The organism is Psychrobacter sp. I-STPA10 (assembly GCF_021012795.1).
GTDB lineage: Bacteria > Pseudomonadota > Gammaproteobacteria > Pseudomonadales > Moraxellaceae > Psychrobacter.
The window spans coordinates 1-57,671 of the sequence record NZ_VFYU01000016.1; the positions used below are offsets into that span (position 1 = coordinate 1).

Annotated in this window: 40 protein-coding genes and 1 pseudogene; 12 read left to right on the forward strand and 29 right to left on the reverse strand. The window is 39.4% G+C overall.

The genetic code is table 11. The features are described from left to right. The coding region (locus FHK89_RS07830) for a DDE-type integrase/transposase/recombinase (protein WP_230658824.1) at positions 1–397 on the forward strand (397 nt) is incomplete at its 5' end. Positions 398–440: 43 nt separating this feature from the next. On the opposite strand, the gene FHK89_RS07835 is transcribed toward FHK89_RS07830, so the two are convergent. The 6 genes from FHK89_RS07835 to FHK89_RS07860 form a co-directional block, all read right to left on the reverse strand. Further along, on the reverse strand, positions 441–1,022 hold the full coding sequence (locus FHK89_RS07835; RefSeq protein ID WP_230658827.1) for a hypothetical protein: 582 nt from the start codon (positions 1,020–1,022) through the stop codon (positions 441–443). A 183-nt stretch (positions 1,023–1,205) separates the two neighbouring features. Then, positions 1,206–1,430 carry a hypothetical protein gene (locus FHK89_RS07840; RefSeq protein ID WP_230658830.1) on the reverse strand — a complete coding sequence of 75 codons (225 nt, stop codon included), beginning with the start codon at positions 1,428–1,430 and terminating at the stop codon, positions 1,206–1,208. Positions 1,431–1,947: 517 nt separating this feature from the next. Then, a complete protein-coding gene (locus tag FHK89_RS07845) occupies positions 1,948–2,394 on the reverse strand; it encodes a hypothetical protein (protein WP_230658833.1) in 447 nt (148 codons plus the stop codon). Then, the gene (locus tag FHK89_RS07850) at positions 2,391–2,759 is read right to left on the reverse strand and encodes a hypothetical protein (RefSeq protein WP_230658835.1); all 369 of its coding nucleotides are present in this window, start codon (positions 2,757–2,759) and stop codon (positions 2,391–2,393) included. Before FHK89_RS07850 ends, FHK89_RS07845 begins: the two co-directional genes overlap by 4 nt. A 490-nt stretch (positions 2,760–3,249) precedes the next feature. Continuing rightward, positions 3,250–3,591, reverse strand: coding sequence for a hypothetical protein (locus tag FHK89_RS07855; protein ID WP_230658837.1), 342 nt, complete (start codon positions 3,589–3,591; stop codon positions 3,250–3,252). Between the two features lie 776 nt (positions 3,592–4,367). Further along, complete coding sequence (locus FHK89_RS07860) at positions 4,368–4,688, reverse strand: hypothetical protein (RefSeq protein WP_230658839.1); 321 nt, start codon at positions 4,686–4,688, stop codon at positions 4,368–4,370. Between the two features lie 430 nt (positions 4,689–5,118). Between FHK89_RS07860 and FHK89_RS15000 the strand changes: the two are divergent. Then, a pseudogene (locus FHK89_RS15000) lies at positions 5,119–5,238 on the forward strand (IS5/IS1182 family transposase); the annotation flags it as partial. Here the strand turns inward: FHK89_RS15000 and aroC are convergent. Both aroC and prmB read right to left on the reverse strand, forming a co-directional pair. Further along, positions 5,235–6,338: a chorismate synthase gene (gene aroC, locus FHK89_RS07865; protein WP_230658841.1), complete on the reverse strand. Its 1,104-nt coding sequence runs from the start codon at positions 6,336–6,338 to the stop codon at positions 5,235–5,237. The pseudogene FHK89_RS15000 and the gene aroC sit on opposite strands and share 4 nt — an antisense overlap. 81 nt (positions 6,339–6,419) lie before the next feature. Beyond that, positions 6,420–7,520 carry a 50S ribosomal protein L3 N(5)-glutamine methyltransferase gene (prmB, locus tag FHK89_RS07870; RefSeq protein ID WP_230659030.1) on the reverse strand — a complete coding sequence of 367 codons (1,101 nt, stop codon included), beginning with the start codon at positions 7,518–7,520 and terminating at the stop codon, positions 6,420–6,422. A 457-nt stretch (positions 7,521–7,977) separates the two neighbouring features. Here prmB and FHK89_RS07875 point away from each other — a divergent pair, with 457 nt between their 5' ends. After that, entirely contained in the window at positions 7,978–9,207 is a 1,230-nt protein-coding gene (locus FHK89_RS07875) for a L,D-transpeptidase family protein (protein WP_230658843.1), read from the forward strand. A 142-nt stretch (positions 9,208–9,349) separates the two neighbouring features. On the opposite strand, the gene FHK89_RS07880 is transcribed toward FHK89_RS07875, so the two are convergent. The 10 genes from FHK89_RS07880 to rsmG form a co-directional block, all read right to left on the reverse strand. Continuing rightward, positions 9,350–9,700 (reverse strand): PilZ domain-containing protein, encoded by a 351-nt coding sequence (locus tag FHK89_RS07880; RefSeq protein ID WP_230658846.1) that lies wholly within the window; start codon positions 9,698–9,700, stop codon positions 9,350–9,352. A gap of 114 nt (positions 9,701–9,814) precedes the next feature. Next, entirely contained in the window at positions 9,815–11,002 is a 1,188-nt protein-coding gene (locus FHK89_RS07885) for a DNA polymerase III subunit delta' (protein WP_230658848.1), read from the reverse strand. Between the two features lie 14 nt (positions 11,003–11,016). After that, positions 11,017–11,844 carry a 3-deoxy-manno-octulosonate cytidylyltransferase gene (kdsB, locus tag FHK89_RS07890; protein WP_230659032.1) on the reverse strand — a complete coding sequence of 276 codons (828 nt, stop codon included), beginning with the start codon at positions 11,842–11,844 and terminating at the stop codon, positions 11,017–11,019. A gap of 98 nt (positions 11,845–11,942) precedes the next feature. Then, entirely contained in the window at positions 11,943–13,061 is a 1,119-nt protein-coding gene (lpxK, locus tag FHK89_RS07895; protein WP_230658850.1) for a tetraacyldisaccharide 4'-kinase, read from the reverse strand. Positions 13,062–13,117: 56 nt separating this feature from the next. Further along, on the reverse strand, positions 13,118–14,902 hold the full coding sequence (msbA, locus tag FHK89_RS07900; protein WP_230658852.1) for a lipid A export permease/ATP-binding protein MsbA: 1,785 nt from the start codon (positions 14,900–14,902) through the stop codon (positions 13,118–13,120). 193 nt (positions 14,903–15,095) lie between these two features. Continuing rightward, entirely contained in the window at positions 15,096–15,551 is a 456-nt protein-coding gene (locus FHK89_RS07905) for an ExbD/TolR family protein (protein ID WP_230658854.1), read from the reverse strand. 63 nt (positions 15,552–15,614) lie between these two features. Then, positions 15,615–16,319 carry a MotA/TolQ/ExbB proton channel family protein gene (locus tag FHK89_RS07910; RefSeq protein ID WP_230658856.1) on the reverse strand — a complete coding sequence of 235 codons (705 nt, stop codon included), beginning with the start codon at positions 16,317–16,319 and terminating at the stop codon, positions 15,615–15,617. A gap of 79 nt (positions 16,320–16,398) precedes the next feature. Continuing rightward, positions 16,399–17,463 (reverse strand): ParB/RepB/Spo0J family partition protein, encoded by a 1,065-nt coding sequence (locus FHK89_RS07915; protein WP_230658860.1) that lies wholly within the window; start codon positions 17,461–17,463, stop codon positions 16,399–16,401. Between the two features lie 160 nt (positions 17,464–17,623). Beyond that, entirely contained in the window at positions 17,624–18,376 is a 753-nt protein-coding gene (locus FHK89_RS07920) for a ParA family protein (protein WP_230658863.1), read from the reverse strand. Between the two features lie 105 nt (positions 18,377–18,481). Beyond that, on the reverse strand, positions 18,482–19,132 hold the full coding sequence (gene rsmG, locus FHK89_RS07925) for a 16S rRNA (guanine(527)-N(7))-methyltransferase RsmG (RefSeq protein ID WP_442966570.1): 651 nt from the start codon (positions 19,130–19,132) through the stop codon (positions 18,482–18,484). Between the two features lie 484 nt (positions 19,133–19,616). Between rsmG and FHK89_RS07930 the strand changes: the two genes are divergently transcribed. The 3 genes from FHK89_RS07930 (at position 19,617) to FHK89_RS07940 (ending at position 24,156) form a co-directional block, all read left to right on the forward strand. Then, complete coding sequence (locus FHK89_RS07930; protein WP_230658865.1) at positions 19,617–22,178, forward strand: ATP-binding protein; 2,562 nt, start codon at positions 19,617–19,619, stop codon at positions 22,176–22,178. A gap of 68 nt (positions 22,179–22,246) precedes the next feature. After that, positions 22,247–23,335 carry a helix-turn-helix transcriptional regulator gene (locus tag FHK89_RS07935; RefSeq protein ID WP_442966571.1) on the forward strand — a complete coding sequence of 363 codons (1,089 nt, stop codon included), beginning with the start codon at positions 22,247–22,249 and terminating at the stop codon, positions 23,333–23,335. A gap of 158 nt (positions 23,336–23,493) precedes the next feature. Then, entirely contained in the window at positions 23,494–24,156 is a 663-nt protein-coding gene (locus FHK89_RS07940; RefSeq protein ID WP_230658867.1) for a TerD family protein, read from the forward strand. Between the two features lie 95 nt (positions 24,157–24,251). Here FHK89_RS07940 and FHK89_RS07945 read toward each other — a convergent pair whose 3' ends face one another. From FHK89_RS07945 to aceE, 3 genes are all read right to left on the reverse strand, one after another. Then, entirely contained in the window at positions 24,252–25,244 is a 993-nt protein-coding gene (locus tag FHK89_RS07945) for an ion transporter (RefSeq protein WP_230658869.1), read from the reverse strand. Positions 25,245–25,496: 252 nt separating this feature from the next. After that, positions 25,497–27,239 (reverse strand): 2-oxo acid dehydrogenase subunit E2, encoded by a 1,743-nt coding sequence (locus FHK89_RS07950; protein ID WP_230658872.1) that lies wholly within the window; start codon positions 27,237–27,239, stop codon positions 25,497–25,499. Positions 27,240–27,380: 141 nt separating this feature from the next. Then, the gene (gene aceE, locus FHK89_RS07955) at positions 27,381–30,197 is read right to left on the reverse strand and encodes a pyruvate dehydrogenase (acetyl-transferring), homodimeric type (RefSeq protein WP_230658874.1); all 2,817 of its coding nucleotides are present in this window, start codon (positions 30,195–30,197) and stop codon (positions 27,381–27,383) included. Positions 30,198–31,195: 998 nt separating this feature from the next. On the opposite strand from aceE, the gene FHK89_RS07960 reads away from it, so the two are divergent. The 5 genes from FHK89_RS07960 (at position 31,196) to FHK89_RS07980 (ending at position 43,529) form a co-directional block, all read left to right on the forward strand. Next, complete coding sequence (locus FHK89_RS07960; protein WP_230658876.1) at positions 31,196–34,300, forward strand: DUF11 domain-containing protein; 3,105 nt, start codon at positions 31,196–31,198, stop codon at positions 34,298–34,300. A 481-nt stretch (positions 34,301–34,781) separates the two neighbouring features. Next, positions 34,782–35,246, forward strand: coding sequence for a hypothetical protein (locus FHK89_RS07965; protein WP_230658879.1), 465 nt, complete (start codon positions 34,782–34,784; stop codon positions 35,244–35,246). Positions 35,247–35,313: 67 nt separating this feature from the next. Next, complete coding sequence (locus tag FHK89_RS07970; protein ID WP_230658881.1) at positions 35,314–37,194, forward strand: isopeptide-forming domain-containing fimbrial protein; 1,881 nt, start codon at positions 35,314–35,316, stop codon at positions 37,192–37,194. A gap of 126 nt (positions 37,195–37,320) precedes the next feature. After that, positions 37,321–42,648 (forward strand): SdrD B-like domain-containing protein, encoded by a 5,328-nt coding sequence (locus FHK89_RS07975; RefSeq protein ID WP_230658883.1) that lies wholly within the window; start codon positions 37,321–37,323, stop codon positions 42,646–42,648. A 32-nt stretch (positions 42,649–42,680) separates the two neighbouring features. Next, on the forward strand, positions 42,681–43,529 hold the full coding sequence (locus FHK89_RS07980) for a hypothetical protein (protein ID WP_230658885.1): 849 nt from the start codon (positions 42,681–42,683) through the stop codon (positions 43,527–43,529). Between the two features lie 13 nt (positions 43,530–43,542). On the opposite strand, the gene FHK89_RS07985 is transcribed toward FHK89_RS07980, so the two are convergent. Together FHK89_RS07985 and hrpA are read right to left on the reverse strand one after the other, a co-directional pair. Next, positions 43,543–44,229, reverse strand: a complete 687-nt coding sequence (locus tag FHK89_RS07985) for a TetR/AcrR family transcriptional regulator (protein ID WP_230658887.1) — start codon at positions 44,227–44,229, stop codon at positions 43,543–43,545. A 302-nt stretch (positions 44,230–44,531) separates the two neighbouring features. After that, positions 44,532–48,695, reverse strand: coding sequence for an ATP-dependent RNA helicase HrpA (gene hrpA, locus FHK89_RS07990; protein WP_230659038.1), 4,164 nt, complete (start codon positions 48,693–48,695; stop codon positions 44,532–44,534). Positions 48,696–49,002: 307 nt separating this feature from the next. On the opposite strand from hrpA, the gene FHK89_RS07995 reads away from it, so the two are divergent. Continuing rightward, a complete protein-coding gene (locus FHK89_RS07995) occupies positions 49,003–49,869 on the forward strand; it encodes a hypothetical protein (protein WP_230658889.1) in 867 nt (288 codons plus the stop codon). A gap of 55 nt (positions 49,870–49,924) precedes the next feature. Here FHK89_RS07995 and FHK89_RS08000 read toward each other — a convergent pair whose 3' ends face one another. From FHK89_RS08000 to FHK89_RS08025, 6 genes are all read right to left on the reverse strand, one after another. Next, complete coding sequence (locus tag FHK89_RS08000) at positions 49,925–50,563, reverse strand: DUF1543 domain-containing protein (protein ID WP_230658891.1); 639 nt, start codon at positions 50,561–50,563, stop codon at positions 49,925–49,927. A 112-nt stretch (positions 50,564–50,675) separates the two neighbouring features. Then, entirely contained in the window at positions 50,676–52,022 is a 1,347-nt protein-coding gene (locus tag FHK89_RS08005; protein WP_230658893.1) for a GDSL-type esterase/lipase family protein, read from the reverse strand. A gap of 142 nt (positions 52,023–52,164) precedes the next feature. Beyond that, on the reverse strand, positions 52,165–53,274 hold the full coding sequence (locus FHK89_RS08010; RefSeq protein ID WP_230658895.1) for an SGNH/GDSL hydrolase family protein: 1,110 nt from the start codon (positions 53,272–53,274) through the stop codon (positions 52,165–52,167). A gap of 72 nt (positions 53,275–53,346) precedes the next feature. After that, entirely contained in the window at positions 53,347–54,936 is a 1,590-nt protein-coding gene (locus tag FHK89_RS08015; RefSeq protein ID WP_230658897.1) for an MBOAT family O-acyltransferase, read from the reverse strand. 305 nt (positions 54,937–55,241) lie between these two features. Beyond that, entirely contained in the window at positions 55,242–56,285 is a 1,044-nt protein-coding gene (sohB, locus tag FHK89_RS08020) for a protease SohB (protein ID WP_230658899.1), read from the reverse strand. A gap of 272 nt (positions 56,286–56,557) precedes the next feature. After that, positions 56,558–57,226 carry a hypothetical protein gene (locus FHK89_RS08025; protein WP_230658901.1) on the reverse strand — a complete coding sequence of 223 codons (669 nt, stop codon included), beginning with the start codon at positions 57,224–57,226 and terminating at the stop codon, positions 56,558–56,560. Positions 57,227–57,671: the final 445 nt, after the last annotated feature.

The window sequence follows — 57,671 nt, forward strand, 5'->3', positions numbered from 1 at the left end:
TGGCTATGCGTTAAATAAATGTATGACAAAAGAGTTAGTCTGTCGTGCATTGAATATGGCAATTAGAAACAAAAAGCCCAGTAAAGGCTTACTTGTACATTCAGACCGAGGCAGTCAGTACTGTAGTTATGATTATCGTCATATCATTGCTAAACATGGATTTAAAGGTTCTATGAGCAGAAAAGGCAATTGTTTCGATAACGCCCCTATTGAAAGCTTCTGGGGGGTGTTAAAGAACGAACTCGTCTATCACCATCATTATCAAACAAGACTTGAAGCAGTTGATAATATCGTTAAATACATTGAGCTAGAATACAACCAAACTAGGATTCAAAAGGGTTTGGCTATGAGGTCGCCTAGACAGGTTTCGTTTGATTATTATCGTCAAGCCGCTTAATTAAAATCTCCCAAGTTGAGGTCTACGGATTTGACAGCAGGGGTCATTCTAATAGTTTCACTTCTGAATCAAAGCGCCTTGTATTTTTACTATTTGGGTTTGTAGGAAAGGTTCCGAACCTCCTATTTACTGGGTTTGGTATAGTACCAGGATGTTGATGTTCTCCGCTGGCTGCTACATAGGTACCTCTAGCTCCACCGATTCTTACATTAGCATAGGCGATATTTTTAGTCCGTCCAATATTTAAAGAGTTTCGGTAATAGTTAATGGTATTTAACCCTCCAGGGTTCAAATTATAGCTTATTCTATTGCCTATTTCCCTTTGGTATCTCTTTAAATCTCTTTCTATAAATGTCACATCACGATGAGTATATCTAGGTCCATTTATCGGTGAAACATTTGAATAGGTATAGTTTGGATCATATCTTCTTATCCTATTTTGTATTCCTTGAACTCGAGCACTGTGCACTATAGAGTTCGATGAGGGAGAATTGCCAATTCGATTTGGCGGTCTTCTAGAGTTTCCGTCTGGATCAACCAAATTAACAGGATTATTATGCGTATATGCATACAGGTTCAGGTTAGGCGGATTATAAACTCCTCCCATACCCCGCTCGCCATCCAAATAACTGCCTAGGATAGGATCAGGACTCTGCCAAACCTGCGTTCTTTCACTCGAGCATAGCTCTCCCCTTGCGTCGGGGCGACTGTCTCCCAGACACTCGCTTTATCCCTCCTCACATAATATCTAGCACCGAAGTAGTATAAGCCTGTCTCTTTATCCAGCTCCTTACCAGTAAACTTATAATCAGTACCAAATGCCCCTGATTGGTCTACCCATGTTGCTCGGGCATAGCCCTGCGCCTTGCGCTTCGGGCAACCGTTCCCCAAACGGTTGCTTTTCCTCGCTCACACTTGGGAAATAAGCAAAGAACTCATGTACCTCAACATTTGCATTAGTCAAATAGCTTGAGCTACCGATATGATTACTCGAGCATAGCTCTCCCCTTGCGCTCGGGTGAGTGTGCCACACACACTCACTTTTTCCTCGCTCAGATGATAGAAGTATTGTTGTCCTTCAGAATCAATGCCTCTTGGGTCTTCTGTATTGCTATGATAACCTAAGTCTATTTTAATTTTGTTAGGGCGGTAGCTTAGGATGCCATGACTGCGCTCTTTGACTAAGGCTGTGTAGTGAGCATAGATTCTATTTTCTAAGCTGCCTGTGGTACGGAGGTATACACTAAGATAGAGGGATGCTGCTGTTACCTTTATGGCACATGTAAAGCAGGGATTTGTCTGTCCAATTACTCTGTAGTGATGGAAAGGAAACCAAAGGCAGATGTGTCTTTAGAAGTAAAAGTAAGTGTGGTAGCTGTTAAATAGCTGGGCAGAATACCCAGGCTACGCTTGTTTAATTCAAGTATAATTTTTCTCTACTATCAAATTTTTCACTTTGATTGCAATGTTAATAAAATTAATCATTAAAAAAATAAGTCAAAAATTCTGTTTAATATAAGCCTATTTTTTAAACCCAAACTATTCACCATTTATTTAACAATCTCATTTTCAATAATATTAAATTTATCACTATATTTTCTGATAAAAACCTTAAGACTTTCCTTTGTATCGACAAAATATTGCTTAGGCTCATATCCCGTCACCATATAAAACATTGGATAAGTCTCTGAAGTATAGTATCTAATTAAAATATCTTTTGACATAACCTCAATACCTAACTCTCCTTTATCACCAAAACACACCATTCTCAAATTTTTTTCTGGAGTCTCACGAGTAATATTAAAATCCGGATTATCACAATTAAAGCCATCCTTTTCTACAAATCTCTTTAAGTCAATCCTAATGCTTTCATAATTTGGTCTCGCATTTTTCAAAGTAAAATCAATCTCATAATGGACAGAGCCAGGGAAAATGAAAGCGAGTGAGATTAATACTAAAAATAATAAAATACCGATACCTACTATATATTTAATCATTGTTTTAGCCCCATAGATTTTTTAACTGACCTCATAGAATGTAATTCAACTCTATAAGACAAATTTTGATAACCAAAACTTGTTGGGAATGGTTCAGCTGGTTCTAAAGCATGTTGCCGTCCTATAGAGTTAGGCATTAACCAACCTAGTCCTGCTCCATTTTGTGAAAAACTTAGTATTTCACCTCTAATATAATAGTTATCTATATTACTATCTCCTTTGTCATTTGAACCAAAGTTTGTTAATTGATACACACCAGCAGCATTATATGTTTTAGCTTCAATACCAGTTCTTTGTGATGCAGCAGCAACTAATCCCCCCCTAAAGTGGGAGAGTTTTTCAAATATATTTTTCGGGCGTCGCAATACCCGTCCACCTATAAGATGGAAAAAATAACTAGGTTACATTTTTTATGTATTCAATCTAAATATATAATATTATCATAAAGTGAATCTAGATCTTCATCATTCCGATTCATATAAATTTTAAAATCTTTCGATAGCTGATATAATTTCAACCAATCGTTAGAATATAAGAAATTATTATCGTATCATTTATCTTTGCGATTTTCTGAACATATCAAACTGTATAAATAATCATGAGATAGTTTATATTCAGAAAAATGTTTTAATGTTAAATAATTTTTTAAACCTTATAAATTAATATCGGAAATCATTTCTTAATTATCTACCATCTCAAATGGCATATAACTATTTCTAGGAAAAAGTAAGGATAATTCTTTAGGCTCTAAAGAAAATGATAATGCAAACCATTTCAACCATCTTTTGTAGTAATTCATAGTTATCCAATTAATCGCAGCTATGTTTGATAACAACATACTTTTTAGAATACTACCTAAATATCTACATTTGGATTTTTACTAAAGAGGACACCGAGGTAATTAAAGTTTGAATCAGTAAAAACTACAGCTGTAAAATCTCGAAGTCCATTAAAGCCATAAATGTTTACGCTATCATTATTATTAATATCTCGTAATTTAGTTAATAAATCGATGTAATAATCCCTATTCCAAGGTTGATCTTGAGTGACTTCAACTTCAATAGTATACCTATTTTCATATATACCTAAAGCCTGTTTTGGTCTTAGAGTAGTTGATGAGTATTTTTCAAAATCTACAGAAAATTTTTCCATAAGCAATACTATGTCAGTTGGAATTGAAAACCTTAAAGTAGTCAAAGAATCCTCCATGAATATATCAAATTTTTATCTGGGTTTAATAAACCATTTTTCCTCCCTTACCAGTCAGTTTTAGTACTTCAGCCCCTGTTACAATTCCAGAAATTAGATACTCCCATTCATCAAATTCGTAGATAGTTAAATAAGTTACTGAATATCACAAGCTACACCCAAAATATGAGCTAAACAGTACCAGTAGAGTTGTTTATCGGAGCATAATACATTTGATCCTTAGGAACCTATTGTGCAAATAGGCTACCTCCTTTAGCGAAACTTATTGTAGTATTAAGATTCGTAGTTACTGAAAATCTACTTCTCGGCGGATTCCTCAAATTCTGAGCCCTTAGTGCTTTGTGCAATTGCTAGCTTATAGGGTGAGCCCTATATGGCTAATAATTCTAAGACTCTTTTCTGAACCGCAGCCAAAGCAGTTGCTAAATTATATTCACTTTCTATATAAGCATTACGAGATGCGTCACTCATTATAGAACCAGTATCATCGAATATATGGTTTTTTGTTGTATGGCGAGTTCCACAGAATACAAGCTCAAATTTATCTCGGTTACTATCATTAACTGCCGAAGCATTATGAGCTTATGAAGCTAGTCTAGCAGACTGCAGTTATCTAATTTTTATTATTATTTACAATATTTTATTTATCACAATCTAACGATAATATTTTGTATATACTATAATTTTATTACACCGACTTTGTTGTTATCCAACCATAATATGCATTTAAATTAAAAAATAATTTATATTATTACAGGTATTGACTATCTTTTAAATATCTTTTTTAAGAATACACCTTCAAAATCACTCTTTATTTCAAACATACTTTCAGCATTTGATATATTAACTATTTTCTCCGAAACAACTTCATCTCCTACAAAGTAATTCACTAAGTGGTAACTTGAGAGTCCATTACTCCAAAAATATATATAACCGCCAAACTCATCATTATTAAATTGAAATCCTATTAGTTCACCAAAGCTCTCATCATATCCGTCAATATATTTTATTTCCATATTTCTATCAAATAATGATGCTATATTATCTAAAAACCACTGCTTTAAATAATCTTTTCTAAAAAACATGGTCGTATTCCAATACTAAATCATCTAATAAATATCTAAAACAACAACGCAATTTGATAAACCAAATAGCTAATAAAAAAATTATTGGTATAGGCTAAGCAGAATAAAATTGACACAAAGCAGATAGACAAAGCCATATAAATAATACTGCAAGAAAATCTAACGCCGTATTAGACCTCTGACAAAAGTAAAATAGGGGTTGAAAATAACATTTTTATTCAGACCAAATAGGAAACCATGCCAGACATAGATACACTACTCAGACAAAGTGAAGTAGGCTTTAAATGCTATACAGGAATTCATAAAGCAGCCATTTATGAAATGCGAGAAGCTATGTGACAGCATGAAGACTAAATCAGCTAGACCGAGCCAACTTAGCCTTAAAGAACCAATATTATTAGCGCTTACGTACTGACAAGAATATCGAACGCTTTATCACATCAGCATAGACTTTGGTATTCATGAATATTCTGCCAATCGAACTATTCATAAAGTAGAAGACATTTGTATAGATTCTGGTAAATTTGAATTACCTAAGAAACTTTTTTAATCAATTGCAGTCAATGGCGGCTGCACATCAGCATTTTGCCCACGATGACGCAAATAATGATCAAGTAAAACAATGGCAAGCATTGCCTCAGCAATGGGCGTGGCACGCACCCCCACACAAGGGTCATGCCGCCCTTTGGTCAGCATTTCAATAGGCTCACCTTGCGTATTGATACTCCTGCCCGCCGTGGTAATACTAGAGGTTGGCTTAAGAGCAATACTAACCTTAATATCTTGTCCAGAAGAAATGCCACCTAAAATACCACCCGCATGATTGGCAGTAAAGCCATCAGGTGTCAGCTCATCACGAGAAGTATGTCCAAACTGCCCTGCCACCGCCATACCATCACCAATTTCCACCCCTTTAACTGCATTAATGCTCATCATGGCATGGGCAATATCAGCATCAAGGCGATCAAACACAGGCTCACCCAATCCCACTGGCACACCTGTTGCTATTACCTCAAGCTTTGCACCGCAGCTTGTACCTTCACGGCGCAAACTATCAATCAATGCTTCAAACTTTGCAATGGCATCGGTATCGGCACAAAAAAACGGATTACTATTGACAAAATCCCAATCAATATCAGTAGTTGCCATAGGCTGAGCGACCTCAGTGCCAATTTGAGTGACATGACCATGTATTTGAATACCTAAGCGATCTTTGAGGTATTTTTTGGCAATTGCCCCTGCTGCTACTCGCATCGCAGTTTCACGTGCAGAAGAGCGTCCCCCACCTCGATAATCACGAAAACCATATTTCATACTATAAGTATAGTCTGCATGCCCAGGACGAAAGGTTTGTTTAATCTCACTGTAATCTTTGGATTTTTGATTGGTATTACGGATCAACAGACCAATAGAAGTACCCGTTGTCTTGCCCTCAAATACGCCTGAGATGATTTCAACCTCATCAGGCTCACGTCGTTGGGTGGCATATTTAGACGTTCCTGGTTTACGTCTGTCTAAATCAACTTGCAAGTCTGCTACGCTAAGCTCAAGCGATGGTGGCACACCATCAACAATTGCCAATAAGCCAACACCATGAGACTCGCCACAAGTAGTTACCCGAAAAACTTGTCCAATACTATTTCCTGCCATGCCATATCCCTATTTCAAAACCTATCAAAAAAACTCAACCTTAAACACTCAGTCTTAAAAACTAAACCTAAATTTAAAATACTAATTTATATCATCTAGCCGTGCTACTTGTGCAGCAAATAAATGACGATGGTTCATTAAATCCTCATAATCCATCGCAAAGATGCCCGTACCACCCCATGCAAATTGCAACCAATTAAAGACAATATCAGGATATGCTTGACGCAGTGCCCATTCGCTATCGCCCACTTCACAAATAAGCAGTCCATCTTTTTGATTTAAGTAATCAGGTGCATCATGCAAAATACGATGTACCAAATCCAGACCATCTTGCCCTGCCGCCAGTGCGTGATCAGGCTCATACAAAAACTCCTGTGGCAGATCTGCCATGGTGGCTGCATCGACATAGGGTGGGTTGGTGACAATCAAATCATATTGATGCTCAGCAGGTAGCTTAGCAAACAAATCAGACTCAATTAAATTAACTTGATGTCCAAGCCCATGATGCTCAACATTCACTGCCGCTACTTCAAGTGCCGCCTTATCCAGATCGGTGGCATCAACCGCAGCATCAACAAATCGGGTTGCCAGCGCAATGGCAATACAACCTGAGCCTGTACACAAATCCAAAATACGCTCAGGCTGAGCCAACTGCTTAGCTTCTAACCCATGATTAAAAAATAAGGACTTTGCATCTTCTGCTTTTTTTTGTTGCTGATTGCCACTACCAATGGGACGTGCCAGCTCATTAATATCATAATAAGGATAAAGCTGCTGACGAATCAGCTCAGCAATCGGTGAGCGTGGGATTAATACGCGCTCATCAACATAAAAAGGCAAATCACAAAAATATGCCAAATTAATCAAATAACTGAGCGGACAACGCTGCACAATACGGTCTTGTAGCAAAGTCAAAATATCTGCTTTTTCCGAATTGGTCAGACGACAATCTAATATTTGCTCATCGACAGCCCAATCTAGTGATAATGAATGCAGCACAATTGCCGCCGCTTCAGCAAACTCATCTGTCGTCCCTTGTGCTACCACCACATCATGGCTACGCAATTGAGTCACAGCAAAACGAATCATATCACGAATGCTAAATAAACTTTGCATGGCTTCATTAAAACTTACTCGCATCTGCTCTAATGTCATACTCATATCTGCTGCTTCATCGTCCATAAAGTCAGTCGCTAAAAAAGCATCGGATACCATTTCTTGTCTCTCATTCACTGCTGATTTAGGCATATCGGCAGATAGATTTGGTTGTGACATCATAACTCCTTAAAAGGGGAATAATAGGGGGTATATCAATATATCAAACAGCATACACAGTAAAACTACATCATTTTAAATAGAAGGTGAAATATAAAATACTGACAATCCGTGACAAATTAGTCAAACACTAACTAAAAATCACCCAGACCAATACCACTATCTACTATGGATTTTGATGCAAATTGTTACCACAATCCTACTAACTTTCGCTTTTAGCAATATAATCCGTATATTTTATCGTAAAAATTTGCCAGTTTGACTATTTATAAGCATAATAGCACTATTATTTTCACAATAGTGATGACAAATTATGCTAAAACCAAACATCCTTTCAAGTCACATCTGCACAATACTATGCTGTATGAGCCTAACAACCATCAGTATGACAGTATCTGCTGCACCCAATACGACTTCTCGCCCTCTGCCTGTGCAGCATATTGATGACATATCTACCCTAATCATTAATTCTGAACGTACCATTTCCAGTCACGATGATGCAGACGCTGATGATTCTGCAATAGCTTACGCAGAAGCACAAGTTGCTGAAGCGACCCTTGATAATGATAGTGCTGACGATAGAACGGATGATATTAACTCAGGACAAGCCGTTGATGCTGGCAGTAACAGCGATGACCAATCTTCTATTGATAGTATCGAAAATAACAAAGTAGAAACTAGAAATGGTAAAGTTTATACCACACTCAACCTCTCTAACTATGCCAAACAGGTCAATGAGTCACAGTGGTCGCCAAACATGAAAGTAAACTCAGCGATGACCGTAAAGCTACAGGCTTTACTAGATTGGAATCATGCTTCACCTGGACCAATTGATGGCGGTTGGGGTATGAACAGTAAAAAAGCTTTGACAAACTTCCAAGCCATGCACGGACTGAAACAAACGGGCAAAATGAATCAGCAAACATGGGATGCCTTAACTAGAAATATCGACATGAGTCAGCCTGTTTTGGTAGAGTATACCCTGACTAAAGATGATGTGAACACTAACTTTGCCGCAACACCTGCTGGTGCAGCAGCCAAATCAAAAATGAAGGGACTGTATTATCAAAATATCGTTGAAATGCTGGGTGAGCGTTTCCACATGGATGTACGTTATCTAGAAAAGCTCAATAAAAACAAATCATTTAAAGCAGGTGAAACAATTACTGTACTCAATGTGGGTGCACCTCTAAAAGAGAGAATCAACCGAGTAGTTGCTGATAAAGAAGCCAAAACACTGTATGCCTATAATGGTAATAAACTGGTTGCTACCTATCCAACCACGGTTGGTAGTAGCACAACGCCATCACCTCATGGTACTTACAAAATTGTCAATAAAGTAAAAATGCCATGGTATAAAGCCACGGTAGGTAGTGATGCTGACAAACAAGTCTATATGCTTCCACCAGGACCAAATAACCCTGTCGGTGTGGTCTGGATGGGACTATCTAAACCATCGTATGGTTTACATGGTTCACCAAAACCAGAAGGAATTAGCCGTCAAGCCTCACATGGTTGTATCCGTTTAACCAACTGGGATGTACTAGAGGTATATGCCAATATCGAACAAGGAGCAACTGTGGAGCTTAAATAAGCCAACCACTTAACTTAAACCCAATACTCTCATGTATTCAATAAAAAATCACCCTATCATTTGGGTGATTTTTTTGTGCTTATAAACTTATAAATATAAATTCTAATATAAAGCCGATACAAAGCTCAAAGTCTAGCAATAACTACATAGTATAAGTACCCAGTGCAGAGTCTGCCTTACCCGCTAACAAACGTTCCATTTCATTTTTCATACGAATACCAGGAGCATCTGTACCAAACTGTACCGCAAACCCAGCAGGGCGATTTGCTTGTGCTTTAATATTAACCCAAACTACTTTGCCATTTAGTGGCATACGCTCACTAGAGCCAGGGAGAGTCACCGCAACAAACACATCATCACCAAGTTGGTATTGTTGATTAGAAGGAATGAATACAGCCCCATTATTAACAAAGGGTAAATAGCTGGCATAGAGAGTTTCAAGATCTTCAATATGGCAGGTAATAATACCACCACGTCCACTGGGCAAAGCCATCACAATATCCTTAATACACTAATTAATAAATCAATTTTAAAGTTTATTCTACTTAACATCGTAATATTAACACTCACACAGGTTAAGTAAAAGACTCTACATGAAAAAGCAGTTTTAAATAGTTGCTAATTGCTGCATCAGTTCATCATATATCAATTTTTCCTGCACATTTTGTCCAATAGATATTTTCATATCATCTATATTGTGTTGCAGTTGTATCCATTTTTCAAATGGCTTATCCATCAATGCTGTCAATTGTTCAAAATCTATATCTTGTTGCTTAGGCGCAATACCTAATTTCAGCCGCTGTAAATCATTGATCATCACTTGGGTTAACTGAAGAAAGTCCGTCAAATCAAGCTGCGTTTGCCAATAATCACTGGCAGCAATACTACTGCGTTTACCATATTGCAAAGCTCGCCATGTAATCAACCACAATTGACGTAATCCATACCATGGTGCATCAAAAAATGCTAAGGCTTTTAATGGCGCACCATCGGCTATCGCTAATAACTGAGTGGCTATTTGCTTAGCAGCTTCTGGCTGACCACCCTCGACCCTATCTGATGACTTTGATGACTGAATCTGTTGCTGCTTGATAATTTGCTCAGTTAAAAACGTTTGTGCACAACTGGCTGAAAACTGCGTAATGGGTATTTGTTGCACCCGACTCTTGATGGTTGCTAATAATTTGGCAGGTCTATCACTAATCAAGATTAAATACACCCCTGCTTTGGGCTCTTCTAATGTCTTTAACAAAGCATTTGCTGCTGCCACTGTCATGGTATCAGCATAATCAATCACACAAATTCTCCGTCCATGACTGCCCTGATTGACAAACGGCTGTAAAGCTCGAATATCATCTACTTTGATTTTTCCAATGGCTGTATTGTCCGCGCTGGATACTTTTTTATGCATCGATTTTGAAGATTGATTAAGGTTTTTTTTCTGTCCCTTACCATCAGCGTCTTGTGCTTCTATTTCAATGATTTGACTTTCTTGCGGCAGGACAATCAAATCAGGATGGGTAGCAGATGCCAACCACAAACAACTGTCACAGCAACCACAAGCACCTTCTGCATGTTGCCCTCGATTATGACATAGTAGCCATGCGATCAATCGCCATACAAATGCATGTTTACCAATACCTGCCATACCAGCAAATAGCAACCCGTGTGGCAGCCTATCAACACGCATCGTTAACCGCTGCCACAGCTCCTGTTGCCATGGCAATAATGGCGCAAAATAGGGAGAATTTGCGACCATCTCATGGTTGACTAACGGATAATCCACGGTGTTCATTTATTAGCTATGCCTTATTCAACAGCATCAGTCATCATAAATTCGCTTAACGGCAGGGCATTGAGACGATCTAAATCTGCTTGCGTATCGACACCTGCGGGCAATATGGTCGCAGCTTGAGCTACTGCAATGCGTTCACCATTTTCTAAAATACGTAGCTGCTCAAGGCATTCTAGATTCTCAAGCGTACCTTGTTGCCAAGTCACAAACTGCTTTAACAAGCCTACTTTATAAGCATACAAGCCTAAATGTCGATAAGCATTTTTAGGTACAGTTAACGCTTGATTATCGGTAAGCTTCGTATGCTTAGCAAGTGCTAACGCATGCTCTCTATCACAAGGAATAGGCGCTCGACTAAAATATAGTGCATGTTGATTGTGGTCACAAACCACTTTAACCACTGAGGGGCGCATAAATTCATCATGGCTTAGTATTGGCTCACACAGTGTTGCCATCACACAATCAGGATTAGCATTAAGCAGCTCAGATACTTGTTCTAGCAGCACAGGCGGGACTAACGGCTCATCGCCTTGCATATTGACCACAATATCTGTATCTGACCAGCCTTTAATACTTGCTACCTCTGCTAATCTATCTGTACCTGAGGCATGATCTTCTGAGGTCATCACCACATCATAACCAGCATCTTGGCAGACTTTCGCAATCCGCTCATTATCTGTTGCAATACATAAATCATCAGCAAATGTCGCCGCTTTTGCTTTTTGTGCTACCCATAAAATCATCGGCTGCCCATGAATATGCAGCAAAGGCTTACCTGGTAAACGAGTACTTTTATAACGGGCAGGAATCACCACATGTATCTTTTGTTTTATTTGCTCCATTTGATCTACTTTACGGGACGTAGTTTTGGATAACTGAGAAGATAAAGACATAAAAAACCTATAATGCGTTAATTGAGTAACTTATAAGAATAGCTAAATTAATATCTGATATTAACGATACTTAACTGTTGCTTTAGTATGGTATAACAAGCATCTGTTAGCTGAGCACGAACAGGGATAACCCAAATTGGTAATGCAGCAATTTGTGGGTTATTTCGCGCCAACACTTGTATTTTAACCGCATCTTTACTGGTTACCAGTATCGGATATTTATCCAAACCTAACAAATCTTCTGCTAAAAAATCATGGTGATCAGCAAACGCTCGTTCAATGACTTGATAGCCTAATTGCTGTAGCGTATTAAAAAATCGCTTAGGATAGCCAATACCAGTCACTGCATAAACCATCTCACCTTGTTTTGGCGCACAATCCTGCTTTACTTCCATACCATCTTCGGCTTGCACAGGCTGTTGTATTGTCTGACCACCCTCACTTGCTGCCACTAGCTTTTGGGGCAATGCAGGTTGTAACCACATTTGCTTAGGCGGGCTTGCTGCTGAGTTTTTAATATTTACATTAATCACTTTATCAACGGTTTGCTGAGTAGGGATATGATAAATCACTGTCGCTGTTTTTAACCGAGCCACAGACTCACGTAAAAAGCCCGTTGGTAACAACTGCCGATTACCAAAACCACGTGCGCTATCTACCACAATCCATTCAATATCTCGCTGCAAAGCATAGTGCTGCAAGCCATCATCAGCGATGATCAACTGCACATCAGGGTATTGTTGTTGCAAAGTCTCAATGGCTTGCTGACGGTTAGGACACACTGCCATTGGCACACTTGTACTTGCGACAATCAAACATGGTTCATCCCCCACCACAGTTGGCAAGCTCTCTTGAGTCACTATCGCAGGCATTTGGCTAACATCACCACTATAGCCTCGGCTAATGACACCCACCGCCACTCCTTGCTGCTGTAAATACTCTACCAAAGTGATAATCAATGGTGTTTTGCCACTACCGCCAACACTAATATTACCAATAACCATAACAGGTATGGTAGCACGGTAACTTTTTAACCAACCTTGCCGATACAGCCAACGCCGTATCATCGAGATGAGTGCATACAGCCAACTCAGCGGTAATAATAACCAAAGCCATGTTGCCTGCTTTTGCCACGCCTGCGTAAATAACGTTTCTAGCTGGCTCATCTCATTACTTTCCTAACTTTCCTATATGGTATTTTGTAAGTTTATTTGACTTATACTCATTCAGCAAAGTTGCGCTCATACATCTGGGCATATTGTCCACCCAACTGGATTAATTCCTTATGGCTACCAACTTCTTGAATACGCCCACCATCAAGTACCACAATCTTATCAGCAGCTTCAATGGTTGTCAGACGGTGAGCAATGACAATGGTGGTACGGTTTTGCATCACATTATCCAATGCTTGCTGGATATAATATTCAGACTCATTATCTAGCGCACTGGTTGCCTCATCCAAGATTAAGATGGGTGCATCTTTTAATAATGCACGCGCAATCGATAAGCGCTGACGTTGTCCACCAGATAACTGCAACCCTTCTGCACCAATGCCACTTTGATAACCATTTGGCAATTTCATAATAAATTCATGCGCAAATGCCGCCTTAGCAGCAGCAACCACCTCTGTCTCAGACTTGTCTGCCAAAGATCCATAAGCAATATTATGGGTAACCGTATCATTAAACAACACCACTTGCTGATTGACCATAGCAATTTGCTCTCGCAATGCTTCAAGTGAGATAGCCTCAATGGGCTGATCATCAAAATAAATTTGCCCCACACTCGGTGATAAGGTACGAGTCAATAAATTGACCAATGAGGTTTTCCCTGCGCCACTACGTCCCACCAATGCAATGGTTTCACCTGCATTCACAGACAAACTAAAGTCTTGTAAAGCAACTGTACCATCCGCATAAGTCAGTCCGACTTGCTCAAAGCGAATATTGCCATGTAATAAAGGCGTAAGCTTACCCTCATCACGCTCTTCTGGTTCATCCAATAACGCAAAAATTGACTCACCTGCTGCAATCCCTCTTTGTAATTGCTGATTAATATCTGTCAATGAACGTACTGGTTTACTCAATAATCCAGCCGCACCAATATAAGCAATAAACTCGCCCGCACTGGTACTACTAATCACTTCTGGACGCAGCGCAAGCCACACCACCACACACATTGCACTTGCCATTAATAACTGAATAAGTGGCGTATTAATACTATTAGTGACCACCACCTTCATACCTTGTTGCAAGTTTTTCTTTGAGGCAGCATCAAAACGTCTGGACTCATACTTTTGACCACCATAATTTTTTACCACATGGTAACCACTCACCACCTCATTGGTAATATGACTGACACTACTCATTGTCTCTTGAATACCCTTAGACAAATCAAGAAAACGCTTAGAGGCAAAACGTATCAATCCAAGAATGGGGGGCAGTACCAAAAATAAAATTAGAGTTAATCGCCAATTGCTATAAAGCATATAACCCAACAGAGCAATAACCGTCAATCCATCACGAAGCAACGTCTTCATCGAATCTGTACTAGCCGCTGTTACTTGCTCAACATCAAAAATAAGTTTTGATGAAATCATTCCCGCTGGATTTTCTAAAAAAAATGAGCTAGGCAATCTTAACAACTTATTAAACACCTCAACACGTAGCTTATACACCAAGTTACGTGAGATGAGCGCAGAAAAATAGTTACCCAAAAAGCTACCTAAACCACGAGTAACAAATAATAAGATAATAAGTAATGGAAATATATTTTGCTTTGATTGATCACCCCGATTAATCGCATCGGTGATAAACTGTAATAATTTGGCAATCCACACTTCTGTCGCAGAATTAATGGCAAAGCCCACAACAGTAAGTAGCAATGCCCACCAATATGGCTTCAAATACCCTAATAATCTAATAAAGGTTTGACGGCGGCTAGGTGAAGTTAAGGTTTTCTTAAAAAATTTAGGATCGGTATGAACCGAATTTTCAGACGAAGACATGGAAGACCTTTATCAAGTTCTTGATAAGTTTATCTCTATAATGATTGCTCATAGAGATATTCAAAACCTCATATAAAGAAAAAGGATTTGTAATGATGATATAGCGATATGACAAAATACTAACACTGCTACTAATACTGCTTACTACTTATTTTTATTGATTGTTTTTACAGTAGGTTGATTGAATCAACATTTAATCTGCTAACATACTACCATCTGGAGCAATGCTGCTATTAGCAACTGGTACAATGGTACTGATGTTTAAATTCACAAAACCCATTTTACCTGCCACATCCATCACACGGACAACAGATTGATGCGTTGCATTGCCATCGGCAGCAATGATAAATACCATATCTCGATTATCTCCTGCTTCTTGCTTTAGCATATTCGTTAGCTCAGCCTCACTGTCAGAGCCTAGTGCAATACCATTGACTGCATAGCTACCATCTTCTTGCACCGATACTTCAATGCTTTTATCTTGCTGAGTCACCTCAACACCTTCTGCCTCTGGTAAGACAATATTTAAGCGACTAAAATGATTAAAGGTGGTTGCTAATAATAAAAAAACAATCAAAAACAACAAACAATCAATCATAGGGGTCAAATTGATCTCAAGGGGCTCAACAGTTGGTTTTCTAAAGCGCATACATGCCTCAAATTTCTATCAGGATGGTTGTTACATGATAGTTTTTATTTTTATGGTTTTTACTTACTTTTTATCAGCTTCATCCAAAGAAATCTCTGTACTAGAATCAGTGGTAGCTAACGACAGACCTGCACCACATTCATTAACAACTTTAGGAAACAGTTGATAATCATACATCTCTTGTATCATAAGCCCTGCTTGTGTCTCAAACTCAGCATTGATATCGACGATACGTCGCTGAAAAAAACGATAAGCCACCAAAGCAGGTATTGCCACTATCATCCCCGCTGCAGTGGTAATTAAGGCTTGTGATACTCCAGCAGCAAGCAAAGTAGGATCTTGCATAGCACCATCAGTAATCGCCAAAAAAGAAGCAATAATACCAAGCACTGTCCCTAACAATCCCAGTAAAGGTGAGATAGCACCGATTGTACCCAGCATATTGATATTTTTTTCTAATTGATGAATTTGTACACTGGCACGGTTTTGCATGTGCATGGTCATCGAATCCAAGCCATATTGTCGATATAAAAGTCCTGTCGCAAGAATATCACCCAATGGTGTCTTTTCTTTCACATTCATCAATTGGGTACGACTAATATCACCATTTTCACGTAACCTATTAATAAGTTGTTCACGTAAGCGTTTGGGAACGATACGATCATATTGTAGCTTCATGCTACGCTCAATAATAATAATTAGTGCCAACACTGAGCATAGTACAATTGGTGCCATTAACCAACCACCTGCTCTAATCAACTCCCACATACACATACCTTTTTTGTTAACGACAATAGTAGTAACTCTATTTATTCATGCTTCCATACTAACCATTAGTGTCATATTCTTAACAAGAATATGACACTGACAATAGCTTTTGTAATTGTTCAAGCTCATCATCTGAGTGAAAAAATATCTCTACACTACCTTTGCCGTTCTTTTTTTGTTTGAGTTTCACTTCTGCCCCAAGTATTTCAGACAGTCGCCGTTCAACCGCTTGTTTTTCATGATCATCGGCTTGGCTAGATTTAATCGATGCACTACTTGGTTGCAAAATGGACTTAACCAGTTTTTCAGCTTCTCGTACTGTCATTTGCTGATCAATAATTTTTTGGGCAATGATGGGTTGCTGCTCAAGTGATAAAGACAACAAAGTACGGGCATGCCCCATATCTAAGTGTTTATCAGCAAGATGCTCTTTGACTTGTTCATGCAACTGATTCAAACGCAATAGATTGGATACTGTCGTGCGAGCTTTACCAACCACCTCTGCAATCATGGCATGGCTCATACCAAACTCTGTATGAAAACGTTGCAATGCTGCTGCCTGCTCTATGACACTTAAATCTTCACGTTGTATGTTTTCAATCAATGCCAATGCTATGGCAAGCTCATCGGACAATGCACGCTCAATGGCAGGAATAACCGTTTCACCCGCCATTTTTGCTGCCCGCCAACGCCGCTCGCCAGCAATGATTTCATGGGTAACCTGCTCTGCTGTTTTGTCTTCATTCGCCAATAAAGGTCTGATAACAATCGGCTGCATTACCCCATGTTGGCGAATGGAATCTGCCAACTCTGCCAATGCCGTCTCACTCATATCTCGGCGCGGCTGATACTTACCTGCTTGTAACTGCTCTACAGCAATTTGCACCAAAGACATCTGCTCATCAGTTGATGAACGGCTAACACTAGAGGTGGATTTATTGGCAGTGGCTGTCTTTTTTGTATTGGCTCGGTGAGATGACGTGCTGGTTGTATTGGCATGGGTATGCTCTTTATTTGAGTCAGCCACCTCTTTAGAGACACTTTCATCACGAAGTGCTGAAGCTGCAATCTGCTTTTCTTTTTTGATTGATCCCAATAAGGCATCAAGCCCCCTATTGGCAGCCAGCCCCCTTTTTTTTGCCATGACACCTACCCTCTACCACATTTTATAAAATTTGACTAAAACTCAATAACCGTCTGCCTTTACAATATACAGCAAGCGGCTTCATACTGCATCTAAAAAATCACTGTATCACTTGATAAAATAATTTTGCAATCTAGACTTGGGGTAACTCCAAGCTGAACTATCGACTTTGCTGCATCACTTCATTTGCCAGTTTTTGATAAGCTCTTGAACCTTTAGAATATTTTTCATAAGCAATAACAGGCAAGCCATGGGCAGGTGCTTCTGCCAAACGCACGTTGCGTGGAATGATGGTGTCATACATCAGCTCTCCAAAGTGAGCTTCAAGTTCAGCGGACACATCATTTGCCAAAGTATTACGTGCATCAAATAAAGTACGTACCACTCCACGTATATGCAGTTTTGGATTCAGCTCTTTTAACCGCTCAATGGTTTGCGATAAATCTGCCAATCCTTCTAGGGCATAATATTCACATTGCATTGGAATAATGACCCCATCTGTGGCAACCATCGCATTCACAGTCAACAAGTTTAAACTGGGTGCACAGTCAATAATCACATAATCATAACCTGCCAAAGACTGCATTGCCTGTCTTAAGAGCAAATGACTGTCTGTCTTCGCCATCAAGCTAATATCAATACCAGACATATCACGATTGGCACCGATCACAGCAAAACCTGCTGGACTTTGAACAATGGCTTGCTCAATATCAACCCCATCAAGTAGGATATCAGCCATGGTCACTGCCAATTCTCGCTTTTCGATACCTGTGCCTGTGGTTGCATTACCCTGCGGATCAAGATCTATCAATAATACTTGATTTTTTTTTGCTGCCAAACTGGCAGCCAAATTCACTGCCGTCGTGGTTTTACCCACACCACCTTTTTGATTTGCAATGGCAAGAATTTCCATAAGTACTCTTTGTTTTAGTTAATGTTTTACAATAAACACACCTGGTTTGTGTTTGGCAACAGATAAAACTAACTTTAGCTATTTTTTTTGCTTATCTGCTTTTGATTACTTTAGACGTAAGTCTATTAAATGTCGAGTTTCATCTAGTCTAGGTACGTTTAACACCTGAATATCTATATTCCAATTATCTACCAATGTATCTAATTCTGTAGCATCTGGTACATGCCCTTTCATTGCTTGCAACACACCATTTGTATGGCTTTTGGGGGCAGCGGCTGTCACAAAATCTGGCAAACTGGCAAATGCCCGAGAAGTCACCACATCAAACTGACCGGAGAAGTTTTCAATACGGCTCGCAATCGGTATCACATTATCTAGTGATAGCTCACTGCTTATCTGCTTAATAAAGCGAATCTTTTTTTGATTACTATCAAGCACCGTGCACTGCCTATCTGGTTGGCAAATCGCAACCACCACGCCAGGCAATCCTGCACCTGTGCCAATATCTAGCAATGTTCCCTTAGCTAAATAAGGTACAATGGCTAAACAATCAAATAAATGCTTAATTAACGCTTCTTTAGGTACAGTAATAGCAGTTAAATTATACGCTTTATTCCATAGTAATAATTTATCAAGATATAATAATAAGGTTTGGCATTGTAAAGTTGTTAGCTCCAAACCAATATCTGATAATGCGTGTGACAGCATGGTATCAAACTCTGCTAATTGCGGTGCAATTATTTTATAGGATGTCATAGTATAGAGCCATCTATCGAATTATTTTCAATAATATGCAAAAGTTTATCTAAACACAAAATAATCTAAGAAAAGTAGGGTCTGTTGAACATTCATCTTCATAGGAAAAATTGAGATACATTTGTCTTAGTCAAGGCAATGAACGCAGGCAATATCGTGATATTGATAAGTTCATTAACGCAGAATAAGGCAAATTTAGCCAATTTTTACATGAAAGTAAAAAGTAGCTGTATCCCTTGCAAATATTAGTCTAACGTGGTGAAAGTTCAACAGACCCTAATACATTTGATTAATAAGTACATAACCCACATAAAATAAGTGAGTCAATAATAAAGGCTGCCATTATATAGTCATTTGTATATAATTTCACTATTAAGCGTTCAGATATAAGCATATCTTCAATTCTTCAATACATCATTAATATTCTTATCAATACACACAACCCATATAAATCCTATAAATAAAATAACCTTTAGCCAAATCCATGCCAAAAACTCATTTAAAATCCTCAACCCAAGCCAATAAAATGACATCTCACACGCAAAAAAAAACCGCCGCCCACATCAAAGCCACTTGCCAGCTTCACGCCAGCCATGCTAAATGCTACACCAATCCCTCTACCCTACCAGAATCAACCGATGAACTCATCGACTTAGAAAATACTAACTATCTAGAATTTGGGCAACAGCGTGCATTTACTGCCATTGATACCGCATTAGATATCCATGCTCATGGCTATCATATATTTGCCACAGGTGAGACTGGCTTAAACATACACAGCCTAATCCACAAAAAACTAAGCCAAGATGCAAAGCAACAACCCACTGCAAATGACTGGATATATGTACACAACTTTAAAAATCCATGTCAACCCATTGCATTGACGCTGCCTACTGGACTTGCACCACAGCTTGAACAACACATGCAATCCCTATGGCATCACAGCAAAAAACGCCTGCAACAAAAATTTAACAGTGATTATTATCAACAACAAATAAAAAACATCAAAAATAAGACGGTCACTACCACAAAAAGCTTAGAAAATTTAGAAGATTTCGCATGTCTAGAAGACATACTCAATGACCGCATTGATGACTTGCATCACACCTTGGCTAAGCATTGCCTTACCCCACTTTTTCAGCAGCTTAAGCAGCAGTTGATACAACTTTGGCAGCAACAAGCCATTATTGATACCAAAGCAATTAATACAAAATCAGTCAATAGTAAAAAATCAGATGATTTAAACTCAGGTGATTTATTGAGTGGCATAAAGTCGTTAGACTCAAACAACTTAGGTAACTCAAACAACTTAGATAAACGATATGATTTAGACAGTTTAGAGAATATCGACAACAGGCTGTCATTGGTTGCTGTATTTGCACAATTAGATCACATACAGCAAGATATGATGGCAAATGTCCATCATATTATTGATGAAGATAATGACGCTTTTATTAGCCATGCCATGCAGCTTATCCCTAGCCGCTATGGCTTTCATATGTTAGTTACCCATACACCGCAGTCAGGCGCACCGCTGGTATTTGAAGACTTTCCTACTCAGCTAAATCTATTGGGTTATGTCGCAAAAATGACACAAAAAGGCAGTGTGTATAGTGATGCTGGCATGATACAAGCAGGCTCACTGCACCATGCCAATGGAGGTTATCTGATTTTAGCAGCCAACCATTTATTAAAACATGATAATGCATGGCAAGGGTTAAAGCGGACATTGCAATCACAACAATTAACTTTCTCTAACATAGAGCAAAATCCAACATTAATGGGTAGCTTATCTTTGAGTGCAACTTTGACCCCACAACCAATACCACTTAATGTCAAAGTAATTTTGTTGGGTGATTCGGATCTATATGATCAACTATTGCAACTTGATCCAGAGTTTGATCGGTTATTTAAAATACGTGCTGATTTTGCAGATGAAGTCAATCGGCATCATAATAGTGAGCTTGCCATCAGCCATAAAATAGCAGCGATGATACAAAGTCACCAATTACTGCCATTTCATTGCAGTGCCTTGGCAGCTTTGCTAGATGATTTAGGGCTACAAGCAGAAAGTCAGCAAAAATTTAGTTTACATAGCGATCGACTGCTGCAATTATTACTTGAATCCAACCGTCATGCCAAACTTGAGCAGTGCATACAAGTACATGGTAGACACGTTCAGCAAGCCATTAATGACATAACCGAACGCTCAGGATATCTTAAGTCATTATATTGGCAGGAATTGACCGATGGACAGCAGCTCATTAGTACTCATGGTGATGCCATTGGACAAATCAATGCCTTAACCATCATCAATTATGCAGACAGTGAGTTTGGCATACCCGCTCGGCTGACAGCGGTGGTACAACATAACATTGGTACAGGTGATATTTTGGACATTGAACGTGATGTCGAACTAGGTGGCAGCCTACACGCCAAAGGCATGTTGATTATGAACAGCTATTTGCGTGCCTTATTTAGCCCATTTCATGGTTTAAATTTTACTGCCTCACTTGCTTTTGAGCAAAGTTACGCGCAGATTGATGGCGATAGTGCAACCTTAGCAGAAGCCTGTGCATTATTATCAGCCCTAGCCAATACACCAATTCATCAATCTTATGCCATTACAGGGTCAATGAATCAACTTGGTGAAGTACAAGCCGTTGGCGGTATCAATGCCAAGATTGCTGGGTTTTATGATGTTTGTATGCAGCAAGGCTTGACAGGTACGCAAGGGGTTATCATGCCTGCTGCCAATACTCAGCAACTCATGCTACGAGATGATATTGTGCAAGCCATTGCTACTGGTCAATTTCATTTATATGCGGTCAACACCCTCAGTGAAGCCTTAAGTATCTTGACAGATCTACCCATAGATAAAATGAATAAAAAAAATCGCTATCATAAATCCACTTTGTTTGGACGTATCTTAAAACGACTGCAAATGTGGGAGATGGATAAGGATATTGACAAAGAAATGCTAGAAGAAGACGAAGCAGATCAGCAAAAACAAAAAAACAAGTGCAAAAAAACGAACAAAACCTAGTATCATCAGTATTAATTTATATTAAAATAAGATACTGCCTACTGTTCACTTTAAAAGACAATCTAATTATGAATACAACTAACCCAAAAAAAACCAGTACAAAAGCCTGCAAAGACAAAAAAAATATGGCTGCCAAATCTACAAAAAATGAGACATCTAAAGATAACAGCACCGCCACCACCGCCCGACAATGGCAGCTACTATCACAGTTAGAGCGTGGACGCTGGCTTGGCACAGCACATCTGCATGAGCAACTAATGATGGCAGGATTTGACACCAGTTTGAGAACCGTTCAGCGGGACCTGAATGCCTTGGCAGAACGCTTTCCAATTGAAAAAAACAATGCCAATCCTCAAGGCTGGCGCTGGAAAGACGATGCCCCTATCCAAAGCCTACCACACATGAACTTATCACAAGCCGTCGCCTTTAATATGGTAGAGGCAAACTTAGCACAACTGCTACCCCCAGCAATTTTAGATGAATTATTCCCATGGTTTGACCTTGCACGTCGCCAACTAAAAGACAGCAAAGTGGCTCATACATGGCTCGATAGAGTGCGTATAGAGCCTGCCACGCAACCCCTGATTGCACCTGCTATCGACATCGATTGCAAAGATGCCATCTACGAAGCATTATTCCATCAAAAACAAATCACCGCACAATACACCCGCCGCAATAAAGATGAACCCAGCGACTATCTGCTCAACCCACTTGCCATCGTACAACGAGGTGTCATCATCTATTTGCTTGCCACACGAGCTGATGACAATGATGCCACCATTCGTACCTTTGCTCTACATCGCTTTACCATGGTATCCGTAGAAGACGAAGCCGCCATCTTACCAGCAGACTTTGAGCTTGAAAGTTACATAAACTCGGGAGGCATGGGATTTGTAGACCCTCTATTTCAAGATTTACCACAACATGGTAAAAACACACCCATTACCTTAGTATTTAATGGGCAGGCGGGCAAAAGTCTAACAGAAAGCCGCCTTAGTGAAGATCAACAAGTCTATGAAGATGAAGACAATAATACATTGACTGTCACCGCCACGGTTAACCTCACCTCTCAGCTTGTTTGGTGGCTACGTGGATTTGGTCAAGGACTACAACAGATACAACCTGAAATTTTGGCGCAAGCAGTCAACCAAAATTAGCAACTAGGTTACATCTATTCAATATACAGACGCCAAATTTTTTACTTATAATCATCTGCTCAAATACAAAAAGAATTTGTACTTATCTTTTTTTGTATTGCTTAACTTTATTATTGAACTTAACCTTATTTTGACACCATTGATATGACGGGCTCTTTATGTCTGAAACCACCGCTGCTAATCCAACAACAACCATACATGACATACCACTGACTTGGCTATTAAGTGATCTGAACATCAATCGTGCAAACTTATCATTTGGTACGAACTTTCGACCTACTCAGGTTGCCAAGTCTGGTTTTATTAGTCGCATAAAAGGCACCAAACAATATATTGATATAGATTTGTCTTGTCTAATTTTTGACCATAACTGCACGCTCATTGATCAAGTCTGGTTTAAACAATTACGCGACAAATCACAAGCCATTCGCCATAATGGAGATAGCTTAAATGGCAAAGATCGTGGCAGCATACCTGAGCTTGATCATAATATTGACCTAGAAAAAATTGAACTACATCTGACAAAACTTAACCCTGATGCTCATCATTTAGCCTTAATTGTAACCTCTTATTATGGTCAACCATTGCCAGCTTTATCACATGGTTCAATAAAACTCACAGATGATGAAAATAACGTCATTGATTTACAAGACTTGACCATACTACCTGAAACATGCAATGCCTTATGGTATGCAGGATTAAGCCGTGAGCTTGGAGAATGGCGCGTCACCATGCACAAACTAGCACTACAACATCACAGTATTCCAAAAATTGCAGAAGAAATTCGTAATGAACTGCTAAGAAGCTTTGTACCAAATTAATTTGCACCCAGCTAGTTTTGCTGCAATTAAATAATAAAAGCCACATTAGTCTATGAACAATGTGGCTTTTAATCACCTACCTAAACTTTTGTCAGCTAAAGCTTTTCACCACAATGAGGACAATAACATTTTTTCTCCAGCTCTTTGACTTTATTTTCATACTCTTGCTCTCGCAGCACTTGCGTCACAATTTCACGAGCCTCCTCCTTATTTAATCCAACTTCACGCCTTAATGCATCAATTTTTAGCGTATTTTGCGTTAAGTCCATATTTTCATTGAGCAGCAGCTCTTTAAAACGATGCTCAAGCTCCTCTCGACGCTGCTCAAGCTCAGAAGCCAAACCAGATGCCAAAATACCTGCTGGCAGGGCTGCCAAACCCACACCCAAAATAGTAATGACTGCCCCCAATATTTTACCTGCCGTGGTCACAGGAATAACATCACCATAACCCACCGTTGTCAGCGTCACCACTGCCCACCACATTGACTTTGGAATCGACTCAAACTCTTCAGGTTGAGCCTGATTTTCCACCAGATAAATACCACTGGCAGCCGTCACAATCATAATGATTAAAATAAATAAAACCGCTTTAAAAGAATCTTTCTCCTTACTAATTACCACCAACAAAATACGCATGGCAACAAAATAACGGGTCAATTTTAATAGGCGGAATAAACGTAAAATACGTAAGAAACGCAAATCAATATTGACAAAGAAGTTAATAAACGCTGGAGCAATGGCGATAAAATCAATCAGTGCGCCTGGACTTTTTATCCACTCCCACCGCTGCTGCCAATTTTCTTTCCAGCTATAATCTTCAGGATTTTCTTCTACTATGCACCAGATTCTAAGCAAATATTCCACCGTAAAAATAAATAATGAAAAATCTTCAAATAACTTAAAATACTGCTGATAGGCATAATACCAAGCATCGACAGATTCACAAATAACCGCAGCCACATTTGCCAGAATCAATATGATTAAAAAAGCATCTACTGAACGACTGAGCTTATTTTCAAACTCATCATTTTGCAATATATTATAGACAGCTCTTCTCAACTGATAATATGGCTTTAACACACTCATAAAACGCTCAGGGTTTAAAAATAAAAAGAAAACAAAAATTCACCCCTAATATTCATATCATATTAAAATAATAAAAATGAATTCTAATAAGGATAAATAAAATAAAATTGTGACAATAATAACAAATAAATTGTAATCAGCCAAAGTAGCCAAACTTAATTTTGCAATTATAACATCTGCAAAAAAAAAGATTATCTTACGATAATCTTTTTCTCTCTCATCACTTATGATTGACTCATTTTATCTCAGATTTTATAACAAAATACGACGAGGATCTGCCAATAACGTTGCTAAATAACGCGTAAATACAGCCGCATCAGCACCATTGATAACTCGGTGATCATAAGATAGTGATAAGGGTAACATCAAACGTGGCTCAAAGCTTTGTTTTTGCTCATTCCAGCGTGGCTGTTTAGTGGCTTCAGATACCCCTAAAATACCTACCTGAGGCCAATTAACCAATGGCGTAAAGTAAGTACCACCCAAATTACCTTGAGATGAGATGGTAAAGCTAGCACCTTGCAAATCTTTTGTACCCAGCTTTTTATCACGCGCTTTGGCTGCCAACTCACCAATTTCAATCGCAAGCTGCTTAATACCTTTGCTTTGAGCATCTTTAATCACTGGTACAATCAGTCCATCATCAGTAGCAACTGCAATCCCCATATTCACCGTTTTACGAATAATTAACTGGGTATTATCATCACTTAAATGACTATTAAACTTCGGATGCTGCATCAGCGCATAAGCCGTGGCTTTGACAATAAATGCCAAAATGGTCAAACCAATACCTTGCTTTTTAAAGTCACCTTTAAGCTCACCACGTAGCTTTTCCGTCTCAGTAATATCAGACAAATCAAACTGTGTCACTTGTGGCAGATAAGTATTATAGTTTAGCTGTGGAATAGATACTTTTTGCAAGCGACTGAGATCTTGTGTTTCAAGCTCTCCCCAGATATCTGCTTTACTCATATCTGGTAGATTTGGCAGCCCGCTACCAACAGTAGCAGCAGATGCCGCTTGTGGTGCACTTGCCTTAGCTTTCATACTCTCTTTAACATACGCAAACACATCTTCTTTAATGATACGATCATTGACTGCTGAGCCAGAAACTTGAGTAATATCCACACCCAGTTGCCGTGCTAATTTACGCACCGCAGGGCCAGCATACACTTCTGTCAGTTTTTCATTCACTTGCGCTTCGCTAAGCTTAGACTGAGAAGATATAGAAGCAGCCTGTGATGGCTGTTTGCTGGCTGTATTGGCTGGTTTTGCAGAGTCAGTTTCTACTTTATCTTGATTTGCGGTTGGCTCTGCTGCTGTTTGTTGCTCAGCCTTATCCGTACCAATATTATCTGAGCTATCTGAACTTGCAGCACCACTGATAACAATAAAATCTTGACCGTTTTTAACTTGATCACCTGCTTGAATCAAGATTTTTTCTACTTTACCAGCAGCAGGTGCAGGGACTTCTACCGATGCCTTATCTGATTCAATCAACAAAATTGACTGATCCGCTTCTAACACATCTCCAACAGCAACCAGTACTTCTGCCACTTCTGCTTCATCAACACCAATATCAGGCAAAGCATAGGTCGTAGATTTAGCAGCCGTCTCTTGATTGATAGTATTCGCCGAGGTAGCAGACTCTTGTTGCTGCTCTTGTGATTGCTGTTTTTGTACAGACTCACTCTGTTCAATATTGGTATTGGCTGGCTCATCATTTACTTGTCCAGCACTGTGCTCTTGATTACTGGATTCTTCACTTTCATCAGCACTGATTTCGATCAATACTGAACCTTCACTCACTTGATCACCCACTGCTACCAAGATATTGGTCACCTTACCAGCAGCAGAGCTTGGTACTTCTACTGAGGCTTTGTCTGACTCTAGCAAGATAATATTGTCATCTTTAGCAATCACATCACCAACACTGACCATAATTTCGCTGACTTCAGCACTCTCTACACCCAGATCTGGGGCTTTGATTTGCATAATTATATTCCTTATTTTGTCTATCTATGATGTCTTTCATATCTTATTAACTATATTTAATGGCACTAAAAGCAATGGTGTGTGTTCCACATCACATTACGCACAATCACCATTGCCACAAGCTAACTCATTCAATTTTTATTATTCTTTGACATCATCATCATTTAACAAAGCAGCATCTGCTTGATCTTCACTGCGACCATCACTATCAATCTCATCATCCTCTTCTTCTACCAACTCTGGTACAGGATTTGGATTGACATTATCAGGGGCTGGTGCATCAGGGAAGTGATCATAATGTGGTTGTGGCTGCCATGCTGGTGGCTGATCAACATCAATACCAAAGCTAGAAATGGCATCTTTCACCAAGCGCATCTCTACCTCACCTTCATCAGCAAGCTGTTTAAGTGTCGCTACCACAATATGCGCAGCATCAACATTAAAGAAACTACGTAACTGCTTACGGCTATCAGAGCGACCAAATCCATCTGTACCTAAGGTGGTATAAGGACGACTGTCAGGTAACCAAGCACGAATCTGCTCAGAGTAATTGCGCATATAGTCAGTTGCTGCAACCACAATACCTTCATGCGGTGCTAACTGCTCAGTAACCCATGGTGTTTTTTCTTCTTCATTCATCGGATGCAAGCGGTTGTAGTCATCACATGCCATACCATCACGAGTGAGCTCATTAAAGCTGGTGACACTCCAAACATTGGCACTAATGTTAAACTCATCTTTGAGTATCTGGGCTGCTTTTTGTACTTCACGCAAGATGACACCTGAGCCTAACAACTGCACTTGGGTAGAACCATTGTCTTCAAGCAGATACATACCACGCTTGATGCCCTCTTCTACACCCTCTGGCATGGCAGGATGCTCATAATTTTCATTCATCAACGTAATATAGTAATAAACTCGCTCACCTTCACCATACATACGGCGCAAACCATCATGCATAATCACAGCCAATTCATAGCCAAAGCAAGGATCATAACTGACACAGTTTGGTACAGTTCCAAATAACAGATGTGAATGACCATCTTGATGCTGCAAGCCCTCACCATTTAGGGTCGTACGTCCTGCGGTTGCACCAAGCAAGAAGCCTTGAGCCTGACAATCACCTGCTGCCCAAGCCAAATCCCCAATACGTTGGAAGCCAAACATAGAATAGTAGATATATAATGGTATCATTGGCAACGCATTGACTGAATAGCTGGTCGCTAATGCGATCCATGCACTCATTGCTCCTGCTTCATTAATACCCTCTTCGAGCATATGTCCATCTTTGGCTTCTTTATACCCCATCAGTGCATCATTGTCTTCTGGCGTATACGTCTGCCCTGCGGCAGAATAAATACCTAACTGACGGAACATACCTTCCAAACCAAAAGTACGCGCTTCATCAGGCACAATCGGTACAACACGGTCTTGAATGTCTTTATTTTTTAGCATGGCTGCTAGCAGACGTACAAATACCATGGTAGTCGACTGCTCTTTGCCTTTACTACCTTGTAGTACTCTATCAAATATAGACAACTCAGGAATTTGTAGAGGAATATGACCACTACGACGGTTTGGCAAATGACCACCTAAAGACTCACGACGACCTTTAAGATATTTAATCTCCGCTGAATCTTCATCAGGACGATAAAATGGTAGTGTATCTAACTGCTCATCAGTAAATGGTAAATCAAAACGATCACGGAAATACACCAACCCTGCTCTATCTAATTTTTTGATTTGGTGGGCTTTGTTTACCGCTTGAGCTTGCTCAGATAGGCCATAACCTTTTACCGTCTTCGCCAAAATAACCGTAGGCTGACCCTTCGTTTTCATCGCTTCACTAAAGGCAGCATATACCTTAACAGGATCATGACCTCCACGATTTAGACGTCTGATATCTTCATCTGTCAGACTATCGCCCACCTCTTTAAGCTCAGGATATTTACCAAAGAACTGCTCACGTACAAACTGTGGATCGCGAGCTTCATACAATTGATACTCACCATCTACCACTTCTTCCATACGCTGCTTAAGCGCACCACTATCATCATTAGCAAGTAAAGAATCCCAACGTCCACCCCAAATCACTTTAATCACACGCCAGCCTGCACCACGAAATACCGACTCTAGCTCTTGGATAATCTTACCATTACCACGTACAGGACCATCTAGACGCTGCAAATTACAGTTGATTACCCAGATTAAGTTTTCTAGCTTTTCACGCCCTGCCAATGAAATCGCACCCAAGCTTTCTGGCTCATCGGTTTCACCATCACCCAAGAATGCCCAAATTTTACGCCCTTCATCTTCTAGTAGACCACGATTAATCATATAGTTCTGCACATGTGCATGATATATCGACATAATCGGGCCCAGTCCCATAGAAACCGTTGGAAACTGCCAATAATCAGGCATTAAGTAAGGATGGGGATAACTAGATAAACCTTTACCACCCACTTCACGACGGAAGTTTTCTAACTGCTCCTCAGTCAAGCGACCTTCAAGATATGAGCGCGCATAAATACCAGGTGCTGAGTGACCTTGGTAGTAGATCATATCACCACCAAAGTGATCACTTGCGGCACGGAAAAAATGGTTAAACCCCGTCTCATACAAAGTAGCACTAGAGGCAAAAGTTGCCAAATGCCCACCCAAGTCATCCTCATTTTTATTAGCACGCATTACCATTGCCAAAGCGTTATAGCGTACCAACGCACGGATTTTTCGCTCCATGTGTAGATCACCAGGATAAGCAGGCTCATCTTCAGTAGGAATACTATTAACATAAGCAGTATCTAAACGGTTAAATGGCAATCCTTCTTGTACTGCCATGTTATACAGTGCTTTTAACAAGAACTGTGCCCGATCTTTATCTGCATGTTTAATAACAGATTCAAACGCATCTAGCCATTCTTGGGTCTCTGTATTATCGGAGTCCTTGTAATAATTCATCGTTGTTCCTTATTGTTCAAATAAAACATTTTAGACTCATATTGAGTCACTTTATTGAAAGTATGTATTAACAAGATAGGCATTGACCTAACAACCAATCCTAAGCCACCATAGTGGTAGATATATAGAGTTGTATTACCATTGTGCTATAAAATTAAGTCTGAGTAATGACTTTGCCCTTCTTTATTTACTTGGCATCCAAACAAACTAATTTTCAGTAGAAAATGTATCATTTATTTATATAACATCTACAAATCAAGTAACTTTGTTATGAGGTTATGAGGTTATGAGGTTATAAAATCACAAACCATCATGTATGAATGCATATCTTGCTACAGCAACCATCTATTATATGAGGTTATCAGAAATTTTGTTATCCATCATTAGAAATGAGAAACATTATACTATTTAGTAAATAAATAGTGAATATACAATAAAAATTCATTATTTTATTAATTATAAGATAAGGTTACTTAATTGTTGCTCACTGGTAAAAATAAGGTTTTACCATTCATATACTATTTAATACTGTCTATATACATTCTCCTTAATAATTATATAGAGCTCAGCTACAATAGAGTAATATTATATTATGAAAATACCCTCCATTTTTTGTCAATTGTAACTTCTTATCATAATCAATAAGTTACAAAGAAACGATATGTCCCTTTTGAATTGATAAGAAATTGATAGTAAATGATGTACTCTTTTTATTTCTTGAATCTTACCAATCAGAAATAAAGAGGATGAATGATATATATATTATATATAAGGACACACCTTATATTATTAATACTTAATAATAATTGTAGTTATTTTTCCTTATGGACCATGACTTCAATATTTATATTCATATATAATCATATTTTTTCATAATTATTTCGTAATTTCTTAAAGCTGGGAAAACCTGCATGAAACTGCCACATCGTCTACTATCGCTTCTTAAGCCCATCACCTCACAGCGTCATCAGAGCACAAAGAGGTTGGAATCTCATGATATGTATGATCTGGCAGGTATTCGCTTACCAATAGTCACACAAAAAAAATACATTCATACGACCATCATAATTGCAACAGGAACTCTTATAAGCACAGGAGCAATGGCAGCAGGAACAACTGCAGCCAGAGCTCCAATGTGTCCTACTGGATATGTAGCTGCTGACTTCAGCCCTTCTGACTATGAACAACTATCATCTGCAGGGCCTGGTGGGACTATTAATGTGAAAGGTATTAATGATGCTATTGCTGATTTAGGCCTACAGCTAAAAATAAACATGACCACTAATGGTGCACAACCACATTATATAAGGAGTTACACTTCAAATGGTCAAACTGGCTTTACAATAGTACAAAACCTAGGTAACAATAATGCAAGCAATACGGTTAACTTTGATTTTAATAAACCTGTTAACAAGCTTAGCTTCACACTCTCTGATATAGATTATAGGTCTACAAGTTGGCGAGACAAGATTACTGTCATCGGTAAAAATGGAAACACTCCTGTTCCATTACAATTTAGCAACTCTGGCAATAGCATGGCTACAAACAATGCCACTGGCACTGTTGAATCAGATGGTCCTGGGAACGGGGGAATTGAGTGTATAAACCCTAGTAATCCCTCCAATTTTTCAGGTGTAAATGACGATTTTACTCCAAAATGTGCAACAACAGTTACATTTGATAGTCCTATTACAAAATTTACATTAGATTATAGAAATACTGTTTTATTAGGTGTTTTGAGTCAAGATATTGAGCTACAATTTAATAAATTTTGTGTAGAAGAGAAAAAACTTGAAATTGAAAAAGATGATGGTATTGTAGAAGTTAGCAAAGATTCAATTACAGACTATGTCATTAAAGTTAAAAATCAAAGTAATGGTGACATTACAGGTGCTATCTTATCTGACCCATTCGTATCAGGACTTATAAAACAGTCAAATATCCAATGTGATAGCTCTATAACAAATAATGCCTGTATCACAGCCCCAACCATTACCCAGCTTGAAAATGGCTTCCCTTTACCAACATTGTCACAAGGGCAAACTTATGCCATTACTGTACCAACCAAAATAACAGCTAATTATGGTAGTGAAATCACAAATACTGCAACTGTAGATTATAATTCTAAAACAATCAGTGACACAGATACCAACACTGTTAAATCTCCTTTTGTACAGCCTAGCAATCCTACCACTACCACTGGTAGTTGTCCTGCAAACCATCAAATGTATTATATAGGCGAAAATGCACCATCTGGCTCTATTTCTATGGCATTGAGTTGGATTGATGGTGCTCTTAATAAAACCTTTGAGTTTACAGGCAGTAATGGTAATAAAGTAAAAATGACATTAGCATTTCCACTATTAATAGACAAATATGAGCGTACTAACATTGTACCTTTCTACCAACAAGGTGGTGATGAAACCACAAGAAATGCATTAACAATTGAACATACTTCTGTTGGCAAAGTAACCAATCATGAACTACAAGCAATCATTAACAAGCCGGTCTCCCAGCTTGGCTTTACCATTCAAGACCTTGACTCCACAGGTTACGGAAATGGTGGGCATACTCCTCCTCCACAATATATTGAGCAAGTAGATGTATCAGAAAGTCAAGGGAAACTAACACATAATCCTTCTTACCATACAATTAATGCAGCCCAAGATATTGTTACTGCAAAACCTTTGCTTAACTGTGACATCGAAGGGCAGAATACAGGCTGTCCTATTAGTGCGACATGGGGCTACAAACCTACTAACACACCTTTTAGTTTGAAGCATAATAATACTGAAGAAGACCGTGGTAAGATTTCTCATGTTATTGGCTATTCGGACTTTTACTTCTGTTTAGCACCACCAAAAATCATCATCAACAAAGTTTTAAATGGTAACCGTATTGCAACTGAGCAATTTAATATCAAAATTACAGATAACAATACCTTTTCTAAAGGATTTACCACAGAAGGTACCGATAATAGCATTGCTCCAGGAAAAAATACATCAGGCATTTTAGAATTAAAGCCTAATACAACTTATACAATTACGGAGTCTATTGTTAAGGGTGGTAATGATACTGACTATAACACAACCTATCAATGTAGCAATTTGGCCAAAGATAGCTCAGCGCAAATACCACAAAATGGCACAGGAAAATCTTTTTCTATTTCTCAACTGAGCTATGGTGATGAAATAGCATGTACCATTACTAATACACCCAAAGTTAAAAAGACCTATACTTTTTCAGGTATTGTCTTTAATGACAATGGTGGTATTGAAGTAGATGCGACTGCCTATAACAAATCACAAGCACAAGAGCTTAAACGTAATTCAGAATACTTTAATGGCATCTATAATGACTCTAGTGAAAAAGGTATCTTTGCAACAGGACTAACTGCCAAACTAACAAATTGTCAAGGTCAAGATATCCCAAATCAGACCCTAAATTTTGTAGAGAATGGTACCGATAAAGGTAAATACACAATTTCTGTACCTGCAGCACAAGTAGAAACTCACAGTCAAGTTTGTATCAAGCAGATTGAGCCACAGTCATGGCAGGACTCTACTTATGGTGCTAATGTTTTCCCTGTTGATACAACTAAAAATGAAATAGAGGTAGCTATTGTTAGTGGTCAATATAACTATCCAAATAACAACTTTGGTGAAGTAAGACAAAATAACTCAGCATTGGTATTGATCAAACGCCAGCATTTTCATAACTGTTCAGCAAAAAATTTAACAGCAGTCCCAGTCAACGACAGCGCAGACCCTAAAGATGCGTTCAGCCAAAACCCAATTGTAGGTAAAGACAATATAGGTGCTAATCAATGTATTGCCTATCGAATAGAAGCCAGAAATCGGGCAAATGTAGGACTACAAAGTATTTCAATTACCGACTCATTACCTAAAAAAGGAGAAAACGACTCATCTGGTACTTTAGTGTTAACAACACCTGCACCTACCAGTGACAGTGGAATTACCTTTGCCAGTAATTCTGTGACAGATAATCACAATGGCAATATTATTACCAATTCTTTTGATTTACCACTAAGTACAAAAGAGAAATCTATTTTCTTTAATACTAAATTTCAAGTTGGACAATAACCCCTCTATTAATAGAACAGCTTTATTTTAGTAGAAATTGACCTTTTGCATTCATTCCTAACAGCTATTAGCCTGTTAGAATGAATGCTCAACAGTCCTCTTTATCAATTAAAACTTATGCAATAAAGTGATAAAGGGTCATGCTGTTACCATATAAAAATAGCCACATAAAAATAGAAGTATTATAATTTCCCTACTACAATCAGTCCTAACCATAACCAACATCATCTAATCAACACTTTTTATTCTTAAAACTGTATTTCATCCTTTGTTATCTTCTATTCATCGAAAGCCACTATCAAGTATAACTTTAATAGATGTATAATCCTATTAAGTTTAGGCTTGTGCCTAAAGTGTTTTAATATAAATAGGATAAGTAATTGATAAATAGAAGCAGCAAATCACTTCATACAACTACCAAGTGACTATGAAAATACAGATAATTGCTCAATCTACTTTGTCATTATCCAAGGAGAAAACGTTGAAACTATCTCGCCTTACTAAGATTGTACTGCTCTCAGCAGCAACATTGATGTCTACAACCATGCCATCTTTTGCTGATGATGCACTACAACTACAACTAGAAGTTAACAAAATAGTCAAGACGGCAGATGGCAGAACTCAGTATGTACCTGCCAGTGATGCTAATACTGGTACAGTGATACAGTATAAAGCCAACTATAGTAACGTCAGTGACCAAGAAATCAATGATGTACTCATTATTGTACCTATCCCAGAAAATATGACATTTACTGGAGCTGCCCATCCTGCCAGTGCTCAAGCCACAACAGATGGTAAAAATTATGCAGACATGCCTCTTATGCGTCGTGTCAATGGAAAATTAGTCAAAATCCCTTATTCAGAATACAAGTCATTGCGTTGGAACATTAAAATGCTTCCAGCACATAAATCCGCCGCTGTTAGCCTAGATGGTATTATAAAATAGCATCGATAACTAACTATTTATTTTTAATCTAACCAACCCTCTACCCTTAAAGTCTTAGGAGACTTACATGAAAACAAATAATTTTAAACATTCAGTACTAGCAGTGGGTGTTGTTGCTGCCCTTGGTATGACAGGAACTGCTTTTGCTGCTGGCTCTGGTGGTAGTACTGGTGTTACCTCACCAGTAAGTACTAGTACATTTGCAATTACCAACAAAGCAACTGCCACTTATAACGTTGGAACTCAAACACAACCAAAAGTAACCTCAAATACGGTTACTGTTAATGTCAGCAAACAAATACAGTTTAATTTGGCACAAGACAACAAGGGTACAGTCACTCCTGATGGTAAAGTAGTCTTTACCCATACCTTAACCAACAAAGGTAATACTGATGATGAGTATACCATTGATGTTGCAAATGTTACTGGTGACAAATTTGATTACTCAAAATTTGTAATCGAAGTTACCACACCTACAGGCACAACAACCATAAACAATGGTGACAAAATTACTCTACAGCCAGGCGATGCTAATAAAGCTACTATTAAAATCACTGCCACTGCGGCTAATAACAACATTCCTGATGAAGCAGGTAAGTTAACCATCTCTGCTACCAGTGATCTATATCCTGCTGGCACTGATAAAACATTGACCAATACTGATACAGCCACTACCACTACACCTGTATTTGCCATCACCAAATCAGTAAGCACTACCTCAGTACAAAAAGGTGATACATTTAAATATACCATCGCTGTTAAAAACACAGGTAATATGGATGCCACTGATACTACCATTAGCGATACTCTACCTACTGGATTAGAATTCACTAGTCCTACCAATGTAATAGTAAAACGTGGTACTACAGACATTACCAATACTGTTACCATTAGTACTGCCAGTAACACATTAAAGATTTCTGGTGTGAATATTGCACAAGCAACAGGTTCAAGCACAGCAGAAGACATCACTGTTGAATTTAAAGTATTAGTACCAACCACTGCGACCGAAACAAAATTTGATAACAAAGCAAGTGTGATTGATACCACAACTACACCTGGTAAAACCATTAAAGATACAACTGATACTGGTGATAAAAATGTACCAAGTAAAGATGGAAACGATGATGATGATAGCAACCCATCAACTGTTCATGTAGTAAATAGCAGTGTCACATTCGTAAATAGCACAGAAGTCACCCTACCCATTACTGGTGAAACTGTATTTGAACATATACTTACCAACAATGGTACAGCCACCATTGCTACTAACGAACTAACTTTGACAAAAACTTCCACCTTAGATAACGCTAATATTACACAAGAGTTTTATATTGATACAAATGGTAACGGAACATTTGACTCAAGTACTGATGCTGCCTATACACCAGGTACTCCTCTACCTGTTTCGTTAGCACCAAAGGCTAGTGTTAAAATCTTTGTAAAAAATATTGCAACAGACGCAGTAGCGGGTACAGATAATACAGCCGTTAAACGTGAAGAATACAAATTAGCTATTGAACGTACCAGTTCAACTGGTGCAAGCGTTACTTTACCACCTGCAATTACAGATATAGTTAATATTGCTGGTTTAGGGTTGAAAAAAGAGCAAGCTGTTGCAGCATGTAGTAGTACACCAAGTAGCACCGCATACACACTGAATGCTATCAATGATGCAAAACCAGGTCAGTGTATCTTCTATAAGATTACTGCCATCAACCATTTACCAACCACCAATCCAACCAATCTACAAAACTTCACCGATGTAGCTGTGTCGGATACCATTGCTAATCTTGGTACAGGTACTGGTAAAGTGACTTATAATGCAGATTTAAATGGTAATGGTATGACTACCAGTTATAGTTCACCTACTGTCTCTGGTAATGCTGCTACTCTTACTGCTGGTAGCGCAGCGAGCTTGACCTTTAGTGTCACTATCAATAAATAATGATATTTAGTAAATAATTACTTTATTTACTGATTATTTTTAGATGAAACCTATTTTTACGTTAAGTTTTGTCGCAATACATATTGCGACAAAACCTTTATTTCATTTGATTGGATAAGCAATATTATGACTGCTCCTCATACAGATCTCACACGTCATCTGTCTCATGCACTCTCAACTGAGTCACATGCGGTCAATGTTCACAAGCACCTTACCACAAATCATGGCAAGGCAAAAATTTGTAGCGGCTTAACCACCATCGCTGCCTCAATTTTGCTTATGCAATCAAATACAAGTTATGCAGCACCAGCTCAAGATAGTAGTGCAAAGACACATGCCATCAATAATATTGCTTCCTCAGTATATAATGTTGAAAATGGGGCAGAAATACTTGCTACGCAATCAAACCAAGTTTCAGTCCATACCACTATCTTACCTAAATATGGTGTCTCACTAACCCAACCTGCATTAAAAATTATTGCTGCAGGCTCTGAGGTTCAATGGATTAATACCCTTACCAACACAGGCAATATTGACGAAACCATACGTCTAAGTTTTGGGGTTCCAAATACCTTATCTAATTTTGTTGTTTATCAAGACATCAATAAAAATGGCTTAATTGATGCCAGTGACCCTCAAGTCTTTGATAAAATTCAGATTGGTCAAAATGAAAGCATAGATCTAATTGTCAAAGCATTAACAGACAAAAATCTTAAAAACAATGACACTGCTAGTATCAAGGTTGGTGCGGTTGTTATTGAAGATGAGTCTATTACTGCTCATGCCACTGACAAGTTAAGGGTCATTGCACCTTCTATTGAGTTTACTGATAAATCTTTCAATAAAATAGAAACGCAAGACCAAATTGGTAATGATGTTTATGTACAAACCAGTTATGCTCAATGTAACATAAACAGCAATGCACCTGATCAAGCCCTGGTCACTATTACATCCTCCAAAACTAAAGATACTTATACGTTAAAGGCAACTGAAACTGGTAATAATACAGGCATCTTTCGTCTGTCTGCACCAACTGAGCTTAATGCCAACGCTATTAATGACAACATCATCCAAACACTAGATGGCGACATGCTAAAAGCCAGTCTAGATGCCTGCATTTCACCTTCTGGCAACCCTGTAAAGATTACGCAAAATATTTTTACCCAAATACAGATGATGGATCCAAAATCCAATCTACAAGTTGTCAAAACAGCCGATGTCAAAGCAGCAGAACTAGGTGATTATGTCAACTACAGTATTAATATCACCAACACTGGTAAAAATAACGCAACTGTTTATGATATCAACCTAAAAGATGCCTTACCACGTGGGTTCACCTATGTTGAAGGTAGTGCTCGTGTTGATGGTAAACCTGTCGCTGACTTCTCCTCTAAAGGTAAGTATAAAGTATTAGGATTAGGTACATTAACTCAGGGTCAAAATAAGACGGTCACCTACCAAGCATTAGTAGGCGCAACTGCTCTAGCTGGCGATGGTATTAATACTGCTTTTGTGACAGGTAATGATACTTCAGGAAAAACCATTACTTCTCGTCCATCCAAATGGAAAGTGGATGTCAGTCGCAACGCAATTAACGAAAAAGGTATCATTGTTGGTAAAGTTTATAATGATATTAACCGAGATGGCATCCAACAAAAGCAAGATGGTGAGTTGGGGGTCGCGGGTGTACGTCTATATATGGAAAACGGTAACTTTGTCGTTACTGATGCCGAAGGTAAATATGATTTTTACGGCATCGATGCAAAGACACACGTACTAAAAATTGACCGTACCACCCTACCCGCTAATGTTGAATTAATTGAACAATCTAATCGCAATACTGGCGATCCTAGTAGCGTATTTGTTGATGTAAAATATGGCGAATTACATCGTGCAGATTTCGCTATTGTTGATGGTATGGATGATACCTCAGAACATTTAAAAGATATCTTGATTGAACGCAGCAAATCAACTGGCGATAATAATGATGCCCTCGAAAAAACAGTGCGTAACCAACTGGATATCGAACCTCGTGCCATCACTATTGACAATAGAACTTTTAAAGAAGCCAGTGGTTGTAAGCAAAATAACTCTTTGGATCAGCGTTTAAGCTGTGATAATGCGATTGTAGATACAGAGCAAGATTTACAAAGTATCGAAGTGATGCCTCTCAACCTTGTGACTGCGCCTAAGCCTGTCCTGTTAGAAGAGTATCTAAAAAAAGTATCTAATAATAATGTCAACTTTATTAATTTATCTGACCAACAACAACTGATCGATAAAATTCAGTTGATTCAGATACAAGCACCACTAGATACAAAATTTACATTATATGCAAATGGACAACCTGTCTCGGCTGAAAAAATTGGTAAAACGGCAGAGCAAAAAAAGCAATCGGTGGCTGCTTATGATTATTACGCAGTTAAGCTAGAAGCTGGCAAAAATATTCTAAAAGGGGTTGCTACTAATACTGATGGTGAAGTTATTTCAGAGCAAAGCATCACAGTATTTGCACCAGATACCTTACAAAATATAGAGGCTCACCAGCAAGATAAACTGGTTAGTGCTGATGGTAATAGTATCTATCAAGTCGTTATCCGTCTAAAAGATAAAAATGGTCGTCCATATCCTAGTGATACACTGGTGACGCTTGATACTAATATCGGTCAAGTAAACTTAAAAGATACTTCAACAGATGTACCTGGCACGCAAGTTATAGTAACAGGTGGAGAGTTACTTGTTCCTATCAAAGCACCAACAACCGCTGGTGATGGTGTATTAACTGTTACCGCAAATAATATTAAACAAACCATTCCGTTACAGTTTACTCCCCATCTACGTCCGCTTATAGCCGTGGGTATAATTGATGGCTCTATTTCTTTAAAAGGCTTTGATAGTAGCAAAGTATCCTCTGCCGAAGGTTTATTTGAACAAGAGTTAGAAGAGTTTTCTGGTAATAATGATTACTCTACTAATGGTCGTGCTGCCATGTTCTTAAAGGGTAAGGTACGTGGGGATTACCTACTGACCCTATCTTATGACAGTGATAAAGGTAACGAACGCTTATTTCGTGATATTGAGCCCAGTGAATACTACCCTGTCTATGGGGATGCCTCAGCAAAAGGCTTTGACGCTCAGTCTAGTAGCAAACTATATGTACGCCTTGATAAAGGACGTTCATATGCCATGTATGGTGACATCAAAACCCAAGTGGATAATGATGAAGGTCTAAAACTTGGACAATACAATCGCACCTTAACTGGATTTAAAGCTCAATACGAAGATGACAATACACGCATTGTTGGTTTTGCTGCCGAAACGAATACAACGCAGCGTGTTATGGAAACCCAGGGACTTGGTATATCTGGTCCCTACCCTCTTGCTGTCAACTTTAATAATGTATTAGAAAACTCAGAGATTGTAGAAGTTATCACCAGAGATGCTGATAACCCTGGTGTTGTGATTTCTAAAAAACAACTCACTCGTTTTGCTGATTATGAGATAGACCCCATCAGTCGTAGTATTTATCTTAAAAACCCCATTGCCAGCCAAGACTTTGATGGCAACCCCATCTATCTACAAGTGACTGTTGAAACAGATGATGGTGGTGAAAAATATTGGGTAGGTGGTATCGCTGGTAAGCAACAAATTAATGATGCTGTATCAGTCGGTGCAAGCTATGTCAAAAGTGATAATCCTCTTAATGAAGAGACATTAGCCAGTGTTAATAGTGTTATACAAATCAATAAAAATTTAAAATTTGTTGCTGAGTATGCCAAAAATAAATCTGAAAATTCAGGTTTGCAAAAAAATACCACACAAACCCATGCTATAAAAAATCAAAAAGTTGAAGGCGATGCCATGCGCCTTGAATTAACTTATGATGATAAAAAGCGTACACGTGCAAAAGCTTATTATAATAAAGCAGATACTGGCTTTGTTAGCCAATCCTCACCTATTACAGCAGGGCGTACTGAATCTGGCATTGATATCGACTATAAATTAGATAGCAAACGTAAGACAACTGCTAAGCTCGAGGGCATACGCTCTGAAGATAATAATACAGATACCATACAACAAGGCGTCAAAGCGTCTATCGAACGTCAACTAACTGACAATATTACAGCAGAAATTGGTGCTCGTTATTATAAACAAAATAATACAGCTCAAACACTACAGACCCAGAGTGCACCTGAAGTGGTCAGCCTAACTAATAATACTGTATTTAATGATAATATCATCAATCAGTCAGCATTAAACAATACTAACAGCAATGCAAAAGATGTAGAAGGTACTACGTTACTTGCTAAAGTGACTGTCGATCTACCTAAATTAAATCGCTCAAAGATTTTTGCAGAATACGAACAAGATATTAATAATAGCTCACGTAATGCAACGTCGATAGGTGCTGAGACAGCATTGGGTAATATGGGGCGTTTTTATGCCCGCCATGATCTTATTAATAGCTTGTCAGGCAACTATGGGCTTGATGATACAAGTGAGCGTAACCGTACAGTTATTGGCTTTGATGCTAACTATATGAAAGATGGTAAGGTCTATAGTGAATACCGCACCCGTAATTCTATCAGTGCACGTGAAGCAGAAGCTGCCATCGGTCTTAAAAACAAGTGGTATATACAAGAAGGACTGACTGTTAATACCTTGATTGAAAGAATAGAGTCACTAGAAGGTAAAAAAGATAAAACCTCTACTGCTGCTAGTGTTGGTGTTGAATACTTAGCCAATAAAAACTATAAAGCATCTGGACGCTTAGAGAAACGCTGGGGAGAAAAAAGTGATACGCTACTAGCAAGCGCTGGCGTTGCCTATCGTTACGACGACAATATTACTTTATTGGCAAAAGATATTTATTCAAATGTCGATTATACCAATGGTCATCGTATGATGAATCGCTTCCAATTAGGTGCTGCTTATCGTGACTATGATAGCAATCAACTAGATATGCTTGCCAAAGTAGAATATCGTACAGATGATAATCAAACAGGTACTGCTCCTTACCAAAAAGATGCCACAATTTGGTCTTGGCATGGCAACTATCATCCTACCCGTCCTTTAACTATATCTGGACACTATGCGGGTAAACATACACAATATAAAACGAATAACAGTGATAATAGCAATACAGCACATACTGCTTATATCCGTGGATTATATGACATCAATGAAAAATGGGATGCAGGTTTACAAGCAGGTACTTATTGGAATGATCAAGCAGATGATGTTGCTTATATGCTAGGAGCAGAAGTTGGCTACAGTCCAATGACTAATCTTTGGTTATCGCTAGGCTATAACTTTGCTGGCTATAATGATGATGACATCGCCTATGAAGACACCACCGCCCAAGGTGCTTATTTCCGTATGCGCTTTAAGTTTGATGAAAATCTATTTAAACGCAATGATGCGAAAGTCAATAAACGCTTACTTCCTGAATAAGCTTACTTATAAAATTGCTAGGAATTATACGCATGAACCAGTCAACGTCAGCTTTTTCTCGAATAGCTTTTTTAGCTTTATTTTGTGCGCAAATGTCTATGGTAACATCCATCGTTCATGCAAACGATGGCAGCACAACCGAATCTCATGTTAATAATATTTCAATAACTCATGCATCAACCAAAAATAGTCGCTTAAATCAAGTTGAATCTTACTATCATCCTCAAACTTACTGTACAAATAAAATTGAATCATTAACCAAACATCCTGAGCATGAAAGCATACTACGTCATGATATCGACTGTATGATGACTGCTCTTAAGCCTTATCAGCAAATGGATACAACAATACATCCAAACACCCCTTATTTTGCTTATAAGGCACAAGCGTGGTTATCTTATGCTTATAGTGAAGATAGCGAAAAAAGTTTAACAAATGCAGGTGCTTATGCTCTTAATGAAGGGCTTGCTATCTTAAAATTATTAAAAGAAAATAAAACAGATCAACTGATGTTGACCACTAATATACCACCCACCTCTGCAATCATGCGTCCAGATTTATGGTCTACCTTAATGGCACTCAAAGAAAATGGTGCTATAACGATTGCACCTCGTGAGCTTGCTTATGGTGAAGTACAACTAATATGGGCAGCCGCAGAATATTGTGAGTTTGGTTGGCGTCATTCTAATGAGCATTTTCGTGCAGCGCAAAGATGGATAAATGTAGCACAAGAAAAGTTTATCAATAGCCGCACAGAAAGTGACGTTCTGCAATTTCAACGTGATAATAAAGATCTCTTCCCAATATTTAATAAACTTGATACTGGTGACAACCAATGTAGACAGAATCAAATAACTTCTATTACAATACGAACGCATTGATTCCGTCAATCGACTACTTAAGAGGTAAACTCTCTGGTAAATAACTATGTAGATAGCCCAAAGACGCAGTCATGGCTTCTTGCAAATAATCTGATGTTATTTGACCATGTTGACGATATGAAAGTGTAAAGATGCTATCAATAATACTAAAAGTGACTAAAAGTTGCACCTGAATATCATTATATTTTGGCATCTGATAATGATCTGCCATATGCTGATAAATTAACTTTACAATCTTATTATTCACTTGCTCACCAAATCGTTCTTCTTCTAAGTCAGGTGTATTGGTATCATAGATTAATTTTGCTTTACTTGGATCTGCCTGAACCTCATCAACAATAGATTCCATCAAGGCAGTCACATAGTCTTGCCAATGCTTAAACTGATTGATATCAACTTTTTCCATCGCTTCAATCAACTCAATTGCATTCAAAAACTTCAACGCCAAAAACACAGCATCAATATTAGGAAAAAAATGATAAGCAGAGGCACGTGGAATACCTGCTTCCTCACAAACTTGTGCTAACGTAATGTCTTTAATGGGCTTGATTATACTAAGCTTTTTAGCACTCATTATCAATTTTTGCCGACGTATACGCCCTTGTTGACTGGTAAATTTAAACTTATTAGGGACTAACTGTCGAGCAAGTTCTGAGTTATCTAGTACCTCTTCAATGATATCATCACGATTTTCAGCCATAGTTACTCTCTATTTATCTGTGTGTAATCTATAAAAAACTACCTATCCACGTTGCTGATTTTTTGGCTTCAAACAAAGTGGATGTCATCATACTAACATCAATATATGATGACACATAAATTAATAAGTATAAATAAATGAATCTATATATTATTTATTAATAAATATAAGTAGCCTGTCTTAATCAAAATAAAATAAAAACAATAAGATACATATTTTTTTCAAAAACATATTTGACTAAACACCTATAAAATATTGTCTTATTTTTGTATCCTACTTTATATAATAACTATTTATGTCTTTTAGCTCACCTCGTCCCATACTTTGCGTAGGCGTTTTTGTGAAACGGCTTGACGGGTTTTCATCGGTTGCGCAAATAGCTGAATGCGGAACTCTTCGACCAGCCAACGATAGTCGCTGATTTTGTCGTCATCGGCTCGCCCTGCCAGCCGCTCCATGTGCACGTCAAGCTCATAAACGGCATCAAGGTCGCCATCAAGATTGTGCTCTAGGCGTTCGAGGCGGATTTGCAAGGCTTCTAGATAGCGAGGATACTGCTGCCAATGCTCATAATCCATGCGATATACAAAGTCAGACAGATGTAAGTCTTCGAGTTGATCTTCGATGTCGTCGATGGATTCGCCAAAGATTTCGGTATCCAGCATCAGTAGAGTTTGGCGGATACGTTGCCAACGGGTATAAACGTCTTTAAGCTGTTTAAGCACCTGTTGCCCGACTAATAAAAATTGACTGAGCACTGCTTGGGCGGTTTGCTGATATTCTGCTTGGCTAAAGGGCAGTTGCTCAGCTAAGGTGACGGCATGGCTATCGGCATTTTCGGGCAGCTCTTCACTGTGGTCAAAAGCGATGTAATGGGTATCAAGCACCGCATCTAAGGTAGCATCAACCAAAATGGTTTTGAGTTTTTCCATGTCACCCAATGGCGCAAAGGCAAGTTTGAATGCTTTGTCAATCTGTGAGGTGAGCTGCTTTTGTTTTGCCCCCAGTTGTCCCTTGATAAGAGTGAGTACACCGTGACGATGTGCTTTTAGGGCAGCGTTGATGTCGGTATATTGGTGGATAGAAACTGCTTCGCCCTTGTCATCAGCGACTAAGGCAGAAAACTGCTTCATCACCACGCCTGCGCTGTGGCGGTTTTTGCTAAAGCGAAAATAATCAGGGAAGTCGGTATGCAGCCCTTGTGATTCGCCTTTGCTGCTATCAAGGGCTTGGCTGGTTTCGCTGGCGTGGCGCAGTTGCAAGGTGACTAAATCACGCCCTTTTTCAATCAGGCGATTTTTGTCATCGACCACACAAATTTGTGGTTGTAGGTAGCGGTCAATGCGGCTGGGGTCAAAGTCTTCGGGGGTGACACCTGTGATGCCCCGACGCTGCAACGCTTGGCAAAGCTGTTTTAGCAGACCTTGCTGATGCTCACGCTCTAACTCATCAAAGAGACTGTCAGCAGTATCAGGAATAGGAACGATACGGCGGCGGATTTCTTTGGGTAGGCTTTTGAGCAGTTGTAACACCAGCTCATACCGCCAACCTGCAATGCCCCACAGTAGCTCAACGGCATCAAGCTGTGGCAATGCTGCCAATGGCACCCGAATACTCACCCCATCATCATCACTGGCAGGGTCAAACACGTATGACAAAGGCAGCTTTAAGTCACCCAGTTGCCAAATTTCGGGAAAGTCACCTGTGGTTGGGGCAGTTTCTTTTAATACGTCCTCATCGGTAAAGAACAGATAGTGACTGTCTGTTTTTTCCACTTCGGCTCGCCAGTCTTCAAAGGCTTTGCGACTGGCAATGTGCTCAGGAATTTTACTTTCATAAAACTGGTATAACGCTTCTTCATCGACCAGCAAATCACGACGACGTAGTTTGTCCTCGATACGCTCTACGTCGGCAATTTTATTGAGATTATGCTGTAAAAATGGCGCATCTCGACCCAATTGCCCTGTCACCAAACCATCACGAATAAAGATTTCTCTCGCTTCACTCAAGTTGACTTGTTCGTAGTTGGTGAGCTGCTTGGCGATGACAATCAGACCAAACAGGCTGATTTGAGCATAAGCCCGCACCCGCCCTGTTTTCTTTGACCAATGCGGCTCAAAATAATGATATTTGAGTAAATCACCTGCCGCTGAGATGACCCACTCAGGCTCAATTTTGGCAACGGTACGCATAAACACTTGCGAGGTTTCGACAATTTCAAACGCCATCACCCACGCTGGTACTTGCTTAAACACGGTACTGGCAGGGAAGATTTTGGCTTTTTGTTGACGCGCGGCTAAATATTCACCACGCGCGTCTGTTTTATGCGCAATAACGGATAACAGTCCTGTTAATAATGCCCGATGTAAGTTGGCATATTTTACCGCTTTGAGCTGCTCGTCGTTGCTGTCTAACACTTCAGTCATGGTTTGGGCGGATTCACTAGACTTTGTTTTCTTAGACACTTGCTCTGTTTTTAAATCACCCAATTTTAGCTCTGTAACCATCTGCTCAAGCTGACGCTCGGTTTTTTGCCACTCACGTAAGCGAGGAAAGCTTAGATAATGCTTTTTGGCAAATTGTTTGCGTTGATTGCTCGATAGCTTGCCATCATTGTTATTACCACCATTACCAAAAACGGCTTGCCATAGGCTTAGATAAAACAGAAAGTCTGAATCTGGTTGGCGAAACAACGCATGTTTTTGGTCGGCTTGCGCTCGCTTGGCAGCAGGACGCTCTCGGGGGTCTTGCACTGCCAATGCGGCAACGATAATCAGCATCTCTGGTAGACAATCAAAATCACTGCCTGCAATCAACATTCTGGCAAGGCGTGGGTCAATGGGCATACGTGCCATTTTCTGACCGATACGCGTCAGCTTGACTTCATTGAGGGATTGTTGATGAATGGGGCGTTGATTGTCTTTATGTTTAGATGGGTTTTTATGCGTCAATGCGCCAAGCTCATCTAATAACTTGCGACCATCTTTAATCAAACGGCTGTCGGGTGGCTCAATAAAATCAAAGTCTTCGACACTGCCTAGACGCAAACTTGCCATTTGCAAAATGACCGAAGCAAGGTTGGTACGCAGGATTTCAGGCTCGGTAAATTCAGGGCGGCTGTTAAAGTCCTCTTCGCTATATAAACGAATACACATGCCCGCCGCCACTCGCCCACAGCGACCTTTACGCTGATTTGCCGCCGCTTGGCTAATCGCTTCAATCGGAAGACGTTGCACTCGTGAGCGATACGAATAACGTGAAATACGCGCAAAACCCAAGTCAATCACATAGCGAATACCGGGGACGGTTAATGCGGTTTCAGCGACGTTGGTGGCGATAACGATGCGACGCCCTCGACCTGAGGGCTGAAAGATGCGCTGCTGCTCGGCATAGGTTTGACGGGCAAATAACGGCAACACTTCGGTATGGCGTGGACCATGATTGACCAACACTTCTTGTAAATCCCGAATTTCTGCTTCGGTAGCAGCAAAAATCAAAATATCGGCTTGGTCAGGGTGTCCTTTTTGCTTGGCATCATCAAAACATTCTTCTACCGCTGCCACTACAGCACGAGGCAAATTGTCTTCAAAATCATCATAGGCATCATCATCTGAGCTAAATACTGGCTCATCAGTCAATGGACGATAACGTACTTCCACAGGAAAGCTACGCCCTTCGACGTTAATCACAGGGGCAGGTAAAAGACGTTTTTTTGCCTTATCATATTGGGCAAAATACTCACTAAAACGCTGCGTATCTAAGGTCGCTGAGGTGATGATTACTTTTAAATCTGGGCGTTTGGGTAATAACTGCTTAAGATAGCCCATAATGAAATCAATATTCAGACTGCGCTCGTGCGCTTCATCAATAATGATGGTGTCATAACGGGTCAAAAAGCGGTCATGCCCCAATTCAGCAAGCAAAATACCATCGGTCATCAGCTTAACAATAGAGTCTGCACTGCCTTGCTCATTAAAGCGAATTTTAAAGCTAACCGTTTCGCCCAAAGGCTCACCCAACTCTTCGGCAATGCGATTGGCAACACTGCGAGCCGCCAGCCTGCGTGGCTGCGTATGTCCTATCTGCCCTGTCACTCCACGTCCTGCCATCATTGCCAGTTTGGGTAATTGTGTGGTTTTACCCGAGCCTGTTTCCCCTGCGACAATAATCACTTGATTATCAATAATCGCCTGCACCAAGTCTTCGGCACGTTGGCTGACAGGCAAGTCATGATTGAGTCTTTGCGGTAGGTTGTCGGGCAGGCTATCAATACGTGCTTGCACCGCTTTTTGTGAGCGGGCTTTTATTTTTTCAAACTTAGTTTGCAGCTCGTTTTGCAGATTTGCTTGTTTTTTGGCGTCTGATTTAGTAGGGTTTTTTCTATTTAGCTGACGCTGAAGACGGCTAAGATAATGGCGGTCTTTGGCTAAAACGGGCAGGTCATCGTATTGTTTGGTTGTTTGCATATCGCATATATCGTTACTGGCAGGGATAGCGGTATCAGGTGTTGCGGTTTGCTTGGAAGTATCAGAATTATCAGTCATTGGCTTAGGCTATTTTGGCTAAAGTTTGCGGTTGCTTTATATTTGTCTTGATATGTTTGTCTTGAATTGACTATATATGCGGATTATCGGTGCTATAATCAAGGGGATAGCTGCCCTACTGTACATAATAGCTATAACAGTACATAACAGTCATTACACAACAGCCATTGAGCCACATCCTCTAATATTAAAACAAACAACAAAACTCTAAAGCATAAGAAACACCCTTATGAATACGCTAAAGATGTCAACTACTAATAAATTAAATCTGTGGATCATCATTGCACTCACTTGCTTTATTGCTTTTTTACATTATCAATATTTTTATCATATTGGCATGATTGTGCATAGGGTACAGCGTGTACAACATTATTTTGACAGTCTACACAACCCCCTTAGCATTGGCTTATTTGTGGTGGGTATTTTTATTGCCACTTGGTTATTTATCATGCTCTCGAGCATCGTGGCAAGCCTCTTCACTGCGATACAAATACAGTTGGTATTGCCCTTTTCTTATCTGATGGAAAAAAGAGCTTATGATAAACAGCAAAAATCTCAGCAGTTATCAGATAGCACAGTAAATACAGATGATACAGATACAGATGATACAAAAGAAGAAATAGTGACCGTGTCGTTAGGTAGACTAGGTAGCGATGGAAGTGAAGATAAACAAATACCTATTTTACTTTCAAGAGCGCCACAACCACCAACGCCACCCAAAGTTTTGACCGTCACGGCTCAGTTATTCGTCGGTTTTCTTTGTTTTCCAGTATTATATTTAACTTTTTTTGCTCCCAACTTTAGTTATACAGATTATTCTGTGGGGCAGATAGCAGCATATATGCTGCTGCATAACTTGCTATTTTTTACCTTTTTATCTCTCACTTTTATGGCAATGCATTTTGACAAAAATGTCACCTTTCTCATCATGCTACTGCTGCCATTTATCAGTCTTTATGTCATGATATTTTATTATCCACTTGATAGTAGATTGATGATATTGCTGGTTAATTCACTATATTGCAACTTTTTACTGTTGGCTTTGGCACTATTATTTGTATTATGGATTGCTTGTCTATTTTCTGAAACAGGATAAATAATATGGATTAACGATATCTAGCTATTGAAGTATGGCATGATGGTATGGATATTTATTTGGATTTGGGTTGAGCCTCACTTTCTTCAGCCATTGCCATGCTATATTTTTTTAATTTTTTCAGGCTTAAATAACCAATATATTGCTTATCTTCTGCCACTTCGTCCTCTTTGGCAATGGGAGTGATACACAACTGCCCGCCTGCCAATAGCGCATTGACATCATAGATATCATCCACATCCACCGTCATCTTATCGTCAATATGCGATGAGGCATCAAATGGCATGTTGGGGTCATTAAACTGATAATGCTGATAAAACTCTGTTTGCTTTGCCTGTTTAATGGCGAGTGCTTGGGTTGGCGCAACCACCAACATTTTGTGATGATATTCTTCAAACTGCTCCGGCAAATAGCCGCCTAAATTTAAAAAAAATAACTTTAAATCCTCATTTGCAGTCGTCAGATTATCTGCCGCTTTTTGACTCTCTGGCAGCCATTCAATACAATAATCCCCTACCCGAGTCACTTGCCGATAGGCATCAATGTGCCAAATGTCTTTTGCTTCAAGCCAACGCTCATTAATGGCAGGATACAATTCATGAATATGATCTGCTATCCCAAAAAACATATCGTGTTGCTCAATTAAGCGTCCTTTTGGGGTTGCACCAATTTTTACCATAAATAAAGTTGCCATCACTCTTCCTTGTGTTACTATCTTCCTTTTTTAAGTCATAGTATGTACTAGTTACAAACTAAGCAACTTCTTAATCTCTAAGCCACTGTAAGCTAAAATCAAATCAGCAAAGCTATTTGAGCTTACAGTTTTCTCCAACACACATTTTAATCAGACGGCGTGGCGGTGTGGCAGGAGTATTGGTCAATGTCCCTGTTGATGAGCTGTTTGTACTTGGAGAATAAACACGGCGAATACTGGTACGAGTGGCATTATAGCCATTATCATATGTTGCTGTCCCGTTATTATTGGCAGTATTAATGGCATTGCTACTGGTGGCAAAGCCACTGCCTGTATTTGCTAATAAAGATTTTAAACCATCATACAAGTCATTGGCTGCTCGCTCATAGCCCTTGCGTGAAAAATGCACCCCATCTGAACGCCCCAAACCTTGCGCTATCCAGTTTTTCATACTACAACGACCACCCATGGCATCTTGCCAGCTCCAATACAACGCCCCTGTACTGGCTGCAACTTGGCGAATTTGCGCTTGCACATTGTCCAGATTGGTCGCTCGGGTGCCACAGCTTCCTGCGGTGCTTTTTAGGCTCTCTGGGGCATTAACGAGTAAGATACTGGCATTGGGCAGACCTTGACGAACTTGACTAATGGCTTGTCGTAAAGCAGCTACTTGTCCACTGACATTACTTTGAAATGCCTCATTAGTACCATAAGCTAGGATTACCAAGTCCGCTTGGCTATTTGCTAAATCTTGTGCCAACTGAGGGTGCCAACGCTGCCAATAATCTTGGGTTGCACCATTAATCCCCATTGCAGATACCATTCCTCCTGTGGAACGACTGAGCCAAAACCCACCAAAGTCAATATTACTATTTGCACGTAAGGTACTTGGGAAGGTTAATGGGGTGCTGAGTGTCTGCCAGCCATTACGACTCAGTGCAAGATTACGCACCCCACTGGCATCACTGACTTCAATACTCTGCCCTGCATTGCCCTTCACCACGATGCGAGCATTTTGACGGTCACCATTATAATACTGACTGGTTAAGGTTAGATATCCAGTTGAGTAGTTTGGCGTTGCCACCATACCTCCAAGTGGATAGTCTGCGCTTTGGTTAAAACGACTGTTAGTCAACTGCCACCCATTAGATTGATAGCCATGACGGGCAGCTCGTTGCCCTTTCACATCCATGGGATAAGCAAAGCCAAGACCGCCATCACCCACATCTGCTTGCAAGCGTTTACGCAACTGCTCGGTAAAATAATCACCCGCTGTATGTGAGTCACCCACTTGCAAAATATGTACATTTTTATGGGCAAAAGCTTGCTGCAAGCCCGCCAAATTTTGACCAAAATTTTCTACAGGGGCAGCATAGAGCGCTTGACTTAGCGTCAAAACAGAACAGCTCATGACCGCTGTTAGGCTCATCTTACGCAAACCTGAATACATCAACTTCATATCTATTCCTTTTGGCTCATTGCCCAGAGCAAGTTATTTATGAGTTATTTGTGAGTGATGTGTCATATATAGTTTATAACATACATTAGATACTATATAGAGTCATCATTACCGTTTTGTCGTTTTGTATAGTGACACAGTTTTATTGCTCAGTAGTGTCAGACAATACCTTAATATGTGACACAATGGCAGCCGCCAATCGTTTTTGACCTGTCGGGGTAAAATGTATGCCATCAGCAGTACGTACTTTTATTTTTTTACCCTCAATCGTCATGCTATCTGAATATAGATTGCTATTTGCATCATCTAACAACATTGGCTTGGTATCTAACAACACAGCTTGAGTATTGGGTATGACTTGATGATACAATTTTGTCAATACTTCCATATCTTCTTTGAGTTTGTCACTTTTCATCGCCGGTGGTGTTAGCCACATCACTTGTACTTGATGATTGTCGGCAGCTTGCAAAATACGCTGAATTTTTTGACTATATAATTCGTTCCACTTTGGTGAGCCAAATTTAATATAGGTCGCTCCTGGGTGCTCAGGGTCAGGTACTGCCCACGGGTCATTGGCACCCAATAACATCACCATCACCCCAATATCAGGATTGTCAGCAATGGTTTTCTCAACAGTGGCAGGCCAATCAAAAAAGCTACTATAGCTAAGCCCTGTGTTTTGTTTACTCAAATCAATACTGGCAATTTGGTATTTGCTCTGTAGTTCCCGCATCGCCCATGGCGCAACACCTTCCATCATTGAATCACCTGCAAAAAATACTTTTTGCTCAGGCATGATTTGTACTTCGGTCATCACTTTGGGTTTGCGTGCCTCTTCTGCCTCTAAGCGTCTGCGCTCTTGCATCTGTGCCAAACGCTGCGCTTTTAAAGCTTCTTGTTGCTGACGCTCGGCTAAAATATCTGCATATAGTAGCTGATTAAGCTGACTGTTACTCAGATGGTTAAAATCTGCCAATCCTGTCATCATTAATGATGGGTCTGTGTAATGCTGCGGCAAAAGCCCTGTTTTCCAATAGGGCAGTTGGTTAAGTGCTGTCCACACATCTGCTTGCTGATAAGTTTGCTGCCAATAACTGCTTAATCTATCATGTTTAAACCAACTAACCAGCAGTACTGACAACACCATCACTGTAGCTACTTGCCAAATCTGTAGCTCTTGGGTAATCTCATCAATACTTGTTAACACAGTATGCTCTGTTATCTGCTTATCTTGGTTAGAATTGGTTTTCATATCGCAACTTTCAACTTTTTTCAATTAAACAATAAATTAAATAGGGTAAATGAATTAGCAAACTAAAATACGCTAAAAATTAGCATAAATAAAGCCAGGCAACCCTTCAGGCGCAAGATTAAATACCAATACCACATATAAGCTTATCACTACTGGTAATAACCACCACGGAATATAAGACAACAGTTTTGCTAATTGCTCACGAGCCTGTCCCAAAAATGGATAAATCAACCAAGCCAATAGCATGATTAGTAAGGTAGGTAATACCGATAAACTAAATGTCGTATCAAAGACATTGCCCAATGCTTGCAATACTTGTAACGCTTGCTCTGTGGTAACACTACGGAAAAATACCCAACCAAATGCCACATAATGAAAGGTAATAAAAATCGCCAGTGGTTTGGCATAATTGGTCAACCAAAAACGTAGCTTAAAGCGTTTTAAAATATTTAACCACACCAACGCTAAGCCATGAATTGCGCCCCAGATAAAGAAGTTCCAGCCCGCACCATGCCATACCCCTGAGATGACAAATGCCAACATCAAATTAAGCTGTACCCGCCAAAAACTACAACGCCCACCGCCGAGTGGAATGTATAAATAATCTCGAATCCAAGTCGATAAGGTGATGTGCCACTTTTTCCAAAAGTCTTGAATATCGGTTGCCAAATAGGGGCGATTAAAGTTTTCTGGCAACCGAAATCCCAACAGTAAGGCAATGGCAATCACCAAATCGGTATAGCCAGAAAAATCAAAAAACAGTTGCAGTGAATAAGCATAGATTGCCGTCAACACTTCCAAACCATGAAACTGCAAAGGATTGGCAAATACAGGATTAACCCATAACGCTTCAAGCCACCCTGCTAAAACCAACTTTTTAAACAGCGCAAATATAATCAATGCCAAGGCAACATAAGGCTCAATGATATAACGCCGAGGCAGAGGGATAATTTCCACAACAGGCGCGTTATCCCCTACCCGTAAGCCTTCACGCTTGCGTTGATTGGCTGGATTATTGTGCTGGCTAGCATCAGAGCTGGCAGTATGAAAACCGGTTTGTGCTGCATTTGCACCATTCGCCAACGGTGTGTCTGCAATAGTCAGCGATGGGTTGGGTAGTACGGCGGGCAATTGCCATTGTTTTTGTGCCGCTTTGGCACGAAAAATCGGGCCAGCAGTCAAGGTCGGTACAAATGCCAAAAAAGCAAATAGTATGTCTGAGGGCATCGGCTGCATCTCTTTTTTATACACATCGACCAAATAACTGATGGCTTGGAAGGTATAAAATGAAATGCCCAGTGGCATGATGATATCTAAAGGGGTGATGTTATGCCCACTTAAGATGGTCTGATTAAGCTGCTCAATGGTAAAGTTGGTGTATTTAAAAAAGCACAAATGCGCCACCAAAGCAACCAATCCGAGCAACAAAGTGAGCCGCCTTTGCCACTGCTGCTTTGCCAGCATAAAGCCATAAGTACAAGCTTGTAGTACCAACCATACAAAGACAATACTGATTAAAAACAGCCATTGCCAAGACAATAAAAAGCCAATACCTGCTAATAACAACAGTGCATTTTGTAATTTAGGGGAACGATAACACGACCAATAAACAATAAAAAACAGCACAAAACACAGTGCAAACTCATAAGATAAAATAGCCATAAATAACGCCCAAACTGTAAAACAGGGCGTATATTCACACGAACCCTATCCCTTACACAAAACTGGATATAATCATACCACCTCAATGCCAAAGACAATAACTTATTTGTTATCATCATTGACTATTTATTAATTATATACTGTTCGCCATGCTAATAAAAATGAATCATTAGCAATTGCTAACCCTCTAGTTAGAAAATACAGGACTAAAATAAAAAAAGGTGAGCTATCAATTACTAATATAGATAGCCCACCTTTGTTGAACACATGTTACTTTAAACTTTAGCGACGGCAAGCCATCAAAATCACATATCACGAGATTTTAAGATATTAAGACAGCTATCATTGGCAACTTTTGCTAATACCTCGGGCAAGGTATCTGCCGCTTTATTCAGCAATAATTGCACGCCCACTTCTGCCGCACCTGCAAAGCCCAACTTTTCGGCTAAGGTTGGCTTTTGGCGAGAATGTAGCGCATACACTTCATGCTCTTCCATCTGCTCTAGCAGATAGCTGTCTGAGGTTTTTAGCTCATCGACCAAATTAAGATGCAGCGCATCTTCGCCATACCAGTGGTCGCCATTGGCAACTTTATCTAGCTCAAGCTGTGGGCGATAGGTATTAACAAAGTGCTTAAATAGTTTATGCGTTTGCTCCAGCTCTTCTTTGTATTTGGCACGGTCATCATCGTCGTTTTCGCCAAATACAGTGACGGTGCGTTTGTATTCGCCTGCGGTAAACATTTCATAATCAATGTCGTGTTTTTTGAGCCATTTATGGAAGTTGGGCAATTGTGACACCACGCCAATCGAGCCGATAACCGCAAACGGTGCTGCTAAGATATTATCAGCAACACACGCCATCATATAGCCACCACTGGCAGCGATTTTGTCCACACACACGGTCAGCGTCAATCCTGCTTCTTTAAGGCGCACTAGCTGCGCTGCCGCTAAGCCATAGCTGTGTACCATGCCACCGCCTGACTCTAGGCGTACCACCACTTCATCACCTTTGTTGGCACTGCTAATGAGGGTGCTAATCTCTTCTCGCAGATGCTTGACACCACTGGCTTTGATATCGCCATCAAAATCAAGTACAAAGATACGTTTGTCATCTTTTTTGTCTTTTTTGTCTTTGTTTTCTTTGGCAGATACTTTGGCATCTTTTTTATGCTTGGCTTTGTCTTTCAGCACTTGTTTTAACTTTTTGGCAAGTTGCTGTTTGAGCGAGGCATTGTCTTCATCATCATTTTCCATCGCTTCTTTTAGGTCATCACGACGTTGTTGTTGGTTTTTATTAAGATGAATGACACGCAGCTCAACAGGGTTTTTGGGTGGGTGAAATAGCATATTATGTCCTTTAAGATAAGTTACAAGATGATTAGAATAGATTTGATAGATAAGTGTAGATATGCGATTAGTGATGCTATTTTTCAAGTGGCAATTGACTATATACAGGCTGTCATATAAACATGACAACAACAACCACACTTTTTTCACTCTATTTTTATCCCATTCACTCCAATCAGTCCAATCACTGCATTTACCGCATTCACTACATTCACTTTTGTGGCTAACTGTCGCTAACTGTGGCTAAGTGAGGCTAACTACTAAGCATTTATTTAATCCCAACCCATTCTTTCTAGAAAAGCTTCAGTTTCTCTTATATCTTGCCTGTTTTGCTCAGCATTCCTATTATGTTGCTCAATTGCTTGCCTGTGTTGGTCTATTGTGTCATAGACGCTGATATCTCCAAGCATTTCTCTATCATATCTTCCCAATATGTCATTCGTCTTATCGCCATTTGTTAGCATTTGTGCATCTATACTTGCCCTTTGTTCAGCCGTCAGTAGACTTGGTATAAAAAATTGTGTCTTCCCAACGCCAATAATATCTTCCATTAAATACTCTCTGACTGCCATAGTGCAGTATCTTAAGATTTTCTGCTCACTAAAATCTGGATATTTTTGTTTTAAGGCGGTGCCATACACCGTCTTAAACGCTATCTCCCCTTGTGGCTCATTATTTAATAAAAATGCAAACAATGAGCGAGCTTCTTCCTCAATTGGGTTAGTGGTCGCTGGTAGGGCATCAAGCTGTTGGCGTAACTGTGCTATTTGTTGTATCTCTGCGGGGGTGAGATTGCTTGTGGTAGTGGTAGAGGTTGGATTGGCAGTATTAGTATTGTTGGTATTGGCATTAGCACTGCTAAACGCTAACGGCATGGCAACTGCCAGCATACATAGCCCTGCTTTTATCACGGCTGGTCTGCGTGGTTGACTGTTTATCATGTTTATCATGTTTATCATATTTAGCATGTTTAGCATCGGCTGTTTTATCGTATACTTTTTCATAATGTGGTTACTCATATTGGTCATAAGCATTGTTATAGACAATCAAGCTCTGTACTTTTTATTGCTTATGGGCTTTTGATTAAATTTAGGGGCTATGGTCATTTTAAGCAACAGACATAACAAATAATTTGATAAATTGCTGAATAGACGCTTTAGGGTCTGCTGAACTTTCACCACGTCAGGTTAATATCTGAAAGGGATGTAGCTATTTTGTACTTTCATGTAAAAATTGGCTAAATTTGCCTTATTCTGCGTTAATGAACTTGTTAATATCTCGATATTACCTGCATTCATTGCCTTGACTAAGTCACTGTTTGTTAAAATCAGTATCTCAATTTTTCCTATGAAGGTGAATGTTCAACAGACCCTAATAAAAAACTTA

What these genes read in the sequence shown, in the direction of transcription:
- FHK89_RS08015 (WP_230658897.1), bottom strand. Translation starts at nt 54,936, where the DNA reads ATGGCTATTTTATCTTATGAGTTTGCACTGTGTTTTGTGCTGTTTTTT.
- lpxK (WP_230658850.1), bottom strand. Translation starts at nt 13,061, where the DNA reads ATGAGCCAGCTAGAAACGTTATTTACGCAGGCGTGGCAAAAGCAGGCA.
- FHK89_RS07960 (WP_230658876.1), top strand. Translation starts at nt 31,196, where the DNA reads ATGTATGATCTGGCAGGTATTCGCTTACCAATAGTCACACAAAAAAAA.
- FHK89_RS07935 (WP_442966571.1), top strand. Translation starts at nt 22,247, where the DNA reads ATGAATACAACTAACCCAAAAAAAACCAGTACAAAAGCCTGCAAAGAC.
- FHK89_RS07875 (WP_230658843.1), top strand. Translation starts at nt 7,978, where the DNA reads ATGAGCCTAACAACCATCAGTATGACAGTATCTGCTGCACCCAATACG.
- FHK89_RS07885 (WP_230658848.1), bottom strand. Translation starts at nt 11,002, where the DNA reads ATGAACACCGTGGATTATCCGTTAGTCAACCATGAGATGGTCGCAAAT.
- FHK89_RS07845 (WP_230658833.1), bottom strand. Translation starts at nt 2,394, where the DNA reads ATGATTAAATATATAGTAGGTATCGGTATTTTATTATTTTTAGTATTA.
- FHK89_RS07880 (WP_230658846.1), bottom strand. Translation starts at nt 9,700, where the DNA reads ATGGCTTTGCCCAGTGGACGTGGTGGTATTATTACCTGCCATATTGAA.
- FHK89_RS07945 (WP_230658869.1), bottom strand. Translation starts at nt 25,244, where the DNA reads ATGAGTGTGTTAAAGCCATATTATCAGTTGAGAAGAGCTGTCTATAAT.
- aroC (WP_230658841.1), bottom strand. Translation starts at nt 6,338, where the DNA reads ATGGCAGGAAATAGTATTGGACAAGTTTTTCGGGTAACTACTTGTGGC.
- FHK89_RS08000 (WP_230658891.1), bottom strand. Translation starts at nt 50,563, where the DNA reads ATGGCAACTTTATTTATGGTAAAAATTGGTGCAACCCCAAAAGGACGC.
- FHK89_RS07980 (WP_230658885.1), top strand. Translation starts at nt 42,681, where the DNA reads ATGAACCAGTCAACGTCAGCTTTTTCTCGAATAGCTTTTTTAGCTTTA.
- FHK89_RS08025 (WP_230658901.1), bottom strand. Translation starts at nt 57,226, where the DNA reads ATGATAAACAGTCAACCACGCAGACCAGCCGTGATAAAAGCAGGGCTA.
- FHK89_RS07985 (WP_230658887.1), bottom strand. Translation starts at nt 44,229, where the DNA reads ATGGCTGAAAATCGTGATGATATCATTGAAGAGGTACTAGATAACTCA.
- FHK89_RS08005 (WP_230658893.1), bottom strand. Translation starts at nt 52,022, where the DNA reads ATGAAGTTGATGTATTCAGGTTTGCGTAAGATGAGCCTAACAGCGGTC.
- msbA (WP_230658852.1), bottom strand. Translation starts at nt 14,902, where the DNA reads ATGTCTTCGTCTGAAAATTCGGTTCATACCGATCCTAAATTTTTTAAG.
- hrpA (WP_230659038.1), bottom strand. Translation starts at nt 48,695, where the DNA reads ATGCAAACAACCAAACAATACGATGACCTGCCCGTTTTAGCCAAAGAC.
- FHK89_RS07970 (WP_230658881.1), top strand. Translation starts at nt 35,314, where the DNA reads ATGAAAACAAATAATTTTAAACATTCAGTACTAGCAGTGGGTGTTGTT.
- FHK89_RS07995 (WP_230658889.1), top strand. Translation starts at nt 49,003, where the DNA reads ATGAATACGCTAAAGATGTCAACTACTAATAAATTAAATCTGTGGATC.
- FHK89_RS07860 (WP_230658839.1), bottom strand. Translation starts at nt 4,688, where the DNA reads ATGTTTTTTAGAAAAGATTATTTAAAGCAGTGGTTTTTAGATAATATA.
- FHK89_RS07905 (WP_230658854.1), bottom strand. Translation starts at nt 15,551, where the DNA reads ATGCGCTTTAGAAAACCAACTGTTGAGCCCCTTGAGATCAATTTGACC.
- sohB (WP_230658899.1), bottom strand. Translation starts at nt 56,285, where the DNA reads ATGCTATTTCACCCACCCAAAAACCCTGTTGAGCTGCGTGTCATTCAT.
- FHK89_RS07975 (WP_230658883.1), top strand. Translation starts at nt 37,321, where the DNA reads ATGACTGCTCCTCATACAGATCTCACACGTCATCTGTCTCATGCACTC.
- rsmG (WP_442966570.1), bottom strand. Translation starts at nt 19,132, where the DNA reads ATGACATCCTATAAAATAATTGCACCGCAATTAGCAGAGTTTGATACC.
- aceE (WP_230658874.1), bottom strand. Translation starts at nt 30,197, where the DNA reads ATGAATTATTACAAGGACTCCGATAATACAGAGACCCAAGAATGGCTA.
- FHK89_RS07920 (WP_230658863.1), bottom strand. Translation starts at nt 18,376, where the DNA reads ATGGAAATTCTTGCCATTGCAAATCAAAAAGGTGGTGTGGGTAAAACC.
- kdsB (WP_230659032.1), bottom strand. Translation starts at nt 11,844, where the DNA reads ATGGAGCAAATAAAACAAAAGATACATGTGGTGATTCCTGCCCGTTAT.
- FHK89_RS07910 (WP_230658856.1), bottom strand. Translation starts at nt 16,319, where the DNA reads ATGTGGGAGTTGATTAGAGCAGGTGGTTGGTTAATGGCACCAATTGTA.
- FHK89_RS07940 (WP_230658867.1), top strand. Translation starts at nt 23,494, where the DNA reads ATGTCTGAAACCACCGCTGCTAATCCAACAACAACCATACATGACATA.
- FHK89_RS07930 (WP_230658865.1), top strand. Translation starts at nt 19,617, where the DNA reads ATGCCAAAAACTCATTTAAAATCCTCAACCCAAGCCAATAAAATGACA.
- FHK89_RS08010 (WP_230658895.1), bottom strand. Translation starts at nt 53,274, where the DNA reads ATGAAAACCAATTCTAACCAAGATAAGCAGATAACAGAGCATACTGTG.
- prmB (WP_230659030.1), bottom strand. Translation starts at nt 7,520, where the DNA reads ATGGACGATGAAGCAGCAGATATGAGTATGACATTAGAGCAGATGCGA.
- FHK89_RS07915 (WP_230658860.1), bottom strand. Translation starts at nt 17,463, where the DNA reads ATGGCAAAAAAAAGGGGGCTGGCTGCCAATAGGGGGCTTGATGCCTTA.
- FHK89_RS07950 (WP_230658872.1), bottom strand. Translation starts at nt 27,239, where the DNA reads ATGCAAATCAAAGCCCCAGATCTGGGTGTAGAGAGTGCTGAAGTCAGC.